General features: G+C 54.9%; 45 protein-coding genes (2 of these 45 only partly in view). 25 read left to right on the top strand and 20 right to left on the bottom strand.

Features of this window, described 5'->3' with window-relative positions; translation table 11 throughout:
- The 8 genes from Q334_RS0114100 to Q334_RS0114065 form a co-directional block, all read right to left on the bottom strand.
- Positions 1 to 608, bottom strand: the 5' portion of a protein-coding gene (locus Q334_RS0114100) for a thiamine pyrophosphate-dependent dehydrogenase E1 component subunit alpha (protein WP_027313772.1). The gene continues 583 nt to the left of window position 1, outside the view; 608 of the gene's 1,191 nt are visible here — the first part of the coding sequence; it begins with the start codon at positions 606 to 608; the stop codon falls past the left edge of the window.
- A 387-nt stretch (positions 609 to 995) separates the two neighbouring features.
- Complete coding sequence (oadA, locus tag Q334_RS0114095; RefSeq protein ID WP_027313771.1) at positions 996 to 2,789, bottom strand: sodium-extruding oxaloacetate decarboxylase subunit alpha; 1,794 nt, start codon at positions 2,787 to 2,789, stop codon at positions 996 to 998.
- Between the two features lie 27 nt (positions 2,790 to 2,816).
- Positions 2,817 to 4,235, bottom strand: a complete 1,419-nt coding sequence (locus tag Q334_RS0114090; protein WP_027313770.1) for an acetyl-CoA carboxylase biotin carboxylase subunit — start codon at positions 4,233 to 4,235, stop codon at positions 2,817 to 2,819.
- A 274-nt stretch (positions 4,236 to 4,509) separates the two neighbouring features.
- On the bottom strand, positions 4,510 to 4,983 hold the full coding sequence (locus Q334_RS0114085) for a hypothetical protein (RefSeq protein ID WP_027313769.1): 474 nt from the start codon (positions 4,981 to 4,983) through the stop codon (positions 4,510 to 4,512).
- A gap of 128 nt (positions 4,984 to 5,111) precedes the next feature.
- Complete coding sequence (locus tag Q334_RS0114080) at positions 5,112 to 7,061, bottom strand: methyl-accepting chemotaxis protein (protein ID WP_162157438.1); 1,950 nt, start codon at positions 7,059 to 7,061, stop codon at positions 5,112 to 5,114.
- A 298-nt stretch (positions 7,062 to 7,359) separates the two neighbouring features.
- Positions 7,360 to 10,326, bottom strand: a complete 2,967-nt coding sequence (locus Q334_RS20120; RefSeq protein ID WP_051527821.1) for a response regulator — start codon at positions 10,324 to 10,326, stop codon at positions 7,360 to 7,362.
- A 3-nt stretch (positions 10,327 to 10,329) separates the two neighbouring features.
- Complete coding sequence (locus Q334_RS0114070; RefSeq protein WP_027313767.1) at positions 10,330 to 11,427, bottom strand: substrate-binding domain-containing protein; 1,098 nt, start codon at positions 11,425 to 11,427, stop codon at positions 10,330 to 10,332.
- Between the two features lie 23 nt (positions 11,428 to 11,450).
- Positions 11,451 to 12,380, bottom strand: a complete 930-nt coding sequence (locus tag Q334_RS0114065; RefSeq protein WP_027313766.1) for a LysR family transcriptional regulator — start codon at positions 12,378 to 12,380, stop codon at positions 11,451 to 11,453.
- A 406-nt stretch (positions 12,381 to 12,786) separates the two neighbouring features.
- Here Q334_RS0114065 and Q334_RS19265 point away from each other — a divergent pair, with 406 nt between their 5' ends.
- Both Q334_RS19265 and cobA read left to right on the top strand, forming a co-directional pair.
- The gene (locus tag Q334_RS19265) at positions 12,787 to 15,441 is read left to right on the top strand and encodes a nitrate reductase (protein WP_035461645.1); all 2,655 of its coding nucleotides are present in this window, start codon (positions 12,787 to 12,789) and stop codon (positions 15,439 to 15,441) included.
- Positions 15,441 to 16,358 (top strand): uroporphyrinogen-III C-methyltransferase, encoded by a 918-nt coding sequence (cobA, locus tag Q334_RS0114055; protein ID WP_081414465.1) that lies wholly within the window; start codon positions 15,441 to 15,443, stop codon positions 16,356 to 16,358. The genes Q334_RS19265 and cobA overlap by 1 nt, the downstream gene beginning before the upstream one ends.
- Before the next feature lie 81 nt (positions 16,359 to 16,439).
- Here the strand turns inward: cobA and Q334_RS0114050 are convergent, their stop codons facing one another.
- Positions 16,440 to 16,961, bottom strand: coding sequence for a TIGR00645 family protein (locus Q334_RS0114050; protein ID WP_245593692.1), 522 nt, complete (start codon positions 16,959 to 16,961; stop codon positions 16,440 to 16,442).
- A gap of 108 nt (positions 16,962 to 17,069) precedes the next feature.
- Here Q334_RS0114050 and Q334_RS0114045 point away from each other — a divergent pair, with 108 nt between their 5' ends.
- Complete coding sequence (locus Q334_RS0114045) at positions 17,070 to 17,738, top strand: tRNA/rRNA methyltransferase (protein ID WP_027313763.1); 669 nt, start codon at positions 17,070 to 17,072, stop codon at positions 17,736 to 17,738.
- On the opposite strand, the gene Q334_RS19260 is transcribed toward Q334_RS0114045, so the two are convergent.
- Complete coding sequence (locus Q334_RS19260; protein WP_051527820.1) at positions 17,727 to 19,358, bottom strand: GGDEF domain-containing protein; 1,632 nt, start codon at positions 19,356 to 19,358, stop codon at positions 17,727 to 17,729. The two genes, Q334_RS0114045 and Q334_RS19260, sit on opposite strands and share 12 nt — an antisense overlap.
- A gap of 109 nt (positions 19,359 to 19,467) precedes the next feature.
- Between Q334_RS19260 and Q334_RS0114035 the strand changes: the two genes are divergently transcribed.
- From Q334_RS0114035 to Q334_RS0114005, 7 genes are all read left to right on the top strand, one after another.
- Entirely contained in the window at positions 19,468 to 20,634 is a 1,167-nt protein-coding gene (locus tag Q334_RS0114035) for a hypothetical protein (protein ID WP_027313762.1), read from the top strand.
- Between the two features lies 1 nt (position 20,635).
- A complete protein-coding gene (locus Q334_RS19255; RefSeq protein ID WP_051527819.1) occupies positions 20,636 to 20,947 on the top strand; it encodes a Dabb family protein in 312 nt (103 codons plus the stop codon).
- Positions 20,948 to 21,760, top strand: coding sequence for an AraC family transcriptional regulator (locus tag Q334_RS0114025; protein ID WP_027313761.1), 813 nt, complete (start codon positions 20,948 to 20,950; stop codon positions 21,758 to 21,760). It begins immediately after the preceding gene.
- Positions 21,761 to 21,764: 4 nt separating this feature from the next.
- Positions 21,765 to 22,604 carry a helix-turn-helix transcriptional regulator gene (locus Q334_RS0114020; RefSeq protein WP_027313760.1) on the top strand — a complete coding sequence of 280 codons (840 nt, stop codon included), beginning with the start codon at positions 21,765 to 21,767 and terminating at the stop codon, positions 22,602 to 22,604.
- Between the two features lie 49 nt (positions 22,605 to 22,653).
- Positions 22,654 to 23,298: a LysE family translocator gene (locus Q334_RS0114015; protein ID WP_027313759.1), complete on the top strand. Its 645-nt coding sequence runs from the start codon at positions 22,654 to 22,656 to the stop codon at positions 23,296 to 23,298.
- A 182-nt stretch (positions 23,299 to 23,480) separates the two neighbouring features.
- Positions 23,481 to 24,230: an AzlC family ABC transporter permease gene (locus Q334_RS0114010; protein WP_035461644.1), complete on the top strand. Its 750-nt coding sequence runs from the start codon at positions 23,481 to 23,483 to the stop codon at positions 24,228 to 24,230.
- The gene (locus Q334_RS0114005; RefSeq protein WP_027313757.1) at positions 24,223 to 24,549 is read left to right on the top strand and encodes an AzlD domain-containing protein; all 327 of its coding nucleotides are present in this window, start codon (positions 24,223 to 24,225) and stop codon (positions 24,547 to 24,549) included. Before Q334_RS0114010 ends, Q334_RS0114005 begins: the two co-directional genes overlap by 8 nt.
- Positions 24,550 to 24,558: 9 nt before the next feature.
- On the opposite strand, the gene Q334_RS0114000 is transcribed toward Q334_RS0114005, so the two are convergent.
- Complete coding sequence (locus Q334_RS0114000) at positions 24,559 to 25,416, bottom strand: dienelactone hydrolase family protein (protein WP_027313756.1); 858 nt, start codon at positions 25,414 to 25,416, stop codon at positions 24,559 to 24,561.
- 155 nt (positions 25,417 to 25,571) lie between these two features.
- Positions 25,572 to 27,968, bottom strand: coding sequence for a Lon protease family protein (locus Q334_RS19250; RefSeq protein ID WP_035461643.1), 2,397 nt, complete (start codon positions 27,966 to 27,968; stop codon positions 25,572 to 25,574).
- A 245-nt stretch (positions 27,969 to 28,213) separates the two neighbouring features.
- On the opposite strand from Q334_RS19250, the gene Q334_RS19245 reads away from it, so the two are divergent.
- The 5 genes from Q334_RS19245 (at position 28,214) to recD (ending at position 38,291) form a co-directional block, all read left to right on the top strand.
- Positions 28,214 to 29,149 (top strand): LysR substrate-binding domain-containing protein, encoded by a 936-nt coding sequence (locus Q334_RS19245; RefSeq protein ID WP_051527818.1) that lies wholly within the window; start codon positions 28,214 to 28,216, stop codon positions 29,147 to 29,149.
- Positions 29,150 to 29,251: 102 nt separating this feature from the next.
- A complete protein-coding gene (locus Q334_RS0113985; protein WP_027313755.1) occupies positions 29,252 to 29,647 on the top strand; it encodes an acyl-CoA thioesterase in 396 nt (131 codons plus the stop codon).
- Between the two features lie 130 nt (positions 29,648 to 29,777).
- The gene (gene recC / locus Q334_RS19240) at positions 29,778 to 32,996 is read left to right on the top strand and encodes an exodeoxyribonuclease V subunit gamma (protein WP_051527817.1); all 3,219 of its coding nucleotides are present in this window, start codon (positions 29,778 to 29,780) and stop codon (positions 32,994 to 32,996) included.
- Positions 32,996 to 36,481 carry an exodeoxyribonuclease V subunit beta gene (recB, locus tag Q334_RS0113975; protein WP_027313754.1) on the top strand — a complete coding sequence of 1,162 codons (3,486 nt, stop codon included), beginning with the start codon at positions 32,996 to 32,998 and terminating at the stop codon, positions 36,479 to 36,481. The genes recC and recB overlap by 1 nt, the downstream gene beginning before the upstream one ends.
- Positions 36,474 to 38,291, top strand: coding sequence for an exodeoxyribonuclease V subunit alpha (gene recD, locus Q334_RS0113970; protein WP_051527816.1), 1,818 nt, complete (start codon positions 36,474 to 36,476; stop codon positions 38,289 to 38,291). The genes recB and recD overlap by 8 nt, the downstream gene beginning before the upstream one ends.
- On the opposite strand, the gene Q334_RS0113965 is transcribed toward recD, so the two are convergent.
- Positions 38,259 to 38,927: a hypothetical protein gene (locus Q334_RS0113965; RefSeq protein ID WP_027313752.1), complete on the bottom strand. Its 669-nt coding sequence runs from the start codon at positions 38,925 to 38,927 to the stop codon at positions 38,259 to 38,261. The two genes, recD and Q334_RS0113965, sit on opposite strands and share 33 nt — an antisense overlap.
- Positions 38,928 to 39,111: 184 nt before the next feature.
- On the opposite strand from Q334_RS0113965, the gene Q334_RS19235 reads away from it, so the two are divergent.
- The 3 genes from Q334_RS19235 to Q334_RS0113950 all read left to right on the top strand — a co-directional run bounded on the left by Q334_RS19235 (position 39,112) and on the right by Q334_RS0113950 (position 42,566).
- Positions 39,112 to 39,648, top strand: coding sequence for an NUDIX domain-containing protein (locus Q334_RS19235; RefSeq protein ID WP_051527815.1), 537 nt, complete (start codon positions 39,112 to 39,114; stop codon positions 39,646 to 39,648).
- 134 nt (positions 39,649 to 39,782) lie between these two features.
- Positions 39,783 to 41,927 carry a putative bifunctional diguanylate cyclase/phosphodiesterase gene (locus Q334_RS19230; protein WP_051527814.1) on the top strand — a complete coding sequence of 715 codons (2,145 nt, stop codon included), beginning with the start codon at positions 39,783 to 39,785 and terminating at the stop codon, positions 41,925 to 41,927.
- Positions 41,928 to 41,987: 60 nt separating this feature from the next.
- Positions 41,988 to 42,566 (top strand): response regulator, encoded by a 579-nt coding sequence (locus Q334_RS0113950; protein WP_027313751.1) that lies wholly within the window; start codon positions 41,988 to 41,990, stop codon positions 42,564 to 42,566.
- Position 42,567: 1 nt separating this feature from the next.
- Here Q334_RS0113950 and Q334_RS19225 read toward each other — a convergent pair whose 3' ends face one another.
- Complete coding sequence (locus Q334_RS19225) at positions 42,568 to 43,080, bottom strand: hypothetical protein (protein ID WP_035461641.1); 513 nt, start codon at positions 43,078 to 43,080, stop codon at positions 42,568 to 42,570.
- Between the two features lie 165 nt (positions 43,081 to 43,245).
- Between Q334_RS19225 and Q334_RS19220 the strand changes: the two genes are divergently transcribed.
- A complete protein-coding gene (locus Q334_RS19220) occupies positions 43,246 to 44,112 on the top strand; it encodes a mechanosensitive ion channel family protein (RefSeq protein ID WP_051527813.1) in 867 nt (288 codons plus the stop codon).
- A 56-nt stretch (positions 44,113 to 44,168) separates the two neighbouring features.
- Here the strand turns inward: Q334_RS19220 and rimK are convergent, their stop codons facing one another.
- The 4 genes from rimK to Q334_RS0113920 form a co-directional block, all read right to left on the bottom strand.
- A complete protein-coding gene (gene rimK, locus Q334_RS0113935) occupies positions 44,169 to 45,074 on the bottom strand; it encodes a 30S ribosomal protein S6--L-glutamate ligase (RefSeq protein WP_027313750.1) in 906 nt (301 codons plus the stop codon).
- Complete coding sequence (locus Q334_RS0113930; RefSeq protein ID WP_027313749.1) at positions 45,071 to 45,523, bottom strand: ATP-dependent zinc protease family protein; 453 nt, start codon at positions 45,521 to 45,523, stop codon at positions 45,071 to 45,073. Before Q334_RS0113930 ends, rimK begins: the two co-directional genes overlap by 4 nt.
- 116 nt (positions 45,524 to 45,639) lie before the next feature.
- On the bottom strand, positions 45,640 to 46,146 hold the full coding sequence (locus Q334_RS0113925) for a hypothetical protein (protein ID WP_027313748.1): 507 nt from the start codon (positions 46,144 to 46,146) through the stop codon (positions 45,640 to 45,642).
- Positions 46,146 to 46,925, bottom strand: a complete 780-nt coding sequence (locus Q334_RS0113920; protein ID WP_027313747.1) for a DUF4198 domain-containing protein — start codon at positions 46,923 to 46,925, stop codon at positions 46,146 to 46,148. The genes Q334_RS0113925 and Q334_RS0113920 overlap by 1 nt, the downstream gene beginning before the upstream one ends.
- Positions 46,926 to 47,160: 235 nt before the next feature.
- Between Q334_RS0113920 and Q334_RS0113915 the strand changes: the two genes are divergently transcribed.
- The 3 genes from Q334_RS0113915 to Q334_RS0113905 all read left to right on the top strand — a co-directional run bounded on the left by Q334_RS0113915 (position 47,161) and on the right by Q334_RS0113905 (position 52,541).
- On the top strand, positions 47,161 to 48,213 hold the full coding sequence (locus Q334_RS0113915; protein ID WP_162157437.1) for a nicotinate-nucleotide--dimethylbenzimidazole phosphoribosyltransferase: 1,053 nt from the start codon (positions 47,161 to 47,163) through the stop codon (positions 48,211 to 48,213).
- Between the two features lie 120 nt (positions 48,214 to 48,333).
- Entirely contained in the window at positions 48,334 to 52,260 is a 3,927-nt protein-coding gene (gene hrpA / locus Q334_RS0113910) for an ATP-dependent RNA helicase HrpA (protein ID WP_027313745.1), read from the top strand.
- A gap of 50 nt (positions 52,261 to 52,310) precedes the next feature.
- A complete protein-coding gene (locus Q334_RS0113905; RefSeq protein ID WP_027313744.1) occupies positions 52,311 to 52,541 on the top strand; it encodes a DUF1653 domain-containing protein in 231 nt (76 codons plus the stop codon).
- A gap of 3 nt (positions 52,542 to 52,544) precedes the next feature.
- Here the strand turns inward: Q334_RS0113905 and Q334_RS0113900 are convergent, their stop codons facing one another.
- Positions 52,545 to 53,216, bottom strand: coding sequence for a hypothetical protein (locus tag Q334_RS0113900; RefSeq protein WP_027313743.1), 672 nt, complete (start codon positions 53,214 to 53,216; stop codon positions 52,545 to 52,547).
- A 184-nt stretch (positions 53,217 to 53,400) separates the two neighbouring features.
- Here Q334_RS0113900 and topA point away from each other — a divergent pair, with 184 nt between their 5' ends.
- From topA to Q334_RS0113885, 3 genes are all read left to right on the top strand, one after another.
- Complete coding sequence (topA, locus tag Q334_RS0113895; RefSeq protein WP_027313742.1) at positions 53,401 to 56,016, top strand: type I DNA topoisomerase; 2,616 nt, start codon at positions 53,401 to 53,403, stop codon at positions 56,014 to 56,016.
- A gap of 176 nt (positions 56,017 to 56,192) precedes the next feature.
- The gene (locus Q334_RS0113890) at positions 56,193 to 56,717 is read left to right on the top strand and encodes a DUF6586 family protein (RefSeq protein WP_027313741.1); all 525 of its coding nucleotides are present in this window, start codon (positions 56,193 to 56,195) and stop codon (positions 56,715 to 56,717) included.
- 12 nt (positions 56,718 to 56,729) lie between these two features.
- The gene (locus Q334_RS0113885; RefSeq protein WP_027313740.1) at positions 56,730 to 57,002 is read left to right on the top strand and encodes a hypothetical protein; all 273 of its coding nucleotides are present in this window, start codon (positions 56,730 to 56,732) and stop codon (positions 57,000 to 57,002) included.
- Between the two features lie 249 nt (positions 57,003 to 57,251).
- Here the strand turns inward: Q334_RS0113885 and Q334_RS19215 are convergent, their stop codons facing one another.
- Positions 57,252 to 57,671: the 3' portion of a SulA-like leucine-rich domain-containing protein gene (locus Q334_RS19215; RefSeq protein ID WP_051527812.1), read on the bottom strand. It continues 66 nt past the right edge of the window; 420 of the gene's 486 nt are visible here — the last part of the coding sequence; its start codon lies off the right edge, out of view; its stop codon occupies positions 57,252 to 57,254.

The raw sequence follows: 57,671 nt of genomic DNA, 5'->3' as shown, positions 1-57,671 counted from the left end.
CCTGCCATGTTGAGTGCCGCGTGGAAATCCCCCTCGGAGGCGGCACCTTCGCCAAAGTAGCAGATGACGCAGTTGGCTTTCTGCTGCACCTTCAGGCCGTAGGCATAGCCGGTTGCCTGGGGGATTTGCGTACCCAGGGGAGATGAAATAGTCAGGTAGTGCAGGGCTTGGCTGCCGTAGTGAATCGGCATTTGACGGCCCTTGCCCAGGTCGCGCTCGTTGGAAAACATCTGGTTCATAAAGTCTTCCAGTGAGAAGCCACGAAAGGCCAGCGCACCCTGTTCACGGTACTGGGCCATAATCATGTCTTCATCATCCAACGCGGCAGTGCTGCCGATGTCGGCGGCCTCTTCGCCCGTTTCCGTCATGTAGAAACTGATGCGGCCCTGACGCTGGGCGGCAAGCATGCGCTCATCCAGGGCTCGGATAAACAGGAAGGTGTTGTATATTTTCAACGCCAGTTGTTGGTCGATAGTGGGTAAGGTCGCGCCCTCGTAGAGGGTGCCATCCTGTTGCAGAATTTTGAGGGTCGGGATCTGCAGGTCTTTGCCGTCGGTAAACACGGGCTGATGACAGACCTGTGCCTCGGTTTGCCTGATATCGCTCATAAGCCACCTTTTTGTTGTTATGGTGCCATTCCGATTGTGTCAGAACCAATCCTGGGGCCACTCGGGTAGAGCTGCGCAGCGGGGTACTGATTGTGTCAGGCCTGCTGCCTTGAAAGCCGGGGAATGCCTGACTTTAGCCAAGATTGTCTGAGCTCATCCTGTATTTAGGCCTAACTTCGACTCGCTGCAAGGCGTTTTCTGTTGGGTCTAATACAGGGGCGTCTAGATTTTGATCGAATATATTCAACGTTTACGTAAAAGTAAACCTGCTGGGATTATTCTTTTGTTGGGGGTAAAGAGGTGGAATCACCAGGCCATGGAAAGGAGAAAGGAGCGTGTATTCTCTCTTGGAAGGGCAAGAGGCAGCCGTAGCTGCCTCTGTGGGGATTAAGCCTGGATTTCGACCAGGACTTCTCCTGGAGTGACGCGGTCACCCTTCTTAATAAAGACACCCACAACCTTGCCGGATATCGGTGCTTTCACTTCTGTTTCCATCTTCATTGCTTCAATGATCAAGACGGGGTTTCCGGCACTGACACTGCTGCCTTCTTGCACCAATACCTCAACGATGTTGCCAGGCATGGAGGTAGTAACTTGGCCCTCATGGGTCGCCTTCTGCCGGCCACTGGAATGCTGGCCACTGTACTCACCCTGGGTTTCCAGATGCACTTCTTCCGGTACGCCATCAATCGTCAGGTAGAAGTTACGCTCCTGGTTATCGGTGGGGCCGGCACCGGTGATTTGGATATCGTAGGTTTCGCCGTGCAGGGTTACTTTGAAAGAGGTGGGGACACTGCCCTGGTTTTTGCTGGCAGCCTTAGGCAGCAACGGTTCGGGCTTTAAGGTGCCGTCAGCGCGTTCTTGCAGGTAGACCCGGGCAACATCGGGGAACATGGCATAGGTCAACACGTCTTCTTCATTGACGGCCAGGCTGCCGATGTCAGCCCGGAGTTTATCCAGCTCAGCAGGCAATAAGTCGGCAGGGCGGCAATCGATCAGCTCTTCATCCCCGACTGCTTGACGGCGCAGGTTGGCATTTACTTCCGCCGGTGCTTTGCCATACCAGCCTTGCAGGTAGCGCTTCACTTCATTAGTGATGTTTTCATAACGCTTGCCGGTGATGACATTCATGACTGCCTGGGTGCCGACAATCTGTGAAGTGGGGGTGACCAGCGGAGGGAAGCCAAGGTCGGCCCGTACTTTGGGAATCTCCTGGAAGACATCCTGAATACGCTCCAGCGCCCCCTGTTCACGCAGTTGGTTGGCTAGGTTCGACATCATCCCCCCTGGTACCTGGTTAATCAGTACCTGGGTATCGACATCATTAAATTCGCTTTCGAATTGATGGTATTTCTTCCGGATTTCACGGAAATACTGGCTGATTTCCTGCAGGAGGCTGAGGTCCAACCCGGTTTCATAGCCGGCAGCCTCCAGTGTGGCGACCATTGACTCAGTGGGGGGGTGGCTGGTGCCGCCAGAGAAGGAGGAGATACAGGTATCAATATGATCACAGCCCTGCTCTACGGCTTTGAGTTGGCACATGTTGGCCATGCCGGAGGTGGCATGTGAGTGCAGGAACAGCGGCAAGCTAATCTGATCTTTCAGGGCTTTGACCAAGTCGGAGGTGGCCTGCGGTGTGAGCAGGCCGGCCATATCCTTGATGGCGATGGAATCAGCTCCCATAGCTTCCAACTCTTTGGCCAGTTGGACATAGGCATCCAGTGTATGCACCGGGCTGGTGGTGTAGCACAGGGTACCCTGTGCATGTTTGCCCGCTGCTTTGGTCGCCTCGATTGCGGTGCGCAGGTTGCGCACATCATTGAGGGCATCAAAAATGCGGAATACATCCATCCCATTAGCGGCTGCACGCTGAACAAAGGCGCGAACAACATCGTCAGAATAGTGGCGATAGCCGAGCAGGTTTTGCCCGCGCAGCAGCATTTGCAGACGGGTGTTGGGCAGGGCTTCGCGCAGCTTGGCCAGGCGCTCCCATGGGTCTTCCCGCAGGAAGCGCACGCAGGCATCAAAGGTGGCACCGCCCCAGGCTTCTAGTGACCAATAACCTACCTGATCCAATTTGGCGCAGATGGGCAGCATATCTTCGGTGCGTAAACGGGTAGCAATCAGAGACTGGTGGCCATCACGCAGGACGACGTCAGTAATATGAATTTTTTTCGCCATGTCGGTTTCCTCAAAAAAGCCTAATCGTTAGAGCCCGGCCTGGGCGGCAATACTGGCTGCAATAGCGGCCACCAGGGATTCGGGACGGCGTTTAACGGAGTAATGGATCAGCTCCGGATGTGCTTCTACAAAGCCGGTGTTAAAGGTGGCGGCTTGAAAATCCGGATGAGCGAGAATGCGCTGATAGTAGGGAATCGTGGTGGTGATCCCGAAAATCTGCATATCGTTCAAGGCTCGCTGACCTCTGGCGATTAGGTCTTCCCAGGTGAGTGCCCAGACGACTAACTTGGCACACATGGAGTCGTAGTAGGGGGGGATGCTATAGCCGGTATAGATGGCGGCATCGGTACGTACACCGGGCCCGCCGGCAGAATAGTAGCGGCTCACCCGGCCAAAGCTGGGTAAAAAGCCGTTCTTGGGGTCTTCCGCATTGATGCGAAACTGTGCCGCGAAGCCCCGGTAGCTAATGTCCTCTTGCTTGAAGGGTAGTGGTTGGCCAGCGGCAATTTTGATTTGGGTCTGGACAATGTCGATCCCGGTGATTTCTTCGGTGATGGTGTGTTCCACCTGCACCCGGGTGTTCATTTCCATAAAGTAAAAGTTGTCTTGGTCGTCCAACAGAAATTCGACGGTTCCCGCATTTTCATAGTTCACCGCTTGTGCCGCTTTGACAGCCAGGCTGCCGACATAGTCGCGCTGAGCATCATTGAGTTGGGGGGAGGGGGCGAGCTCGATCAGCTTTTGGTTGCGGCGCTGAATGGAGCAGTCGCGCTCATAGAGGTGAACGGTATTGCCAAAAGAGTCCGCCAGAATCTGCACCTCAATATGGCGCGGATTCACAATACACTTCTCTAAAAACACCTCAGCACTACCGAAGGCCTTGGTTGCTTCGGAAATAACCCGTTCATAATTCTGGCGTAATTCGTCTTCGGAATTGCAGCGACGAATCCCGCGGCCCCCGCCACCGGAGGTGGCTTTCAGCATAATGGGGTAACCAATTACGGCGGCTTGCTGCAGGGCATCCTCTAAATCTTTGAGGTTGCCTTGGCTGCCAGGGGTAACGGGCACGCCAGCCTTAATCATGCTGGTACGGGCTTCGGTTTTATCCCCCATTGCCTTGATGACTTCTGGTTTGGGGCCGATAAAGCGAATCCCGCGCTGGGCACAGATTGCCGCCAGCTCGGGGTTTTCAGAAAGGAAGCCGTAACCGGGATGCAAAGCATCGCAGCCGGTTTCTACGGCAAGGTTGACGATATGATGGGGGTTGAGATAGCCGGACAGGGGATCAGCCCCAATGCAGTAAGCCTCATCCGCCTTTTTGACATGTAACGCAAAGCGGTCTGCCTCCGAATAGATTGCAACCGCCCGGATGCCCATTTCCTGGCATGCTCGTACGATGCGTACGGCAATTTCTCCCCGGTTGGCGATAAGAATTTTCTTGATCACCTTGTTCACCTGACCTTGTCGTGGGTTTAAAGGGTTGGACCAAATAGTCCTTTTGGGACTACAGGCTAGGCTAGCGTTTTATTAAAGCATTAGCCTATGTGCAGCTTAGGGAAGCCTGCGGTGATTAAAAAGGTAGGTGTTATTAGACTAAAGTCGAGGATTTGCGGAAATTTTTCGATTGGTCTGACGCATTTTGCTGATTTTGTGATTTGCTCAACAAATACGTAAAAAATAATGCCCGGACAAGCCGGGCATCAGGACAATAAAAGCGAGATTAGCTTTTTTGCCAATCTTCTAATAGCGCACAAATTTCATCGGCAATAGGCTCAGGAACATTGTCAACATAAACACTGGCCAGTCCGTCACTATGCTTAACGAGCTCCATGGCAAAGCGACTTTTATTTTCAGGAGCGAAAGCTTTAATCATCTGATGACAATCAATCAACAATGCCTCGATAGTACGTGCCAGCGCCTCGGGAGAGCGCTCCGGTGACATGTCGTGCGCTAAGCGCTTGATTGCCTGCTTTAAACGTGGGTTTTCCGGCAAGTGCTGTGCCAGCAGGGGCATAAATTGAATTTTCCAGCGGTTTTGATGTTCATAATCGGGCAGTAGTTGCAGCTCAAAATGTGCATCGTCTGGACTCTCAAAAATCACCGCTTCTTTACGACGGTCGGCAATTACCCAGCTGTCACCCAATTGCTTATCGATTTGTTCGCAAAGGGGCAGGAAATCCTGTTTCTCGAACATAGTCACCTCAGTCATGCTGTATGGGGCCAAGTTTACACCCAAGCGAGGGCGAAGGAGTAGGGGAGAGCGTAAAGACAGAGCCCGGCGTTGGCCGGGCTCTTAGTGGTGTGGATCAGGCTGGGTAGTGATTACACCTGGAAGCGTTGTAGCAGACGTCGCTGGTGGCGGGCCAGGTCCAGTAGTCCTTGACTGCTAGAGGCCGTCTGCAAGGCACCTTCTGCGGTTTGCTCGGCTGCGGAGTGGATGGAGTTGACGCTGCGACTGATCTCTTGTGCGGTGGCACTTTGTTGCTCAGTTGCGCTGGCAATCTGGATATTCATATCGCGAATGAGCTGGATGGCGCTGTCCATCTGCTCCAAAGCCTTGCCAGCTTCAGAGGCAATGTTGACGCACTGGTCGGTTTGCTGCTGACTGGACTCCATTACTTTCACGACTTCACGGATACGGCCCTGCATCTGTTCAATCATTTGCTGGATTTCTCCGGTGGAGTCCTGAGTGCGGCTGGCCAGGGTGCGAACTTCGTCTGCGACGACGGCAAAACCACGACCCTGTTCACCTGCACGGGCTGCCTCAATGGCGGCGTTAAGGGCTAACAGGTTGGTCTGTTCAGCAATGTCCCGAATCGCATCCAGAATGGAGTCAATGTTTTTACTATAGGTGTTGAGCTCATCGGTGACGCGTCCTGCACGGTGAATCTGCTCGGCCTGGGCGCGGATACTATCAATAGTACGGTCAACGTCAGCTTTCACCTGACCGGTGAGGCGACTGGTGTTGTTGACTGAGTCCAGGGTGTCTTGGGCGCGACCTGCCACTTCATGCACAGTGCTTTCCATCTCATGCATGGCTGAAGCGGTAGAGGACAGCTGCGATTTCTGGTCGTTTACTGCATTGGTGGTTTGTTCACTAATGCTGGCATTTTGCTCGGCGACGGAGGCTAAGCGTTCCGCCTCCTGGGCTAATTCTTTCAAGGTGTTTTGCAGTGCAGCACTGAGTTCGTTCAGGCTCTTACCCAGGTCACCAAATTCATCTTTGCGCTTGTCATCAAAGCGTACCCGCATATCCCCAGCAGTCATTTCCTTTAGCACACTGCGGAATTGAGAGAGCGGGCGACGGATACTGGCGGCAACACCCCAGCCAATGATGATGGCAGCGAGTACACCAATGGCGCTAACGCCAATCAGAATTGAGCGGCTAGCGGTAATGGTGCTGGCAGCATCATTTTTAGCCTCCATGGCAGCTTCATCCGCTAGGCCAGCAAAGCTTTCTAAGGCTGCCAACGTATCTTTAATTTGTTGCTCACCATCCGCAATGGCTTGTTTGATGTCATTGTGCAGTTTTGCCTGCTCGACATAGAGAGCCAACATCCCTTTAGGATCTTCAACGTTAAACACGGCCTGTTTGATTAGTATCTGTACTTTCTGGGCTTGCTTCTGATCGACTTCAGCAAACTCTTTGTAGCGATCCATGATCACCTTACCCTGGCCTTCCAGGCCACGCTGTAGCTCGGTGATGTCTTGATGCACTTCAAAGCGTTCAAACTGGGTAGTGGCTTTATTGGCTTCACGTAACAGGTTATTCGATTGTACATGGGGACCAGTAGCACCGTACTGACGCTCTGAACGGAGTGAGTAGTTACGCAGGAAATTGTTCAGGCTGTCGGTTTGCCGGTTTACTTGCTGGCGTTGCTGTCGCACCTTCTGATCTTGCATCAGGCGATCTCGGTGCAGGGTCATTAAGGTTTTGGCGGTTTGCAGATAGGCGTTGCTATTAGTGCGGGCAAACTCTAATTGCTCAGCTAAGCGTGGCCGTTTGCTGAGGTAGGCATCCAATGAGGTGGAAATCTGTTGATAGTTTTCCATATGTGCATCGAATTGAGCCATCTCGTCATCAAGGCGTTCTCTGGCTTCCGAGGCGAGAAAATATTGCAGGGATTTATTGGCTTGGAGAATCTTGATGACCTGTTGATTCGCTCCCTGAACCAATGGATTGGTTTCATTAGTGACGAGAAGTAGTTTTTCGTTGATGGATCCTGTACTACGGTAGCCGGTCAGCCCAACTGCCAGAAGCAGGATCAGCAAAAGCGCAAAACCCCCGCCTATTCTCTGAGTGACACTCAATGCCATGTTTTAACCCTTGTTGCCTAAGTGCTTGCCACACTTACGAAAAAAGTGAGACATGCGACGTAAGTTTTAATAGTTATAGTGCCAGAATTTAGCAGAGTCAGACTATCTGTAAAGCTTGCTCTGAAAAATTGTGCTTTTTCGCGCAAGCTTGCTAAGAGTTTCATTAGCTACAGATAAATATCGGTTCAAGATCCTTTTAACTAAAATCTATTAAAGTGTTGGGCATGACGGCATTTTTGGTTTTTTTGACTGTTTAGTTGGAGTGGCCATTAAGGCTGTCGGCGGTACTCCAACGCTCTAGCATAGAGCGAATATCTTCGACCCGAAAAGGCTTGCTGATAAAGTCGTTCATGCCCGCTTCCAGGCAACGTTCTTTATCGGTCCGCATCGCATTGGCCGTGAGGGCAATAATGATCACATTTTGTCCCTGCTCACTTTGTCGAATATGACGTGTTGCCTCTAAACCATCCATTCTGGGCATTTGCATATCCATGAAAATGATTTGTGCGGGCTCATTTTTGAAGGCTTCGATGGCCTCTAGTCCATCCTGGCATACGCGGACTTCATGGCCCATTTTTTTCAAAATAGTGGTAATCAGTTTTTGGTTAACGAGGTTATCTTCCACCACCATCAGGTTAAGGCTGCGTTGTGCCGGGGGACGGCTGACCTTAACCAGCCCTTGAGCCTGTTGTGGTTGATCGCTGAGTGCTCGTACCATAGTTTCCAGCAGAATTTGCTTACGAATAGGTTTGGGTAAATAGGTGTGAAACAGTTGATGTATTTGTTGCTGGCTGTTATGGCGAACGGCTGAACTTAAGAGCAGCATTGGGGGCGGGTTACCCAGTTGATGGAGCTTCTGTGCGAGCTCGACCCCATTCATGTCCGGCATCAGATAGTCGAGCAGGAGCAGATCATAGTGTTTTTGCTGATAGAGCGTTAGGGCCTCTTTGGCATGGGTAGCAAGCTCATACTGCAGTTTCCAGCTACGGCATAGGCCGCTTAACACTTGGCGATTAGCAGCATTATCGTCAACGATTAAAACACGCTTGCCAATGAGGATATGCTCATCCTCAACTCGGTGATAACGACTGGAGTCAACTTGACCAAGTTGAACGCTGAAATGAAATGTCGAACCCTGTCCGGGTTGGCTTTGTACTTCAATTTTGCCCTGCATCAGCTCGACTAAGCGTTTACAGATGCTCAGTCCTAAGCCGGTACCACCATAGCGGCGAGTGGTGGAGGTGTCGGCTTGGGAGAAAGGCTCGAATAAACGTGTTATGGCCTCGTTGGCGATACCAATGCCACTGTCTTGAATCCATACCCGTAGCCAGAGTGCTTGATCCGCTTGGACACTGGCTTGAGCGCGTAGCTGTACTTCGCCTTGGCTAGTGAACTTAATTGCATTGCCAATCAGATTCATCAAAATCTGGCGCAGGCGGGTGGAATCGCCATTGGCATAGTCTGGCACGGATTCATCGACCATGCAGATCAGTTCTAGCCCTTTTTCGTGGGCTGTGGTGGCAAAAATACTGGCGGCTTCCTCTAAACAGCCACGTAAGTAGAACGGGTGCTGTTCTAGCTCGATAGCACCGGACTCGATCTTGGAAAAGTCCAATACATCGTTAATCAGCGTTAATAGGTTCTCCGCACAATGACGAATGGTCTCAACGTACTCTTCCTGTTCATGGGAAAGATGGCTGTCTTCCAGTAGTTGGATATTGCCGATAACGCCATTCATCGGAGTGCGAATCTCATGGCTGATGGTCGCCAGAAAGTCGGATTTTGCACGACTGGCCTGTTCGGCTGCTTCTTTGGCCAGCTGCATTTTGGCCTCTGCTTCTTTATGGCTGGTGATATCCAATCCCTGTGCAATGACACCACTGAGGTGCTGATCCACTTGGATAGGGGCCAGGTTCCATAGCCAAGAACGCCCGGCAATTTGTACTTCCAGCCCTTCTACTGCTTGACCTTGGCAGGCTTGAGTGAGCTGGCTATGAACTTCGGCAGGGAAAATTTCAAAAATCGGCGCATAGCGTAGCTGCTGCTCATTTAGCCCCAACAGTTGTTTAGCAGAGGGGTTGAGCTGGGTGAGACTGCCATTGGGCAACCAAACCAGAATGGGTGAAAAGGCTGAGTCGAACAAATCCTGTAACGAGGACTCTTTATGGCGTAGCTCGGTGACTATTTCCTGCAAGTTATCCGCAACCTGGTCAAACTCTTTGATATGGCTGCTAGTGAAGCCTTCGCGCTTTCCATAGCGAGCCAGGTGCTCGGTGTAACTGACAAGTTTATGCAGAGGCACAATGGTGCTGCGGTACAGGAGGAGGGTGATCAGAATTGAAATCAGGGTGACGGCGCCAACTAGGGTCCAGAGGCGAATTTCAAATACATCCCGCAATTCGGAAATGGCATCCGTTGGCATCGCAGAGCAGAAACGTAGCGTTGTAGGGCGGAGATTCAAGACGACGGTGTTGCATTGGGCGGAGAGCTTGGCATCCAGACTAATCATTTGTCCGTCATCGGCTTGCTCCAGGCGCTCATAACTGGGATAGAGACTCTGCGAGGAAGAGGTCAGCAGCTTGCCTTGATGAAGTAGAGCAACCAGCTCTGAATCCGTGGCCAATTCAGCCAAATTGGCTAAGGCAATGTTATCACTCAAGACTATACCGGCCAGAATATCGGCAACGACTTGGCCGTTAGCGGCATCAATGACCTGATCTCGGAAAGCGAGAATGACCAGGTGGTGGGCTTGTTGTGGTTGAGGAATTTGCAGGAGTTGCCAGCGCCCCCGGGTGCTTAGTTCTTGGTTCAATAATTGACGATTTAGGTTGGTGTCCAGGCCATAAAAGGTGCTGCCAATATCGTTCCAGAGAAGTTGGGAACCACGTTGCACCAGAATGAAGTCGGGTTGGTTATCGCCGTGTAGATTCAGACGATAGCGGAACTCTTCCGCTAGCTTGTCGGAGTTTTGCTGCTCCAGGGCATCTATCACCTTAGAGTGGTTGGCGATAGAAGCAATCAACTGCTGTTGGCGAGAGAGGGTGTTATCAAGGAACAGTTGGAAGGTGGCATGGGTGCGTCTGAAGGTATTCTGCATCTCCAGATTGAGTGCTTCCCTGCCGTTGTAATAACCAAAATAGAGCAACGCGCCGGCCATTAGCGAAAAGGCTCCCAAAATCAGGAGCAGGATAATGCTAAAAAGAGAGCGGCGCTTCGGCATTGATTAATTCATCCCTGAATAACGGAAAGCATGTTCCTTTAACGCTTGAATCTTATCTGCTGAGGTCTGGCGGGTGACCAACTCAAAATCACCGGAGTAAATGCGGGGAACGGGTTGCCCACTGATGTCGCGGCGGATCGCCTCTGCCATAGCTACCCCAGTATCATCATTCATCCGCATGACCGTTACGTCCAGACGGCCCTGGCTAATTGCCTCTAATTCAGCGGCTCCGCCACCCCAGCCATTTACCTGTACCTGCCCCAGGCGACCCGCTTCCTGTAAGGCATCCAGTGCCCCTAGAGCGACATCCGTGGCGCAGGCATAAATAAAGCTAAGATCCGGTGACTCTGCCAGTAGTTTTTTTGCGGCGGTATAGCTGCTTTGACGATTAGCATCGGTGTAGTACGCCTGGGTGAGTTTAACTTGGGGAAACTCAGCCATGTAGCGGATAAAACTATCACCGCAGGCTTCGCTGACATAACCGGGAGACCAGTAAAGCAGGCCATACTGGGCCTTTTGTTGGAAGTGCTGGCTAAAGTAATCCGCCAGCATACGTGTGCCCTGGGCATGGTCAAAGCCGACATAGATCAGCGGTGAACGCTCTTGCCAGACTTTCAGTGGTGTGGTGATGTTCTGCAGAATCACCTGGGTTGAGCCCCGTGCCAAAACGAATTCGATCATGCGTTTTTGACTTGGCGTATCCAGGGTGGTGATTAGGTAGTGAGGGCGTTTGGCTAGGGTGCGACTAAAAAACTCAGCCTCTTGATGGCCGCTTTCGCTGGGGCTGGAGTTAAACACCTCCAGTTCATAAGGGAGTTGTAGCGCCTGGAGGCGTTGTTCAAAGGCCGCAAGGTTACGCCGCCAGTAGTCAGAGGCCTGTAAGCCTGGGTAGATTACACTGATGCGGATGGCTTCCGCAGGTTGTTTGGCCAAGGGAACAGGGTTAGCACGTACTTCAGCCGCTAACGCTTGGCTTAATGCCTGTTGCTCTGGATGAGCCTGATAATACTCATCGGGTGATAGGTGTTCAGCGCTGGGGGAGGCGGTAGCCAGCCCAATCCAGCTCAAGCAGCATAAGGCACAAGTCAGCAGGCGTAACATCTTCATTGTCCTGTTGTTATCAGTTATGAGACCAAGTCAATTTGATGGGGCGTGCCGTCCTTGTTTTGGCGAAGCATATCCAGATGAGCAACCAGCTCATCAAGAAAAACTCTTAATTTCACCGGCATAAAGCGCCGAGAGGGGTATACCGCCCAGATCGAAGCGCTTTCAAAACGCCAGTCATCCAGAATACTGGTTGCGACCTGATCGGGTACGTCCTGCATGTAGGCAACCGGTAAACGGGTAATACCAAGGCCCGCCAGCATAGCTTCCTTACAAAAGGCTAGGCTGTTTGCACTTAAGGCCGCTTTTATATGCACTTGGTATTCGCTGTTCTCTTTATAGAGTTGCCAGGACTGTTGCAAAAGGGTGTCTTTGTGTACACACAGTAATCGATGTTGCTGAAGATCGTCAGGATGGCTTGGGCTGCCATATTGATCGAGATAGGCGCGGCTGGCATAGAGCTTAAGTGGAATGCTCAGCAGCTTGCGGCAAACAAGGGAAGAATCTTCCAGACGGTTTACCCTGATAGCGAGGTCAAAACTTTCCCCCACCAGGTCGACCAAGCGAGTGCTGAGCTCTGCCTGCACCTGTAGCTTTGGATAACGCTGCATAAACTCGGCGATAAAACGTCCCATCAACACCTGACCAAACTCGGTCGGCATGGAGATGCGTAAAATACCCGAGGGTTCATCCTGAGTGCGGGCCACTGCCAGCTCGGCCTCTTCTAGCTCATTCAGAATTTCACGACAGCGTTGGTAGTGGCTCTGGCCGATATCGGTCAGGCTGAGCTTGCGGGTGGTACGATTCAGTAACCGCACACCCAAACGTTCTTCCAGTTGGGCCAGCTTGCGGCTAATGGTGGACTTCTGTAAGCCCAGAACTTGACCTGCGGCGGTAAAGCTTTGCAATTCAACCACTTTAATAAAAATCAGTAGCTCATTCAGGTCCATAGGGGCTCCTCAAATCTGCTCCCCAGTTTGGCCCAGGAAAGTGCGGAGGGCAATTACATAGACTCACATTTGTAACCACTGCCTTGTTTTGGTGCGTTTCTGACTTGATACGCATGGGATTAGCGCATTTCCATAATCGAACCAGTGCGTGATAGGGGCTTTGGTAGTGGCAAACCCTTAGCCTGGTAGGCAAACACGGGCATGGGAGCCCACTGCTCAGGGCTTAGGGGAGGTCAGATAAAAGTTGGCACAGGCTTTGAATAAGGTTTGTTACCCAGGCCGGTAATGGCCTGAGTGCAGAGCGGTTAACAGTGCTGTTAGCCTCTCCCAGAAAAAGGGCATGTTGACAATGGCGTCTTTCCCCGGCTGGTGGAAGGCGCCTTTTTTTTAGCTAGGTGATGAGCAAATGAGTGAAGCAGCTATCTGTACCACCTGTCCCTATTGTGGGGTGGGTTGTGGTGTGAAGGCACGGGTAGAGGCGGAGCAACTGGCTCCGGTTCAGGGCGATGCTGAGCATCCGGCTAACTGGGGACGACTTTGTGTCAAAGGTTCCTCCCTGCACGAGAGCGTGGGGTTACAGGGACGTTTGCTGCATCCCATGATTAGAGGGCAACGAGCCAGCTGGGATGATGCCTTGGCGCTGATTGCCAGTCGTTTTAGTGAGATTCGCCAGCGTAAAGGGCCCGATGCCCTGGCACTCTATCTATCCGGTCAGCTACTGAGCGAAGACTATTATGTGGCCAATAAGCTGATGAAAGGCTTTATTGGCTCCGCCAATGTGGATACCAACTCCCGTCTGTGCATGTCCTCTACCGTAGCAGGCTATAAGCGTGCCTTGGGAGCCGATGCGGTGCCTGGCTGCTATGAAGACATTGAGGCCTGTGAGCTAGCGGTGATTGTCGGCTCGAACATGGCCTGGGCGCACCCGATTCTGTATCAGCGCTTGGTGGCGGCCAAAGCCGAGCGTGGCATTAAAGTGGTGGTGGTCGATCCGCGCCAGACCGCCACCTGTGATCTGGCAGACTTGCATTTACCCCTGCGCCCCGACGCTGACATTTGGTTGTTTAATGGCTTGTTGGCGTATTTAGTGGCCAATCAGGCTATCGATCAGTCATTCATTGACCAGCACCTGCAGGGCTATGGCGAGCTGTTGGCCTCCTTACATCAACAGGATTACAGCCTGGCGCAGGTCAGTCGCGCCACGGATTTATCAGAAGCTGACTTGCTGGCGTTTTACCAGCTCTTTGCGGCACATCCCCGTACCCTGACCCTGTTCTCCCAGGGCACCAATCAATCTGAGCGTGGCACCGATAAGGTCAGTGCGATCCTTAACGTACACCTGTTAACGGGGCGTATCGGTAAGCCCGGTGCCAGTCCGTTCTCGTTAACGGGTCAGCCCAATGCGATGGGGGGACGCGAGGTGGGTGGCCTGGCCAACCAGCTGGCAGCGCACATGGACTTTTACCATGAGGAGGACATCGCGCGGGTTGCGCGTTTCTGGCAGGCGCCGAATATGGCGACCCGGCCGGGGTTGAAAGCGGTGGATATGTTTCGCGCCGTAGCCAGTGGGCAGATTGAGGCGATTTGGATTATGGGCACCAACCCGGCGGTAAGCCTGCCGGAGGCTAATTTGGTGCGCTTGGCCTTGCAGAAGTGCCCGCTGGTGATTGTCTCCGAAGCGGTGGCGGACTCCGATACCGCACGTCTGGCAACGGTACTGTTACCCGCCCAGACCTGGGGGGAAAAGTCCGGCATGGTTACGAACTCGGAGCGGCGTTTGTCGCGGCAGCGTCCCTTGCTGCCAGCGCCAGGGGAGGCAAAGGCTGATTGGTGGATGCTCACCCAGGTGGCGCAGCGAATGGGCTGGTCACAGGCCTTTGCCTATCAGCATCCGTTACACATCTTCCGTGAGCATGCTGCCCTGTCGGGGCTGGATAACCAGGGCACGCGGGCCTTTGATATTTCTGCTTTGGCTGAGATGACGGAAGAGCAGTACGAGTCTTTTCGGCCACTGCAGTGGCCGATCAATGCAGCTTACCCCCAGGGCAGAGCCCGTTTATTTGAGGATGGACGTTTCTTGCATGCCAATGGCCGTGCCCAGTTGACGCCGGTACAGCCAGGGCCGCAGCAGTTGCAGCACAGCCCGGTCTACCCGCATTGGATGAACACCGGCCGTATCCGTGATCAGTGGCATACCATGACCCGCACCGGAAGGGTGCCGCGTTTGTTGCAGCATTTGGATGAGCCCTTTGTCGCCCTGCATCCGGAGGATGCCGAGCATTTACACCTGCAAGAGGGACAGTTGGCCAAAGTCAGTAGCAGTCAGGCTGAGCTCTGTGTACGGGTACGTTTGGATAGCGGTCAGCGCCCAGGACAGGTATTTGTCCCCATGCACTGGAGTGATGCTTTTGCCGCCCAGGCACGGGTTGATTCGCTGGTGGCTGCCCGCCTTGACCCTCTCTCCGGCCAACCTGCTTTTAAAGCGACTCCGGTGCGAATTAGTCCCTGGCAGGCGGATTGGCATGGGTTGTGTTTAAGCCGTGAGGAATTGCATTGGCCTGCACTGGCCTATTGGTCACGCGTGCCTTTAACAGCGGGCTGGCGTTATCGTTTGGCGGGACAAGGGGATTGGCTGGAATTACCGGCGTTGTTAGAGCAGCGTTATGGCCAGCCGACCCAGCGCATTCAAGGGCCTACGGGCTTGCGTCTGGCCTGGTTTGTCGATGGCAGGCTCACAGCATTACTGATCCTAGGCCAACAGGAGCCTGCTTATCAGCTGGAGTGGTTACAACAGCAGCTGGGGCAGCCGCTGCAGGCCAGTGAACGGCTGCGTATTCTGGCCGGTCTGTCCGTGACCCAGGAGGACAAGGGGCCACTGGTGTGCAGCTGCTACCAGGTGGGGCAAAAGCAGATCGAGGCAGCATTAGCGCAGGGGCAGGCTGATTCGGTAGCCACCCTGGGCCAGCAATTGAAGTGCGGGACTAACTGCGGCTCCTGTATCCCGGAATTACGTAAATTGGTAGCAGCCTGTGGCAGTGCCCGGGCAGAGGAGGCAGCCTGATGTTTACGCGTACTCTGATCTCGCCCTGGCAGGAATTAAAGTCCCGCTGCTTCACCTGGTTGCGGCAGCGCTTAGACCACCAGGGGCCGCTGCACTATCAAGGCAAAGAGTTGGATCAAGGCCAAGGGTTGGATGGGCTGGCACTGGCGGATTTTCGCCCCGGCAGTGTCTGGTTGGTGGGAGCCGGTCCCGGTGACCTTGGTTTGCTAACCCTGCGTGCCTGGCAGGCAATCCAGCTGGCGGACGTGGTGGTGTATGACCGCCTGGTGAGCGATGCCATCCTAGGGCAGATTCCACTGGGCAAGGAGCGCTACTACGTCGGCAAGGCGGCGGGTAACCACAGCCTGCCGCAGGATCGTATTGAGGCTGAGCTGATTCGTCTGGCTCAGCAAGGCAAGCGGGTGTTGCGCTTAAAGGGGGGCGACCCCTACATCTTTGGCCGGGGTGGGGAAGAAGCCCTCAGCCTGGCGGCGGCAGGCGTCAGTTGCACCGTGGTTCCGGGGATTACGGCGGCGGCAGGTTGTGCCGCCAGTGGCGGTATTCCACTTACGTTCCGGGGGGTGGCACAGTCATGCCGACTCATTACCGGCCACCTGCAAGCGGGACAGGAAGGAGTGGATGATAGCCACTGGAGTCAGCCAGGGCAGACGCTGGTGTTTTACATGGGATTGGCCAATGCCGGTAAAATCGTGGCGAAGCTGCGCCAGGAAGGACAGCCGGACACGTTGCCGGTGGCTATTGTCGAACGGGGCACCCAGCCGGATCAGCGGGTGGTGGAAACCTGCCTGGGTGAGCTGGTGCAGACCATTGCCCGTGAGGGCTGTCAGTCACCGGCACTGTTGATTGTCGGGGAGGTGGTGCGTCTGCGTCAGTCTTTATTGCCTGTACAGGGGCAGGCGCTGGCCTTGACTCAGTAAGAGTGCCGCTGATTAGCACCTGCTGGGATGACAAAGGGGGCATGAGCCCCCTCTTTTTGACATCAGTATGACCAGGAACTGTTAGTGCTTTTTGCCGTGGGTGAGCTTATCCATTAAGGCGAAGAGCACCCCAGACAATACAAACACCAGGTGAATGGCAACCTTCCAGGCCAGCTGCTCGTTGGTCAAATCCGCCACGCTGACAAAGGCTTTTAATAGCTCAATCCCGGAAATAGCGACAATCGAGCCAATCAGCTTGATCTTCAGATCCGAGAAGTCCACCTTGCCCATCCACTCCGGCCGGTCTTCATGCTCGGCGCAGTGGATCTTCGAGACGAAGTTCTCATAACCGCTAAAAATGATGATAAGCAGCAGGTTAGCTACCAGCGCCATATCCACCAGCGACAGAATGCCGACGATGATCTCGCTGCTTTTAGCGGAGAACAGTTTTTCCAGCAGATGCCAGAACTCAAGGGAGAAGTTGGCCAACAGTACCAGCAGTGAGCCGACCAGACCCAGGTAAATAGGGGCCAGGAGCCAGCGGCTGGCAAACATTAAGCGTTCAAGGGCAATTTCCAGGTTTTTCATAACGCCTTTATTCACTGCAAATGAAGGCCTCCATTGTAGGGATTTTAGCGGGCTAAGTTGTTACTGAATGCTGCCTGAAAGCTGTCTTCATGCTAAGGTGCGGCCGCTGAAGTGGAGGCTAAAATGCAGTTAGTGTTTATTTTGGTTGAACCTGAATTACCGGAAAACGTCGGTGCCTGTGCGCGTGCCCTGAAAACCATGGGGATTAACGATTGGCGTCTGGTGAATCCCTGTGATCATCTGTCCGATCCGGCTCGTTGGCTGGCCCATGGCTCCCAGGATGTATTAGAAAAGGCTGAGGTGTTTAGCAGTTTAGAAGAGGCGCTGAGCGACATTGATCTGGTGGTGGCTACCACCGTGCGTGAACGCAGTGATCGTCCCTTTACCCATAGCGCCCAGTGGCTGGCTCAGCATCTGCAAGAGCGGGCGGCGGAGCCAGGCAAGGTGGCGATCCTGTTTGGTCGCGAAAGTAGCGGGCTGCATAACACCGAGCTGGAACATGCGCAGTTACTGACCTATATCCCGATGGCAGTTTCCTATCCCTCATTGAATCTTTCCCAGGCGGTCATGCTGTTTGCTCACATTTTGGCGCCAATCCAAGGTGAGGAGGCTGCAAGCGTCGCTTCAGAGCAAGGACGACGAGTGCTGGCGCAGCGTTTGGAGGCCTTGGGGCCCGCACTGCAGATTGAGTCGGGCACGCCTTTGTACGCCTGGCTGCTGGATAAGCTTGGGCAGGCACGGGAGGAGGATTTGCCTTTCATCCATGCCCTATTTAAGAAGCTACAGGGCTGAGCGGTTGGCGTTGGTTTGGCTGTTGTCAGGGTCAACCGTCAGTACCTGATCGCGGCCATGCATTTTGGCTTGGTAGAGTGCTTTGTCCACGTCGGAGAGCAGGGTCTCCAGGGCTTGCCCCGTTTGGAGCTCGCCAACGCCAATGGAGCCACTGGGATGAAAGAGTTGGCCTGGTAGTGTAATCACGCAGGTCTTAATGCTTTTGCGTAGCTGTTCGCACAGCTCGTAAGCATCGACCAAGCTATAGCCAGGTAGGCCCAGTAAAAACTCCTCTCCGCCATAACGACCTAATAAACAGCCGGGGGGGAGATTCGCTTTAAGGGTGTGGGCGATGCTGATCAGGGTCTGATCCCCCACGGGGTGGCCAAAGCGATCGTTGATGTGCTTAAAAAAGTCGAGATCAATCAGCGCCAGCGAAAAGGGTTGTTTCTTATGTCGGGTCATTTCCACCTGCTGACGAACCCGGGACTCAATAGTGCCGCGGTTATACAGTTGGGTGAGATGATCATGTTCGGCTAAAAAGAGCAGGCGTTGCTCCAGACGCCGTCGCTGGCGCATCTCCCGCCATAATTTCACCAGTAAGAGCAAAAATACCAAAGCAATCAGCGAGATCAGGCCGCTCCACCAACTCAAGCGCGTCACGACACTACTGAGGCGTTGATGCTCCACTTTAGCTGCGTCGTAGATAAAACTGTTTAGGCGATCTAGCTGCGCGGGGGCAAGGTTGATGGCAATCAGCTCTTTGGCCATGCGCTCAATCCTGCCTGGATTGATATGGCCCAGTTCAATCATGGCGGGCATGATCAGCTGGCTGAGCATCTCGGCTTCAAAGAATAAGTGATCAGCACTCTTAGTCGGATTGTATTGAGCGCGAATCAGTTCAATCATCTCGTAAGGGTGCTCCAGGGCGTATTGCCAGCCTTTCATGCTGGCGCGGCGAAAGGCTTCAACTCGCTTGGGATGTTGGCGTAGCTCAGCCTCACTGGTGAAGAGAAAGTCAGAGTAAAAGTCGATGCCATACTGGCTAGGGCGTAGTACTCGATACGGGAAGCGCTGCTGGCTCAGGGTAAAGGGCTCATTGGTAACATAGCCGTTGAAGGCATCGGTGTCCCCCTGCACCAGGCTGTCGATGTTAAAGCTACTAGGCAGCAGCAGAATGTCGCTCAGGGCAATACCCTCATTACGCAGCATGGCCAGTAGCTCAGCATTGCTTTCATTTAGCTGTGCCATCAGGCGTTTGCCAGCCAAGTCATGGGGGGTAAAGATGTCGGAGTCGGCTGCTACGATCCAGGCCGAAGGGGAGTGTTGCACTACTGCTGACAGCAGAATGACTGGTGAGCCTCGCAGACGATGGGTGATGAGTCCGGAATTACTGATGCCATACTGAGCCTCTCCTTTAAGAACCTGCTCAATCTCGGACAAGCCAGGGCGGCCCGCTTCAATACGCACCTGCAAGCCTTCAGCCTCATAAAAGCCTTTATGTAAAGCGGCATAGTAGCCAGCAAACTGAAACTGATGTAGCCACTTCAGCTGTAATACCACCTCATGATTCTTGCCCCAGCTCCAGGGGCTTAGTAGCCATAAGCTGACCAAGGTGATTACCCAGACTCGTTGCTCCATCGCTGCCTACCCTTAATTATCCCTCAACCCCAGTTTGTAAGGCTGGCTATGACGCTGGACAAGAGGGGCTGCTACACTAGCGCCCCGCATTGACGATGATGTGATCGGCATGGAACAACCGAATCGAAAGCGCCGCCTGTTTTACGGTGGCTTGGCAGCACTGGTAGCTGTAATAGTCGTGGCGGTGCTATTGGCTATTCCTGCTTATAGTGGTTACTTGGCACGCCAGCAGTTGAACTGGCAGTGGCAGCAACAGGGAATGGCGCCACTAGAGTGGCAACAGCAAGGCTGGTGGCGATCACAGACAACGCTTGACTGGCAAGCCGCAGGGCTGCCCTGGGGGCAGTTGCAGTTACAGCTTGAGCATGGCTGGTTAGGGGTGAGTTGGCAGGCGGATTGGCAGGCTTTACCTGTCTGGCCCTATCAATTGCAGTTACAGGGTCAAGCCGATTGGCAAGAGCTGCAGGTGGCGGCCGAGCTGCCAGGGTTTCACTGGCAACAGGGAGTCCAATCGGTAACGGGCAGTGAGCTGGCCTGGCAGGTGGCGCTACAGCCTGAACACTTGTATTGGCAGGGCCAGCAGGCTCAGTTAGGCTGGCGCGATACTCAGCGTCAGCTGCAGGCGGAGGGGCAAGGGCTGCAATACCGTATACAGTTAAGCGGTTGGCCGTTACTGCCCCAACCTGTGGCGGCAGCAGCCAGTGTGACCCTCAACCATTGGCAATGGCAGGGAGCGTGGCCGATGCAGGGCACGGCAGCCTATGTGGGGATGTTGTTAACAGAAAAGGAACAAAGGTTGCAGTTCGAATTTAACCTGGACCTGGCGCAAGTGCAGTTATTAGGGATGCCGGGACAGTTGCAAGGGCAGTTGGTATTACACCAGGTAGAGCGGGCGCCTGCCCAGCAGCTACTGAGTCTGTTAGAGCAGAGAGCCAGTGCCGAGCAGTGGTGGCCGTTACTGAATGCTCATTTAACCTCAGGGCCTTGGTTGCAGTTCAAACAGCTGCAGCTTAATTGGCCGCCACTGGGTCAGCTGCGCCTGCAGGGGCGGTTGGCGTGGCAAGGGCCGCCGTTGCAACTGGCAGAGCCCCCGACCCCTCAACTACTCTTACCCCACTTACAAGGGCAGTTTGAGCTGGCCGCGCCGGTACCGGCGGCCTTGGCCCTGTGGTTGGGGATTGCCTGGCAGCCCGAGCAACCCCTGCATTTAACCTTGCGCGAGGGGTGGCTATGGCAGGGCCAGCAGCGCTTGAAGTCACTGCTAGAAGGAGACTGAGATGCTAAGACACTGGGTGTTATTTCGTTTTAAGGCCGATGTCAGTGCGGAGGCTATCCATGCGCAAGAGCAGGCGTTTATCCAGCTCGCCCAGGAGTTGCACCAGGTGCAGGCAATGGAGTGGGGGTTGAATACCAGTCCGGAGGGCTTGGATCAGGGCTTTACCCACGCCTATTGTTTGAGCTTTAGCAGTGAAGCCGGACGGGATGGCTACTTGCACCATCCACAGCATCAGGCCTTTGTGGCCGCCTTAAAACCCCTGTTGGATGGGGTGTTGGTGGTGGATTACTGGAGCCGCGAGGGCAAAGCCTAAATGGCTGAGCAAGCGCGCTATCTGCATAACCAGGCATTGGGTGGGCTGGAGCTGCTGCAGGCCCGCTTTCGCCAACAGCACTTTAGTCGCCATGTGCATGCGGGTTATTGCATCGGGGTGATTGAGCAAGGAGCGCAGCGGTTTTACCGCAGCGGTGCCAATCATATTGCCAGCAGCAACTGCATTATTCTGGTCAACGCTGATCAGGTTCATGACGGTCACCGTGCCAGTGAGGAGGGATGGGCCTATCAGGCGATCTATCCGGAGGCGGAGCACTTCGCCTTGTTACAGGAGGCGAGTCAGGGCCTGCCCTATTTTCGTGAGTCAGTCGTCAGTGATCGCTGGTTAGCCGGGCAATTACGGCTGCTCTATCGTCAGCTGGCTAACCATGAACAGGGGTTGGATTTACAGGAGCGTTATCTGCACACCATGCTGGCGTTGTTAGAGCGCCATGGTGGCCAGCGTCCGGCTAAAACCCAGCCCCTGGCCCAGCCAGCGCTATTACGGGTACGTGACTATATTGCGGCCCACAGTGACGAGTCCTTGAGTTTGGCTGGTTTAGCGGAGCTGGCGGGGCTGAGTCCCTTCCATTTAAGCCGCAGCTTTCAGCAGGCTTTTGATTTGCCTCCCCATGCGTTTCAGGTGCAGTGCCGGTTACAACATGCCCGACGTTTATTGCTGGCGGGACACTCGGTGGCAGAAGCGGCTGCGAGCGCAGGCTTCAGCGACCAGAGTCACCTGCACCGTCATTTTAAGCGCTGGTTAGGGGTGGCACCGGGGCGTTTTGCTGCTACCAAGCAGGCGAGGGGATGAGTAGGTGACGGGACAGGTACGGGATATTCAGCAGCAGTATTGGCGGCATCCCCAATTGCCGCATTTCGAATTGCGTTATAGCGAGCATAGCCTGCAACCCTACAAAGCCCACAGTCACCCCGAGTTTTGTATTGGCCTGATTACCGCCGGGGCGACCCGCCTCAGTTTGGGCGGGCAGAGGTATCTGTTACAGCCAGGCGATCTTGTCCTGATCGAACCGGGGCAGGTGCATGCCTGCAATCCGCTGCCTGATCTGCCCCGCAGTTTTTTTATGCTCTATATCGATGCCCAGTGGTGCCTGGAGCGTCTCAGTCAACAGTTGGGAATCCCTGTACGCAGGTTTTGCTGTGAACCTAGAGTGGTGCGCTTGGCTGAGAGTGAAGCACTCTTTGCCCGCCTGGCGCAGCAGTTGCAACAGCACAATGTGGCTGAGGCCGGGCAGACCTTTACACAGCTCAGTACCTCCATTTTGTGCCACAGTTGTTTACCAGCAGGAGGACGGGTTGAGCCTGGGCTCTTGGCACAACGTATCCGGACCCGCCTGTTGCTGGACTTAGCCGCACCACCGAGTTTGGCTCAGCTCAGTGAGGAGCTGGGGCGCAGTCAGGAGGGAATTATCCGCCTGTTTAGCCAGCATTTTGGCACCAGCCCCAAAGCCTTCGTGACCAATGCCCGCATCGAGCGAGCCAAAGGTTACTTGCGTGCCGGGATGGCCATCGTCGACGTGGCAACGCAGTTGGGTTTTGCCGATCAGAGTCAGTTTCACCGTGCCTTTGTCAGCCATACCGCCGCTACACCTAGGCAATATCAGCAGGCAAGGTCAATTTTCGACAATACCGACTAACGCGAACTTCGTAGTCTCCTGGGTCTATTCTGCCTACCCGAGGTGACCGATGAATGTGTTTGACTCCTTACTGCCTGCCGCCTTTCCTGCCCTGGCGTTGGCCCATTTCCTGGCGCTGCTCAGTCCCGGGCAGGATTTCTTCCTGATCGCTGCCCATGCCCTGCGCCATCGCCTCGCGGGCAGTGTGTTTATTTGTGTGGGGGTGGCGGCGGGGAATGCCTTCTATATTGCCCTGGCCACCCTAGGCTGGAGCGGTATCCGCGATTGGCCCTGGCTGATGGCCACGATCGAGGTGGCAGGTGCCCTCTACCTGTTGTGGGTGGGCTGGCAGCTGTGGCGGGTGCCCTCCACTGAGCTGCAGCTGAATGCCGGCAGTGGTAAGGTGCCGGGCATTGGGCGGCAGTTGTTCCTCGGCTTAAACTCTGCGCTGTTAAACCCCAAAAACGCCCTGTTCTATATGAGCCTGATGGCAGTCATTCTGGGGGCGGAGGTGACGCCGCAGCAACAGCTGTTCTGTGCCCTATGGATGGTGATGGTGGTGTTGCTGTGGGATGTGCTGCTGGCGGCGCTGATCGCGCAAAAGAGGCTGTTGGCTGTGCTCCAGCACCGGGTGTATCTACTGGAGCGTGGTGCTGGGGTGATGTTAATGGGGTTGGGGCTGGGTCTGTTTGTCAAACTGGCGGCAACGGATTGAGTCCAAGTCGCTGCACTAGCGCAAGAACGTACAAGTCAGCCCCCTCCTGCTGTTTTATCTTGAGACAGGGTGGTGATCGCCTGGTTCACCGCGACGATGGTGGCCAGGCGTAGCTGCTCCGTTAAGCCTAATTTGCGCGGCCTTACTCAATAGCGCCGCGTTAACCAGTAAGCGAGGATGTGATGCGTGCAAGCATCTGGCAAGGAATAAGAGATGCGCTGCCGTTAGTATTGGCGGCGATTCCTTTTGGGTTGATTTACGGCGCGCTGGCGCAGTCTGCAGGCTTGCCAGCCTGGGCCATTCTGGCCATGTCATTGCTGGTATTTGCCGGGGCAGCGCAGTTTATTGCGGTGGGCATGCTGGCGGCAGGGGCCTTCTGGCCGATGATTTTACTGACGGTGTTTGTGGTCAATCTGCGTCATCTGCTCTATGCCGCCAGCCTGATGCCAGTCGTGGGGCAGTGGCCCAGGCGCTGGCGTTGGCTACTGGGTTTTTGGTTGACGGATGAGGCCTATGCCACCTTGGCTAACTTTGTCCGCACTAATCCTCCCCCTGAGCAGTTACGGGCTTATGCCCTGGGAGCCGCTGGCTTTATGTATGGAGTCTGGCAACTGTGTTCTGCCCTCGGCCTATGGTTGGGGCAACAGGTGCCTGATATGACCAACTGGGGACTGGATGTGGCGATGGTGGTGGCCTTTGCCGGCATTGTTGTCCTGGGGATCAGGGAGCGTAGCCAGGTACTCTGTGTGCTCATTGCAGCGCCCTTAGGAATCTGGACTTACACCTGGCCTTATAACACTGGCTTACTGTTCTCCACTGTGACAGCCATTGTGTTCGCTATGTTGGTCAAGCCTGTGTTGGGCAAGGCGAGCCACGCTAATCTTGGGGAGCGACAGCCTGCCAGTCGTAAACAGGAGGCAGAATATGAGTGAGTTAGGTTTAGCGTGGTTGCTGCTGGGGATGGCGCTGCTGACTTTTTTGCCGCGATTATTGCCCCTGTTGATGGCGGATCGCCTGCGCTTGCCCACCCTGCTGCGGGAGGCGCTGGAATATGTACCGCTCGCGGTGTTGACCATTCTGGTGGTGCAAACGGCCTTTATCCAGCAAGGGCAGTTAAACCTGCACTGGCGTAATCCTTATCTGCTGGCGTTGTTGCTGACTTTGGTTGTCGCCGTATGGCGCCGCCATCTGTTAACCAGTATGGCGGCGGGGGTGGCAGGCTTTATCGTGTTGAAGTGGTTTAGCCTGTAATGGATTGGCTTAGCCTTTGAGATTGGCCGCAAGGAAGTCGAGGCTACGCTGCCAGGCAAGCTTGGCGGCCTCCTCGTTATAACGGGCGCTATTGGTGTCGTTGTGAAAAGCGTGGTTAACCCCTTCATAGAGATGGAGCTGATAACGTTTTTGCTCGGCCTGTAGTGCAGCCTCAAACACCGGAATACCCTGGTTAATCCGGTCATCCAGCGCAGCATAGTGCAGCAGTAATGGCGCTTGAATGTGTTTGACACTGTCAGGCTGCGGCTGGCGCCCATAAAAGACCACGGCGGCATTGAGGTTGGCATCCGCCACAGCCAGCTGGCCAACCTGGCCCCCGCCCCAACAAAAGCCGAGGGTGCCCACTTTGCCTGTTCCCTGGGCGCGTAGATAGGCAAGGGCGGCTAAACCCTGGCTGAGGATTTGTTCGTCCTGCAGCTCACCGATCAGGGTACGGGCTTGATCCGGGTCGGCGGGGGTGCCACCAAGTGGGCTGAGAAAGTCTAAGGCCAGGGCCTGATAACCCTCCAGTGCCAGACGACGGGTGACATCTTCAATATGTGGGTTAAGTCCGCGGTTTTCGTGAATCACCAACACCCCAGGTAGCGTGCCGCTTGATGACTGAGGTTGCACCAGATAACCCCGACTAGATCCGCCATTAAGGGGAATATCGACATACTTGGCTTGAATGCGGGGATCTTGCTCGGCCACGGTGCTGGCGACACTGTAGTTGTTTTCCAGCAAGGGTAGCAGGGCATAAGCGGCTGCCGTGCCACCAGCTAGCTTGGCTAGGCGCTGGATAAAAACACGCCTTGGCATGCGGCTATGGGTGAAACGGTCAAACAGCTTGATGTAGCGTTGGTCCATAATCCGGCTCCTTGTGTTTGCAACAGGTATAGAAGTTACGCAGCAAGGAGGCAAGTGGATGACTGGGTGAGGGCGCCTCCCGCTGGAGGCGCTCAGTCGAGAGAGCTTTGTGCTGCCCCTCAGTTACAACGTTGCCATCCTTGGCTGCGTTAGGCTTATTCCCCTTCTTCGGTATCGCCAAAGTCGAGGCTGATGCGTGCCAGCTCACCCAGGCGCTCAATGATGCGACCGTTGAGGCTGCGCTTGGGATATTCGCCCTTTTTATTGGGCTTGCCAGCGGTTTTGCCGGTCAGAATTTCCAGTGCCTGATCGACGCTGCTGACGGCGTAGATATGGAACTGGCCTGCTTCAACGGCTTCGATAACTTCTTCATCCAGTACCAGGTTGCAGACGTTGGTGTCCGGGATAATTACCCCTTGTTCACCATTCAGACCACGAGCCCGACACACCTGGAAGAATCCTTCGATTTTCTCATTCACCCCACCAATTGGCTGCACTTCACCGTGTTGGTTGACTGAGCCGGTGATGGCGAGGGATTGCTTCAGCGGTTCTTGCAGCAAGGCTGAAACTAAGCAGCAGAGCTCCGCCAGGGAGGCGCTATCGCCGTCGATATAGCCATAGCTTTGTTCCATGGCGATATGGGCACATACCGCTAGAGGATGTTCCTGGGCATATTTGTTACCCAGGTAGCCAGACAGAATCATCACCCCTTTGGAGTGAATGGACTGGCCCAGATCGACCTCACGCTCAATATCAACAATGCCTTTGGAGCCAGGGTAGGCCGTAACGCTGATGCGTGCCGGGGTGCCAAAGCTGGAATCGCCGATACTCATCACGGTTAAGCCGTTGATTTTGCCAACCGCCTTGCCGCTGGTATCGAGCAGGACAGTACCATCCAGAATTTGCTTGATGACCTCTTCGCTGACCCGGCCGGTACGTTCCTGCTTGGCGCGCAGGGCACGGCGCACGTGTTCGGCACTGATACTGGTGGCCTGCTGCATACGGGCCATGTAGTCTGACTCGGCCAGCAGCTCGAACATCTCGCCGATGCTGGCGGTCAGGTGCTGTTGATGCTCTGCCAGGCGGGCCGAGTGGGTAATCAGGCGGGCGACGCCGTCCCGACTGAGGGGGAGATAGCTCTCTTTATCGGTACGGTCACGTAATAGCCGTGCCATGGCCATCATGGTGTCGTGGTTGCGCTCGATATAGTCTTCAAAGTCCACCAATACCCGGAACATCTCGCTAAAGTCCGGATCATAGGACTGCAGTGCGTAGTAGATATCCCGTGAGCCGATCAACACCACCTTCACCTGTAAGGGGATGGTTTCGGGGGTCAGGGTGATGGTGCTGACCAGGCCCAGCTCGGCATAGGGTGATTCGATTTTCAGCTCGCGCCGTTTCAAAGCCCGTTTCAGTGCATCCCAGACATAGTCAGACAGCACCTTGTCGGCATCCAGAATCAGGTAGCCACCATTGGCAGCGTGCAGGGCACCGGCACAAATCTGCTGGTAGTCGGTGGTCAGGGCACCTTGATCGTGTTGGTATTCGATCCGGCCAAATAGGTTTTGGTAGGTGGGGTGGGGCTCATAGACCACAGGCGTGCCCGCGGTGGCATCACGGGAGACCACCAGGTTGGGACTGTACAGCGAGAGCAGTGCTTCACGCTTGGCGGGCTCGTCACGGGTTTCCTGATCGACCAGTTCATCGATTACGGTACGCACCAGGTCTTTACCCAGGTGGTTGAAGTAGTCCAGTACTTCCTCATTATCCTGGTACTTCTCCCGCAAGGGGGCGAGCAGCGGAGCGACGGCTTCTTCAATGGTGGCACGATTGAGAGCGCGCAGTTTTTCCGTGGTTTCCCGGCGCCACTGCGGCAGGCTGATCAGCTCTTCCCGCAGTTGATGTTCCAGTTCATTAATGATGGCGTTGATGGTATCGCGATCTTCTTCATCCAACTGGGCAAACTCGGCGTCATCCAGCGGCTTACCTTCAACGATGGGGGCAAAGGTAATGGCGCCAGCCTCGCGGAACATGGCAATGCTCTGGCGGCTGGCGAGTTTTTCGACCTTTTCAATCGCCGCCTCATAGGCTTGATTAAACTCGCGCTCAATTGCATTTTTCTGTTGCTGGTAACCTAGCCCTTCAAAAACGGAGGGGAAGGTGGCCAGCAGCGAGTCAATGAACTGTCGAATTTCTTCCTGGAAAATTTTGCCCTGGCCAGCGGGCAGTTCAATCGCATTGGGGTTGCGCTGGTCATTAAAGTTATTGACGTAGACCCAGTCCGATGGAGTGGGTTGGCGCTTGGCTTCGGTTTTGAGGTAGGAACGCACATAGGAGGCGCGTCCGGTGCCGGGCTCCCCCATCACAAAAATGTTGTAACCGGGGCGGCGCATGGCAACACCAAACTCGAGTGCCTGAATGGCTCGGTCCTGGCCTAAAATGCCAGATAGGGCCTCCAGTTCGTCGGTTCGGCTGAAGGGTAAATCCTGCTCGCTGATCGTCAGGGTCAGTTGGTCAGCAGTTAAAGATGAATACTGAGGGCCGCTTGCCATCCTAGATCTATCCTTTGGCGAAAAATTGCCAGACTTGTAGCAGCTTGACCCCCTGAATGCAATGACTGGGCATCCAGCTTGGGAGGGTTATAATCCCACTGCACTCGGCCAGCTCTTGGTTGTAGTAAGGCTTAAGCCTGGTTTCGGCAAGGTGGGGATGGGCAGGAGTGCGGTATTTAAGTCCAAGGTGGCGTTTGCCAGAGCAGCAGAGTCAGCTTATTAGCGGTACTGAGTGGAGTAAAAAGATGGCCTTACCGATCAGCTTGGAAGCCTTAAGAGTCCTGGATGCGATTGAGCGTCGAGGTAGCTTTGCGGCGGCGGCAGAAGAGTTGCACAAGGTGACTTCGGCTGTTTCCTACGCGGTACAAAAGCTGGAGCAGGATTTGGATATGCTGCTGTTTGATCGTCAGGGGCATCGCGCTCAGCTGACTCCCGCGGGAAAAGTGTTGCTGGAGCAAGGCCGGGCCATTCTGGAAGCGACAGAACTCATGGTGGAACAGGCCCGGCAGGTAGCCAATGGTTGGGAGTCGCGCCTGAGTTTGGCTGTGGACTGTGTGATTCCTGTGTTACCGATTTTGGAGACCTTAGGGCGTTTTTATCGGGAATCAGGCGCTAATACCGACCTACGTTTACAGGAGGAGGTCTTAGGTGGAGGTTGGGATGCGCTGGAGTCTGGTCGTGCCGATATGTTGATTGCGCCCTTGCTGGCGGATCGCGGCCAGGATATGCCGCGGATTGAACTAGGCTATATCCACTTTGCCTATGTCGCAGCCCCTGATCATCCGCTTTGTCAGGAACCTCAGCCCATCACGCCAGAGCAGCGACGCCAACACCGTGCCATTGTGGTGGCGGATACTTCGCGTAATCGCCCACCTATGAGCAGTGGGCTGGTGGAGCAACAGGCTACCCTGACGGTCTCCAACTTTGCCAGCAAAATTGCCGCCCTGGAGGCAGGTATGGGGACGGGCTACTTACCCTGTAGCCTAGCGCGGGAGGCCGTGTTAGCTGGCCGCCTGAAAGTATTGCCGGTAGCGGATCCCCGTGAGCCGATTCCAGTGGTGTTAATCTGGCGTCCGGGGGCCAGTGGCCGTGGCCTTGACTGGTTTCGTCGTAATTTGCCTGAGGTGATGCGACGGGTGTTACAGGATGATATGCAGCAACGGGGGCGCGCCAGCCTGTAAGCTGAGTCTCTACAGCTAAAGTTGTAGTTTTTTCGGTGGCTCTTGACGTAAACGTAAACTAAGCTGGCCAGACGCTGATGATGTAGAGCGCAAGGAGCCGTTATGTTTCGTATGCCGATTGAACCTGGGTTTTATGACACCGATGCCTTGGGTCATGTGAACAATACCCGTTTGCCGGTGTGGTTTGAAAATGCCCGCAATGATGTGTTCCGCCTGTTTGTGCCGGATCTGGATGTAAAAAAGTGGCCGCTGGTACTGGCGCGGATTGAGGTGGATTTTGTCGGTGAGCTGTTCTTTGGTGAACCGGTGGAGATTCGCACCTCTATTGAGCGGATTGGCACCTCTTCCTTTGTGGTCTACCAAGAGGCCTGGCAGCAACAGCGGTTGGGGGGTAAAGGGCGTTGTACTCTGGTGCACTTTGACTGGTCGAGTAAAAAGGCGGTGCCCCTGACGGATGAGCAACGTGGCCTGTTGAGCGAGCATCTGCTTGCGCCCTAATGGCTGATAGCGGCTCCCTGCTGGATCGGTGGGGAGCTTTGCTAGTCAGAGGTTTTCCCTCTCCTACCTAACTGCAGGTAGAATGCCCAGCTGGATCAGCGCCAGGTAACTGGCACAGCAGGGGGCTGGGATGTTTAAGACCTATCATAGTAACGACCTGGAAGTACTGCGCGATATTCTGCTACACCTGTTGCAGCGTCCACTGGCTAATCCGCTGCAACAAGAAGTGATTCTGGTGCAAAGCCCTGGCATGTCGCACTGGCTCAAGCTATCGATGGCGGAACAACAGGGCATTGCCGCTAATCTGCGTTTCCCTCTGCCTGCCACCTTTATTTGGGAGTTGCTCTATCAGCTCTTCCCGCACCTTCCCAAGCGTTCCCCCTATGATAAAGAATGGATGCGTTGGCGCCTGATGCGCCTGTTGCCACCGCTGCTATCCCAGCCGGACTTTGCGGTGCTGGCCCATTATCTGGAGCAGGCCCCGGCGCTGAAGCTTTATCAGCTGTGTGGCCGCATTGCCGACTTATTTGATCAATATTTGGTTTACCGTCCGGATTGGATCCTGGCTTGGGAGGCGGGGCAGTCTGCTCCGGTAGACCTGGCCACGGAGGAAAGCTGGCAGCCTCAGCTATGGCGTTATTTAGTGGCGGATATCGAACAGGGTGGCCAGCAGGGGCAGCATCGAGCGCGGTTAATTGAACAGGCTGTGCAGCGTCTGGGGCAGCCTGGAGTCGAACTGGATTTGCCTGAGCGTCTGGCGGTATTTGGGATTAGCGCTCTTCCCCCCGCTTATGTGCATTTATTGCATGCCCTGGGACAGCAGCGGGATGTGCATTTGTTTATCCAAAATCCCTGTCAGGAATACTGGGGCGATATTCTTGACCCGAGCAAGGCACAGGATCTTGGCAGTGTGGGTAATTCGTTGTTGGCCTCGATGGGTAAGTTGGGGCGGGATTATCTGGATTTACTGCTGCCCTATGACCCCACCCCGATTGAAGCCTTTGTGCCCCGGCAAACAGCAGCCACTACGCCGTTGCTGGCGGCAGTGCAGCAGGACATTCTGCAGTTACGCCAGGGCCCTGCACAGGGTCTGCATGTGCTGCAAGCGGATGACCCGAGCATCCAGATCCACAGTGCCTATTCCGCCCTGCGCGAGGTGGAAATGCTACACGATTGGTTGCTGCAGCGTTTTGCCTCTGACCCCAGCTTGAAACCCCGTGATGTGCTGGTGATGATGCCGGACGTGCGTCCCTTCGCGCCCTTTATTGAGGCGGTATTTGGCCAGAGCCGTGATCAGCGTTTTATCCCCTGGGCGATTGCTGACATGGGACTGGGCGTGGAGCAACCGTTGTTGCAAATCTTTATGACCTGGCTGGCGCTGCCTGATCAGCGTTTTAGTCTGAGTCAGGTGATGGACTGGTTGGCGGTGCCTGCCCTGGCGCAGCGGTTTGCGCTAAGCCCGGCGCAGGTGCAGCAGCTGGCGGATTGGTTAGCGCGTGCAGGGGTGCGCTGGGGGCTCGATCAGCAGGATTATCAGCGCCAGGGATTACCTGAGCGTCAGCATCACACCTGGGCACAAGGGCTGGAGCGGCTGTTGGCGGGCTATAGTCTGGATGCCCAGCAACTATGGCAAGACATCTGGCCCCTAGCGGGGATTAGTAGCCAGAATGCTGAGCCGATCGGTGGGCTATGGCGGTTGCTGCAAAGCCTGGCGCAGTGGCGTAGCTGGATGGAGCAAGAGCGCAGCCTGCAGCAGTGGAGCCTCGGTCTGCAGACTTTGCTGGATGAGATGTTCGAGCCGGAGGAGCAGGAACTATGGCTACTGGAACAAATCCGTGCCGCCTTGATGGATCTGCAACAACAAAGCCAACAAGCCGACTATGAGGCTCCGCTACCGGTACAGGTGGTACGGGCGCATCTCAGCAGAGCTTTGGAGCAGCGCGGGGTAGGCCAGCGTTTCCTGGCGGGACAGGTTAACTTCTGCACCCTGATGCCGATGCGTTCGGTACCTTTTCGCCTGGTCTGTCTACTGGGTATGAATGATGGCGATTACCCCCGTCAAGTGCCGCGACTGGGGTTTGATCTGATGCAAAGTCGTTGGCGCCGTGGAGATCGTAGCCGCCGGGATGACGATCGCTATCTGTTTTTGGAAGCCCTGCTATCGGCACGGGAGGGGTTCTATATCAGCTACCAGGGGCGGGATCAGCAGGATAATCATGAGCGTCCCCCCTCGGTTTTGGTCAGTGAACTGTTGGATTACCTCGGCCAGCATAGCCAGTTAGCAGGACAGACGCACGCTGATGGCTTGCAACGGGCGCAGCAAGTGCGGGCTCAGTTGTGCCAGCAGCATCCGTTGTTTCCTTTCGCCGAGCAGTACTTTAATGGCCAGGGGCCCCGCTCCTATCAACATGAATGGTTAGCGGCGGCGCAACGCCAAGCCATTACACCCACGGCATTCTGCGCGGCTCCCCTCAGTCCGCTGGAAAGCAGTGGCACCCTGGAGCTGGATGAATTGCTGAGTTTTGCCCGTGCCCCCTGGCGTTACTTTATGCAGCAACGCCTGCGGGTGTACTGGGGGCAGGAGGCGCAGCAACGGGCAGAAGTGGAGCCCCAGCAGCTGCAGAACTTAACGGCTTACCAGGCACGGGATCTAGGCCTGCAGCTGACTCTGCAGGGCAAGAGTGGGCAATCCTGGCAGCGCTATTTGCATGCCAGCGGCCTCTTGCCGCAGCCGCCGTTGGCGAATCTGGCGTTAGCCAAGCTGGAGCAGAGCCTGGCGCCGTTACAGCAGGTATGGCAGCAGCAGGGTGGGCTGGGGGAAACCCGGGAGGTTGATTTACAGCTGGCAGAGTGGCGGCTACAGGGTTGGCTCAGGCTGCACCAGGGCCAGCTGTTGAGTTTGCGCGCCGGCAAGGTACGTGGTCAGGATGTGGCGCAATTGCTGCTGAGCCAGTTGGTGATGGCGGCGCAGGGGCAGGCGCTGTCCGCCTCGCTTTATGGCCAGGATAATTGCGTGCGCTTACAGGCCGTGACGGCGGAGCAGGCGCGGGCCGAGCTGCAGCTGTGGCTGCAAACCTATGCCGAGGGTTGGCGCCAGCCGTTACCGATCTTTATCGATGCGGCCTGGACGGCACTGCACACTAAGGATGGTTTGACCGCGGAGAGCCTGTATAAAGCCTGGTCGGCACCCTTTGCCGAGGGGGAACAAGTCTATGTGCAGCGTTTGTTCCCCGCCTGGTCGGAGTGTCAGGAGCAGGCCCTGTACTGGGCGGAAACCTTGGTGCAGCCCTGGCAGGAGCGGGTGCAGGTGGAGAAGTTGGCAGAGTTCAATGAGCAGGAGGCCGAGTGATGAGCAGTGTCAATATTCTGGATGCCAGCCGTCTGCCGCTGCAGGGTTTGCGCTTGATTGAGGCCAGCGCCGGTACCGGTAAAACCTACACCATCACCACGTTGTTTTTGCGCCTGCTGCTGGGTTTGGGTGAGGGGGGCAGCGCCCATCCCCGTCCCTTGAAGGTCGATGAAATCCTGGTGGTGACCTTTACCCGGGCGGCGACGGAGGAGTTGCGAGGTCGTATTCGCGATCGTATCGCCGCCGCGCTCTACGCCCTGCAACAGGGGCAACCTGAACCCTTGCTAGCGGCGCTTGATCACGCCGCCCAGCAGCAGGCGGTTATTCGCCTGCGCCAGGCCCTGAGCGGCATGGATCAGGCCGCCATTTTCACTATCCATGGCTTTTGCCAGCGGATGTTGGCGGAGTTTGCCTTTGAAAGTGGCAGTCAATTTGAGCTGGAGTTTAGTGAGCAGGATGCCAATCTGCGTCTTCATGCTCTGCAGGATTGCTGGCGCCATCTGATTTATCCTCTCAGTGAGCCCCAGGCGGCATTGGTCACCCAGGTATTAAGCGGCCCTGATAGTCTGGATAAGCAGCTCAGGGCCTGGCTGGGACGGATGGAGTTGCAGTTATTGCCAGCCAGCCAGTCCAGCTGGCTGGAGTTGATAGAGGCCTACCTGCAGGCATGGCAGCAGCTACAGCAGCAGTGGGATGCCCAGGCCATGCTCGAATGGTTCGACACCCTGGCGTTGGATCGGCGCAGTTATTCCAAAAGCAATCTGCCCAAGTGGGTGGAGAAGGTCAGTCAGGCGTTACAGGGCCCCGCTCGGTTACTGGATAAGGAGCTGCCGCTGGAGCGCTTTAGCTACACTGGGGTGGCGGCCAAGTTAAAGTCGGGCAGCCTGCCCCCCCATCCCGTGTTGCAGATAGCTGAGCAACTGTTGCAGTTAGACCAACAACTGCGCGCGCAATGCTGGCGAGAGGCCTTACTGCTATGGCGTCAGCGTCTGCAGCAGCACAAACAAGCGCTGCAGGTGATGGCGTTTGATGATCTGTTGCAACAGTTGCAGCGGGCTCTGCATCAAACCGGCGGGGAGGTGTTGGCGGCGGCGATCCGCCGGCGCTACCCCCTGGCAATGATTGATGAATTTCAGGATACCGATCCGCTGCAATACCAGATTTTTACCGCCATCTATCCTCCGGCCTGCTTGGCTGGCGGAGAGCAAGGGCTATTGCTGATTGGTGACCCTAAGCAGGCCATCTATGCCTTTCGCGGTGCCGATATCTTTACCTATCTACAGGCCCGTCGTTGGGGCGAGCAGCTCCAGGCCCTCTACACCCTGGATACCAATTGGCGCTCGGCCACCCCTCTGGTGGAGGCGGTGAATCACCTGTTTGCCGCCCAGCCAGCCCCCTTTGTCTATGCCGGGCAAATTCCGTTTCATCCGGTTAAGGCGGCAGGGAAAGCGGATGCCGAGCCGCTATTGCTGGATGGGCAAGCGGGGAGTCAACTCTTGGGATGGCAGTTGCCGGCTGACAATGAAGAAGCCGCCAGCCTAGTCGCATGGGAGATTAAGCGCCTGCTGTGGCTGGCTGAGCAAGGTCAGGCCAAGCTGGCGGGGCGCCATCTGCAGGCCAATGATATCGCCATACTGGTGCGTTCAGCCCGCCAGGCTCAGTGGGTAAGGGCGGCGTTGCAGCAACAGGGCATCGCTAGTGCCTATGTGAGCCGGGAGTCGGTGTTTGCCAGTCAGGAGGCAAGGGAGCTGGCGCTGATACTGGCGGCAGTGCAAAACCCCTGGCATCAGCCCAGCCTGAGAGCGGCTCTGGCCACCCTGTTACTAGGTGCCAGTGCAGCACAACTGGATGCCTGGTTGCAGGATGAACAGCAGTGGCAAGGGCTGGTGGATGAGTTTGTCGAGTACCAGGGACGTTGGCAGCAACAGGGGGTGTTGGCGATGCTGCGCAGCCTGATCTTTCAGCGCCAGCTGGCCAGCCGTTGGTTGGTTGAGCAGGGAGGGGAGCGGCGCCTGACCAATGTGCTGCATTTGGGTGAATTGTTACAACAGGCGAGCAAACGCCTGGTGGGGCCAGCCCAACTGCTGCAGTGGTTGCAGCAGTGTTTAGCTGATCCGGAGCGGGAGGGGGAAGTCGAGCTACGGCTGGAGTCAGAGCGCCAGCTGGTGCAGATTTTTACCATCCACCGCAGTAAGGGGTTGGAGTTTCCGGTGGTCTTTATTCCCTATAGCCAATGGCCGCTGAGCAGTCAGGGTTTTCACCTCAGTCACGATGAGGATTACCGTGCCTGCCTGCATCTGGATGGCGAAGGCAAGGAGGAGGCGCGCCGGGAACAGTTGGCCGAAGATGTGCGCCTGTTATATGTGGCCCTGACCCGTGCCAGCCAGCGCTGCTATCTGGGTTTCAATCCAGAGCATACGAAAGACAATGCGCTTGCCTGGTTGCTGGAGGCGGATGCCAAGGCTGAATTAAAAAGCTGGCAGAGCTGGCAATTGCCGGGCTGGCAATATGCTGAGGCCCAGTGGCCGAGTCCGCAGCAGCAGGCCCAGTGGCGCCTGAGCCAGCCTGATACAGATGCCTTGGCGGCGGCCCAGTTTACTGGGCAGATTGAACGTGACTGGAAGGTGACCAGTTATACCGAGCTGAGCCGCCAGCATAGCGATAAGTGGGGGTTGGATGACTGGCAGGTGGATGTGGAAGTGTTGCCTGAGCGTCGGCCGGTTGAGCCTGATCCTACCCCTTCGGCTTTTAGTTTTCCCCGTGGCGCCCAGGCGGGCACCTGGCTGCACAGCCTCTTTGAGCGTGTGGACTTTCGTCAGCCAGCCCAGTTGCACACCCTATTGCGTGAAGAGCTGGGGTTGCTGGGCTTGGATGAGCAATGGCTGCAACCAGTACAGCAGTGGCTACAGGCCGTGTTGCAAACACCCTTGACTGCTGCCGGTTGCGGGTTGGCCCAGCTGGCGCCGCGCCAGTGCAATGTGGAGATGGAGTTTTACCTCCCGATCCAACGGCTGCGCCCTCGTCAGTTGCAGGATTGCATTGCCCGCCATTGGCCCTTGGCCAGTCAGGGGCCGCAGCTGGCGAGCTATCAGGTACAGGGCATGGTACGGGGATTTATCGATCTGGTCTTTGAACATCAGGGCCGCTATTACCTGCTTGACTATAAGTCCAATCATCTTGGTGAACAGGCTCAGGACTACCTGGAACCGGCGTTGGCACTGGCCATGCAGTCCCATCGCTATGATGTGCAGTTAGCCCTGTATCAGTACGCCTTGCATGCTTATTTGCAGCAGCGTTTGCCCCACTATCAGCCCCAACAGCACCTCGGCGGGGCCTATTATCTATTTCTACGCGGGATGAATGGTCAGGCGGATAGCCCAGGGGTGTTCTATCAGCCCCCCTCGTTTGCCATGTTGGATGACTTGGCGCGATTGTTTAACGGGGAGCTGCCAGCTGCACAGGACAAGGAGCTGAATCATGGCTGAGTCACTTAGCTGCCGTTGGGTATTGGCGCAGTTGGCGCAGTTACATCAGCAGCAACGTCTGCGTGGCTTGGATTGGGCTTATGCCAATTGGTTGGCAGGCTATCTGGATGAGCATCAGGGACGGGTGCTGCTCCTGGCAACCTGGGTGAGTCAGCGCCTGGGGCAGGGGCATGTGTGTTTGTTATTGCATGGCCGGGTGTTGGATTTGGAGGATGATCATCCCCTGGTGCAGCAGTGTCCTGCATCCAGTTGGGCGGAGGCGTTACAGCAGTGTCCTCTGGTGGCGAAGTTGGCCGCCGCCAGCGAGGCCGCTGCCCAGGCCAATCAACCTTTACTGTGGCAGCCACCGCGGCTTTACCTGCATAAGTATTGGCACTATGAGCAGCGCGTCGCGCAGCGTTTATGTCAGTTGGCCAGTCAGGAAGAGGAAGGCCTGCTGCCCTCCAGTCTGCATAGCCTGTTTGGGGCGGCGGACCCTGCCCAGCCTAATTGGCAGCAGGTGGCGGCCGCCATCGCCTTACGGCAGCGTTTGCTGGTGCTCAGTGGCGGCCCCGGTACCGGTAAAACCACCACGGTTACGCGCCTGTTGGCATTATTGCAGGAACAACAAACACGGCGTATTGCCCTGGCGGCGCCAACCGGTAAGGCGGCGATGCGTTTAACCGATTCGATCCGTCAGGCAAAGGCTCGTTTAGATCTACCCTCTGCCTGGCGTGAGCGTATTCCGGAGCAGGCCAGTACTTTGCATCGCCTGCTCGGCGTACGAGGGGATGGTAGTTATCGTTATCATGCCTTGCAGCCATTACACCTGGATGTGCTGGTGGTGGATGAGGCCTCAATGATTGATCTGGCGATGATGGACGCCTTGCTCCAGGCATTACCCGCCCATGCCAGCCTGATCCTGTTGGGGGATCATCATCAATTGGCCTCGGTGGAGGCTGGCTCGGTGCTGGGAGATATTTGTGCCAGCCCGGAGCCTGGTTGCTACAGCCAGCAGATGCAGGCGTATTTAGCTCCCTTGGCGCGCTTACCGAAGGTAAAGCAAGTTGCTCCGCTGACGGATTCCCTCTGCTTTTTGCAGATCAGCCATCGTTTTCGTGCCGATTCCGGCATTGGCCGTTTAGCGACTCAGGTACGTCAGGGGCAATTCGGCATAGGGCAAGAGGCGGATGTGCACTTCTATGATTGGCGCCAGTATGCCTATGCACAATTGTTAGAGGCCTGTGTGCAGGGCTACCAGGAGTATTGGCAAGCTGTGCAGCAGCAGGCGACAGCGGAACAGATATGGGCTTGTTTTGAACGCTTCCGCGTACTGGTTGCCTTGCGTGAAGGGCCCTTGGGGGTTGCTCAGCTCAATCAGGCAATCGTGCAGCGTTTGCGCCGCTTGGGTTATATCAAGACTGAGAGTCCTTGGTATGTTGGACGGCCGCTGATGATTACCAGCAATGACTATCAAACCCAGGTCTTCAATGGCGATATTGGCTTGGTATTGGCGAAGGGCGAGGGTTTGCAAGTGTGTTTTATGCAGGCCGATGGTAGCTTGCGTTGGCTGGCGCCGAGTCGCTTGCCTGCCCATGAAGATGCCTGGGTAATGACCATTCACAAAAGTCAGGGTTCCGAGTTTGAACACACCCTGATGGCTTTGCCGGCGGAAGATCACCCTCTGCTGACCCGGGAATTGGTCTATACCGGCATTACCCGGGCCAAGCAGCAGCTCAGTTTATTTGCCCACCCAGGTGTGTTGGCAAAAGCGGCAGCCCGCCCGACCCTGCGTGACTCAGGGTTGGCCTGGCGCCTGTGGGGGAAGTAGACCCTGCTCCAGCAGAATGTCGATCAGCTCAACAGTCTGTTGGCTGGCAGGCTGGTTGTCCGGCAATTGCAGGGCAACGCTGCCCAAGCGAGGGGGTAACGGCGCCCACTGATTACGGGGAATGTGATGCGCCACCAGCAAAGGTAAAGGCACCAGCCCTTGCGCTACCTGGCCCTGTTGTAGCAGGGCAAAGATGCGTTGGCTGTCTCTGAGGGTGATGAGTTCATTGGGCCAGGGCCAGAGTTGGTATTGAGCCAGAGCCTGCCGGGCTAAGGCGCCGAAGATTTCCTCCTGCATGGGGATCGCCAGGCTTTCGGCGCTATTCAGATCTGCCAGGGTGACTTGTTTAAAACTGCCCGGACGCCATAGTGCCAGAGGAATGCGTACCAGCTCCTGTCCCTCTCCCTGCAGGCTGAGGGTAAAGGCAGGCAAGGGTTGTTGGCTCAGTGGAGCCAACCACTCATGCAACCAAGAGGGGGCTGCTTGGGAAGTAACAAATGGACTCAAGGGCGCAGGTTCGGCCGCTTCTGCTTTGCTAAGGGCGGCTAACAGGGCGCTGCTGAATAAGCTTAAACACAGGAATAGGGGAGCCAATGGCATGGTCGTCAACACGGCAATCAAGGAAGGCGCCGCCATTATAACCAAGCCCAGCTGAGTGAGGCAGAGGCGGAAAAAGAAAAGGCCCTTTCCGAGGAAAGGGCCGCTCCCTAATCTCTTCAGGAGCCAAGTGAGCCAGGGAGGAAAGCGCTTGCTTTCGAGAGCCACTATAAGCCTTCACCCTGGGCTAAAACTTGATAGGCATCAAAGAACGGCGGCTTAAATGACGAAAAAAGCAACAGAAGAATGGATTACCTGGGTGGATCGTGACAACCGGGTGCTGGGCCAGGTGACGCGCCGACAAATGCGCGAGCAGGGTCTGGCCCATCGCGCGGTCTATATTCTGCTGTTTAACCAGCAGGGGGAGCTTTGTGCCCATAAGCGCACTCTGAACAAAGACTTTCGCCCAGGCTGGTATGAGTTAACCGCCGGCGGGGTGGTGGCAGCTAACGAAGATTGGCTGGTGGCAGCGGGCCGGGAGTTAGCTGAAGAGTTGGGGGCTTACCCAAGTCAGCTGTGTGATCATGGTCTGTTTTTCGATGAGGGGGATGGTTACCAGGTGTGGGGGCGGGTGTATTCCTGTCAATGGCAGGGAGAGCTCAGCTTACAGGTGGAAGAGGTTGCTGAGGCTTTTTATTTACCTCCTGGTCAGGCGGCATTGCTGGATCCTGTCACAGAAACGAGTCGCTGTGCATTTTTACACTGGCTGCAACATCAACAGGGACAATGGTTGCCGAATCCAGCTTGCGCCTCGGTTTAACTCTATGATATTGCTACTCACGTTTTTTCGCGGTAGCTGAGGCAGTTTCATATAGAGCGCTCTGAGTAGGGCGTTTGCCACCAGTACTGCGTTAACGCCATTAAGTGACTAACTGCAGAATAAGAAAGGTCGTCATGCCGCGTGGAGTGTGGGACAAACAGTGGTTTCCCGCCTTAGCGCGTCTGTTTGAACGAGTGGAGTCGCTGGGGCGGCAAAGTTCGACATCGCAGGCGCTGCAGCAGGTTGAGCAAGAGTGGGCCCGGTTACGGGAGGCCTTGAAGCTGCTGCATGCTAATGTGTGGGAGTTTGATGCCGAGCACGGTTGGTGGCTCTCCCCCGAGTTACGTGAGCGCTTTGCAGACCTAGAGCCGCACTATTGGCTTGCCCCAGGTCTTTGGCAAGACCGGATGGAAGCCAATGCCTATGAGCACATCTATCAACGTATGACACAAGGCGATGAGTCCCACCTGCAAGGGGTGGAGATTCAAGTGCAGCTACAAAGTCAGCCTGTGACCTTCATTATTCATGCCGTGCGCTTGCGTAAAGAACCGTTACGCTGGGTTGGGGTGATGGAAGACGTTACCCTGATGCGTGCAACCGAGCAGGATGCCTGGCTGGCTAAGCGGGTGTTGGAGCAATGCTCGCAAGGCATGCTGTTAACGGATCGCCATCTCAATATTTTGCAAATCAATACCGCTTTTACTCGCATCACCGGCTATCAGCGCGACGAAGTGCTGGGGCGCAAGCCACGCATGCTTGAATCAGGTTGGCATGGGCAGGACTTCTATCAGCGCATGTTAACTCAGGCGGTGACGCAGGGACGTTGGCAGGGAGAGGTGCTTGACCGTAACAAAGCGGGTGAGCTCTTTATCAGTCTGATGGATGTCTCCACTGTATTGGGGGCTCAGGGGGAGGTCACTCACTTTATTTTGATGTTCAGTGATGTGACGGATCAGCGTCTGGCGCAACGCAAGTTGACGGAACTGGCATATCTGGATGTGCTGACGGACCTGCCGAACCGTAAGCAGTTTGCCGAGCTGTTAGCTTCAACGATGCAAAAAGCCAGTGGCGAAGCGCAGATGGCGTTAGTCCTGCTAGACCTGGATAACTTCAAGATTGTGAATGATGCCTTTGGACATAATGCGGGTGATGCTTTATTGGTGGCGGTTGCCCAGCGGTTACGTTCACAGCTGGCCGGTAGTGGTCACTTAGCCCGCCTGGGAGGGGATGAGTTTGCTCTGATTCTGGAAGGGGTGACTGATCAAGCGGAGGCCTACCAACAGGCGCTGGCATTGCAAGAAGGGCTGCATAATCCCTTTGAGATACAGGGCAATGAGGTCCTGACCACGGCGACGCTTGGAGTAGCACTCTATCCTGGACAGGCGGCGGATGCAGATGAACTGTTACAGCGGGCGGATATTGCCTTATATCGGGCGAAACAACTTGGCAAAAACCGTATTCAGGTATTCGAGCAAGATTTGCAGGGGCGTCATCAAGCCCGCTTGTTATTAGCGGGTAAACTGCGCCATGCCATTGAGCGCAATGAGCTGCAGTTACATTACCAGCCCCAGTTCAGCCTTGAGCCTAATCCGCAATTATTGGCGGTGGAGGCGCTGTTGCGTTGGTATCCGGAGGGGGGCGACAAGCCAATATCGCCAGCGGAGTTTATACCGGTTGCTGAGGAGACGGGGTTAATCATCAATATAGGTCAATGGGTGTTGCAAGAAGCCTGTCGGCAACAGCGCCAATGGCAGCTGCAAGGTTTGCATATCCCGGTTGCCGTTAACCTCTCAGCCCGCCAGTTAATGGATGCTAGCCTAGTGCAACAAGTGGCGAGACTGTTGGAGGAAAGCCATATATCTCCTGCGATGCTGGAGCTTGAAATTACAGAAAGTAGTTTGATGCAGGATGTGGATGATGCCTTGAGTAAGCTGCAGGGGCTGCGTGCACTGGGGGTAAGGCTAGCCATTGATGACTTTGGTACCGGCTACTCCTCTATGGCCTATCTGAAACGCTTACCGATTCAAACCCTTAAAATTGACCGTAGCTTTATCGCTGATATTGAAAAGGGTTATGAAGATTGCGCCATTATCGAAGCCATTTTGGCCCTGGCTGCCAGCTTGGATATGCATGTGGTGTCAGAGGGGGTCGAGACCGAAGCACAATGGGATTTTTTGGCGGCAGCTGGGTGCCAGGCGATGCAGGGATTTTACATGGCTAAGCCGATGACCGCTGAGGCGTTATTAAACTTTTGGTCTGGTTGGAAAAAAGCTGGCTAAACCCTATGACTCAATAAGCCCAAGTATTTCCAAGAATGGGGTTTGAGTGTGGGGAGCAGCATGAAGCGAATGTTGACGACAGGTGAAGTCGCTAACTACTGTGGGGTTAACTTTCGAACCGTTATACGTTGGATTGAACGAGGCCAATTAAAGGCGTTTAAGCTGCCGGGGCGAGGGGATAATCGGATTAGCCTCGATAACTTTATTGATTTTCTTCACGCCCACCAGATGCCTGTGCCCCAGGAGCTACAGGACTCCAGCCGACGAGTACTCATCATCGAAGACGAACAGCCAATGGCACATGCGATTGAGCGTATTCTTAAGCGTGCTGGCATGGAAACCCGCGTGGTAACTGATAGCTTTCAAGCGGGTAGTCAGCTCTATGATTTTAATCCCAGCCTTGTCACCTTAGATCTGCAGATGCCAGGACTTAATGGCATGGGGGTGATTGAATACATCCGCTCCGATGAGCGTTGGCATAAACTGCGAATTTTAGTGGTGTCAGCGATGTCAGAGTATCAATTGCAGCAAGCACTGGATGCGGGGGCAGATGCTGTGCTGCCCAAGCCATTTGAGAATCAGGAGTTGGTTAATGCGATTGATATTTTGCTGGACCAAGAGGCTTTACTCAGCCAGTAAATTAACTGGCTGAGTTGGGTAATTCGGCGGAATAAGCAAAACCATGACTGAACCAAGCCGCCCAGCAATAACTCCAAAACGAGACTAGGCCCCAGGCTAAACCTGCCACCACCCCTGCATCAAGGATGCCACGCCAGGGTTGAGGGAGTAGGCGAAACAGCAGTACAAGCACAATTACCATTGAGGTAATGCAAATCGAAATAATCTGGCGCTTACGGGTGGTGTGAAAGTAGCCCATACAAAAAGCCGGCGCCAACAATCCCTGCCAGAGCGTAGCCGCTTGCGATAAGTAGTAAGCACGGGCAGCCGTGCGAGGAGAAAAGGCTTTTTGAAAGCCCTTATAGCCCTCGCTGTACAGCATAAACAGCATAAATACCCAGAAGGTTACCCAATGCTGCCATTGCCAGGGTGCATGCCAAGCCTCCAGGCTGATGGGGGTCAGTCTGGCAATAGCGAACAACAGCAATGCGGATACCCCGATTATCCCCCAGATGGCGGCCAAGGCACGAAACACGGCAAACTCCCCCCGACTTTGAATAAAAATCTCATTATACTCTAAGGCGCCTGGATGGAGCAGGCTATCACAACCTTCTGTTTAGTCAGTTCAGACAAGAAGGTGAAAGTAAAAAAGTGTCCCGTGTTGTTAGCGAGGAACTTTGTCAGTAGTAAAGGAGCCCTTATGGAAGGTTTGCAGATCGATACCCAGTTTCTCAGTATTCAGTTGATGACCTGGGGGCCGAAAGTGTTATCAGCCCTGTTGGTGTTTTTGCTGGGGTGGTGGCTTAGCAAACGGGTGAGCCGTTTGGCTTTTAATGTATTAGTAAAAGCTCGTACTGAAGAAACCCTGGCCAGCTTTGTGCGTACCCTGATTCATGCGGTGCTGGTGGTGTTAACAGTGATTGTGGCACTCACCCAGGTAGGGGTACAGACAACTTCGTTGATTGCTGTAATTGGTGCGGCTGGCTTGGCGATTGCCCTGGCGTTGAAAGATTCACTGGAGAATATTGCCGCCGGGATTTTGTTGACGGTGTTTCGCCCTTTTCGCTTAGGTAATTACATTGAGTGTAGTGGTGTTGGTGGTAGCGTAGAGCAAATCAGTTTGCTCTCTACCCAGCTGCGTACCCCGGACAATAAGCATGTCATTCTGCCGAACGCTACCTTGCTGAAAAGCACTGTGGTGAATTATTCCGCCAAAGGGGAGCGCCGCATCGACTTGGTAGTCGGGGTAGGCTACAAGACTGATCTGGCGCATGCTAAAGCGGTGTTGCAACGCATTTTGGCCGAAGAAAGCCGCATTTTGCCTGAGCCTGCTCCAGTGATTGGTGTATTGGCTTTGGCGGATAATTCGGTGAATTTTGCGGTTCGTCCGTGGGTGAAGAGTGAGGACTATTGGGAAGTCACTTACGCACTTAACCAGCGGATTAAAACAGTGCTGGATGAAGAGGGTATTGAAATACCCTTCCCGCAACGTACCCTGCATATCGAAGGGGGAACGCTCAGTGTGGAGCCTAAGGTTCAGGCTAAAGAGGTGTCCTTAGTCGAGTAAAGGCTGTTTGTTAGCAGACCCCATCGGTGCTTGGTCACGATGGGGTCTAGTAAAGCTTAACCCTTGCCGCGGGTGCGAGTGTGATTGGGTTTGGCTTGTTTCTCGATGCACTCAATAATCAGACCGGCAACATCCTTGCTGGTAGCTGTTTCAATGCCTTCGAGCCCCGGTGAAGAGTTAACCTCCATCACCAGTGGGCCGCGTTCTGAGCGAAGAATATCCACCCCACAGACATTAAGCCCCATCACTCGGGCGGCATTGACGGCGGTTTCCCGTTCCTCTTTGCTCAGACGTACTAAGGCGGCGCTACCACCGCGATGCAGGTTGGAGCGGAACTCGCCTGGTTGAGCCTGACGCTTCATCGCGGCCACTACTTTGCCCCCTACCACCAGGCAGCGGATATCCGCTCCGCCTGCTTCTTTAATAAATTCCTGCACCATGATGTTGGCATCCAGGCCCATAAAGGCCTCGATAACACTTTCGGCGGCTTTCCGGGTCTCCGCCAATACCACGCCAATACCTTGAGTACCTTCCAGTAGCTTGATCACTAGTGGGGCTCCGCCAACCATTTTGATCAAGTCAGGGATATCATCCGGGGAGTGGGCAAAACCGGTGACAGGCAGCCCCAATCCTTTGCGGGAAAGTAATTGTAGCGAACGGAGTTTGTCGCGTGAGCGGGAAATCGCCACGGACTCATTTAAGGGGTAGACCCCCATCATTTCAAACTGACGTAACACCGCAGTGCCATAAAAGGTAATGGAGGCACCAATACGAGGGATAACCGCATCAAAGCCGACTAAGTCCTCCCCCATGTAGTGGATGCTAGGGGCGTTGCTGGAAATGTTCATATAGCAACGTAAGGTATCGATTACCCGCACTTCATGGCCGCGTTGTTGTCCCGCTTCCACCAGACGACGGGTGGAGTAAAGGTTGGGGTTACGGGAAAGAATAGCAATTTTCATAATACTGCCCTCTTGGGAGCTTTACGGCTAAGAAGTCGGGAACGATGGGGGTTAACTAAAAAGCCAGCAGGAATCGAGGTGCGGCCAATCAGCATACGGAATTGCATGTCATCGCGTGCCATCAGGGTCATGTCGACATCCTGAATATGGCTACCTAATTGCATACGGGTACGAATCACGTATCTCAAGGTGACGTGGCCACCGGAGTCGCGCACGTGGCGCTGCTCTAAGACGGGAGCCTCGCAGATACGTACTTCATCATCGCGCTTGTGTAAGGGGTGAACATGGAAGCGCACCCAGTCTTGTTCATTGCGTACAAAGGGCTCAATGGAAAAGGCATGCAGGCAAGAGGTGCGGGCGCCGGTATCCACTTTGGCCTTGATTGGGGGGAGGTCGAGGTCAGGTAACTGTACCCACTCATACCAGCCGAGAATTGCAGTGTCGCTCATGGGGTCTATCCCATCCCAGGGTTTGCAGAGGAGTCTAGGTGAAGAGGATTGAACTGGCTGGTGTCGCCAGCAAAAATGGCGCTATTGGAGCAATATTAGCCACCGGTTGCGGAGGATTAGTGCTGTTCGGGTGGTTTTTTATGACGGGCTCGCCACCACAGACTGATGCCAACAATACCCAGCGCCAAGCCGATCAGACCTAGGATGTCCAGCACTTTGAGCTGGCGCTGATAGGCATCGAGACTATCCTGCAAGCGATTCAGCTTGTCATTTACGACGGCAATGTCCTGTGGGGCGTTACTGGCCAGACTATCGCCTTTGGTTTTAGGCGGGGTGAGTAACAGACTATCCTGATGCCCCTCATCCAGTACGGCCTGGATAATGGTTTCGCCACGGTTAGGGCGGGGCAGGCGAAAGTGCCCATCTGCGTCAGAAATGATCTGGGTAATAGTACGGCCCTCGTCATCTAGCAATTTAATGCTGATCCCTGAAGCTTGGCCGGCACCAATAAAATAGGTTTGTCCTTCCAGATAACGCTCCCCCACGTTGACAAACAGCTTGAGGCTATGCGCCCAGCTCGCCACAGGAGCCAGTAATAAAGCAAGCAGTAACCAAACTGGCATCAGGGTGTCATCCTTGGATCACGGGCGTATACCCAGAGTAAGCCGCCTTCTTCATGGTCAACAAAGTTGCCATCAGGGTTGAGTGCAGGCTCTTCCGCGGTGATGAGTGCCGCAAACCCCCACCAGCCGGCTTTGGGGAGGCCATAGGTAAAGGTGCCATTGGCATCGGCACGGACAATCTGTAGTCGATAAGTATCGGCCGGAATAGGCAGGCTGCCATCGTTATGGTAAGCCACCTCTACCTCGGCAAAGGGCACAGGTTCACCATGGCGTAATACCACGCCCTGAAAGACATTACCGACCCAGAGCGCATAAGGGCGGCTGAGGGGTTGGATTTCGACGGGGAAACCAACCAGAGCATCCCAACTATTGCTACGGCCAAAGGCATCAATCACTACTTTGGTGTAGTGGCTGACCATTTTACCTTCACTTGCTTCCCAGTAAGGGGTGGGTTTGAGGTAGAACACATGGTCGCCGGCCTCATCAATATCATAAACAAAGTGATAGGTATGGGGCGCGCTGCCTGCTTCCAGGTCATCATTTAAAAGACGGGGGTTGCCGTTTATCAGTACCCCGATCTCTTGTGGGGGCTGCATAGGCATCACCGGACCCTGTTCTGTCGGATGGGTGAAGCTGATGGCGAAGTCTATTTGACGGCGATGGTGATCGTAGACCATGTCCGTACTCGGGATCAGCTCTTGAAAGTGAGCCAGGGCTGTAAGTGGCAGCAGGCTCAAAAAAACAGAACGGAACAGGGTGCGGGTGACAGGCATACACATTCAGCATCCGGGCAGGAAAGCTGATGGTAGGGATTGGCTGGATGCGGGTCAAGGGAGGATGCGGTTAGACAGGGGGAATTTGCGCTGGTAGTTCAGTCAGAGTTGACCTATAACAGCCACTCGGGCGGGCTTGATTGCCCACTTAAGCAGTGCTTGAGTGTGGTGGATGAGTAACTGCCCAACGATTGATCCAGCTGTAGCCCGGCGGCAACCCAGCATGTGGTAAGGAGTCATGGTGACTGACTATTGGTTTGAAGCCCCGATCAAAACCCCTCGTGAGAGCGTGCGTCAGCAGGCTCGCCACTATCAACAACAGCTTGCAAAACAGGCTGGTGCCCTAGGGCGCCTGGAGGAGCTAGCGATTGAGCTAGCCGCTTTACAGAATACTCCGCGGCCAGCGGTTGATCCTGTACAGCTGACTGTATTTGCGGCCGATCATGGCCTCTGTCAGGCAATTAACCCGAGCTTGCTGGGGTTAGCCGAGGGCGAGCGGGCGGCGGAGCATACCCAGCAACGGGTGCGAAGTTTTGCTCGTGGTGGGGCGCCGATCAGTATCCTTGCCCGTAATCAGGGGGCGCGATTTGAGGTCGTCAATGTCGGTATGCAGGATACGCTGGAGCCCTTGCAGGGGGTGTTAAGCCGTAAGGCCGTCAGCGGCAGTGACAATTTGCTGCAGCAACCAGCCCTGTCTGAAAATGACTGCTTTAAAGCCATGGCGGTGGGGCGTGACAGAGTTGATTCGGCTTGGGAGGCTGGTTGCCGGTTATGGGTCGGCGGTGAGCTTGGCTGTGGTGCTTCGTTGGTGGCAACGGTGGTGGCCTTCACGCTGTTGGGAGGACAGAGCGAATTTTACTGTGACGCGCAGGAGCCAGAAAAACTGCGCTTTGAGCGTTGTCAGCTGTTGGAGCAGGCGCAAGCGCGCTGGTCAGGTAAGGAACAACCACCCTTAGAGGTACTGCAACAGTTGGGTGGCGCAGATTTGGCCGCACTGGTGGGTGGCTACTTACGTTGTGCGCAATTAGGCCTGCCCGCTTTGGTTGATGGCTTGGTCGGCTCGGTGGCGGCGCTGTTGGCGGTGCAGTTGCAACCCGGTGCACGTGAGTGGTTATTGTTTGCCCAGCAAGATGCTGAGCCTGGTCATGCGCGAGTATTAAGAGCGCTGGAGGCAAAGCCTATCTTGAACTTACAGCTAAGACAGGGGGAGGCAGCGGGGGCCGCCATTGCTCTGGGGGTGCTGCGCCAAGCCTGCCAATTGCACAATGAAATGGAGCAGCGTAAAGACTGGTAATCGATGCCCATAGCATTGCTGCATTCTTGCCAAAGAGGAATGGGATTTGTGTGGACCTTCCTTAACAGGAACGCCGGGGGCTGCGTATAATGCGCCCCCTGTTTAAAAGGAGATGTTCCTGTGAGTACTGCCCCCTTTGCTGAGCTGAGCGCCCAACTTGATCACTGCACCCTGCAAGATAGTCAGGAATTGCAGCGGATTCTGGCGGGAATGCGCAAAGCCGTCGCCCAGGGTAGGCCCTATGATCGCTTACAGGGGCGTTTTGTGCAGTTGCTTGAGCGTTCCCAACAGCTGGTGAACAGCCGGGCTCAGGCGGCATTCAGGTTGCATTATGATGAGCAGCTACCTCTGTGCCAAAAGCATGATGAGCTGCTGGCGCTCTTAGCGCAGCACCAGGTTGTAGTGGTTGCAGGGGAAACCGGTTCAGGTAAGACGACTCAGCTACCCAAATTGTGTTTGGAACTAGGCCGCGGCCTGCGTGGCCGGATTGGCCATACCCAGCCCCGTCGTTTGGCTGCCCGAGCGGTGGCCTCGCGGTTGGCGGAGGAGTTGGGCACTGAGCTGGGTCAGGTGGTTGGCTATCAGGTACGCTTTGTAGATGAAAGCTCGGCGGCGACCCGGGTCAAGCTGATGACGGATGGTATTTTGCTGGCAGAAACTCAGCATGATCCGTTACTGCTGCAGTATGACACCCTGATTATTGACGAAGCCCACGAGCGCAGTCTGAATATCGATTTCCTGCTTGGTTATATTCGCAATATCCTGCCCAAACGGCCTGATCTCAAAGTCATTGTCACCTCGGCCACCATTGATCTACAGCGCTTCTCGCAGCACTTTAATAATTGTCCGATTTTTCAGGTGGAAGGGCGTACCTATCCAGTTGAGGTACGCTATCGGCCGCTGTTGGATGCTGCTGATGAAGAGGCCGCTGACCGCGATTTGACCCAGTACGAAGGGATTCTCGCGGCGGTGGAAGAGTTGGCGCAAGACGAGCGCCAGCAACACCAGGGGCCTGGGGACGTGCTGGTGTTTTTAAGTGGTGAGCGGGAAATACGTGAAGCGGCGGATACCCTGCGTAAGGCCAATCTGCGCGACACCGAGGTGCTGCCCCTGTATGCCCGTTTGTCTGCGCGTGAACAGCAAAAAATCTTCCATCCCCGCGGGCAGGGGCGGCGTATCGTGCTGGCGACCAACGTTGCCGAAACGTCCTTGACGGTACCCGGTATCCGCTATGTGATCGATACCGGGGTTGCCCGGATCAGCCGTTACAGCTATCGCTCCAAAGTGCAGCGCTTGCCGATTGAGCCGATCTCCCAGGCCAGTGCCAATCAACGTAAGGGACGTTGTGGCCGCTTGGGGCCGGGGGTTTGTATCCGTCTGTACAGTGAAGAAGACTTTAGCAACCGGCCTGAGTTTACCGATGCGGAAATCCTGCGGACTAACCTTGCCTCGGTAATCTTGCAGATGCTGGCGTTAAAGCTGGGGGATATAGAGGACTTCCCCTTCTTGGAAAAGCCTGATAGTCGCTTTGTTAATGATGGCTTCCGCCTGTTGCAGGAACTGGGTGCCGTGGACAAGCATCGCCGCCTCACCCCGCAGGGACGTCAATTAGCCCGCCTGCCTATTGATCCACAGCTGGGCAGAATGCTGCTGGAAGGGGCGCGGCTCAATGCCTTGCGTGAGGTGCTGATTATTGTCAGTGCCCTGAGTGTGCAGGACCCGCGTGAGCGGCCGGTGGAGCGCCAGCAGGCCGCGGATGAAAAGCATCGCCAATGGGCCCATGAAGAATCGGATTTTCTAAGTCTGGTGCAGCTCTGGGATGGCTATGAAGAGCAGCGTCAGGCATTGAGCCAGAATCAGCTGCGGCAGTACTGTCAAAAGCAGTTTCTGAACTTTATGCGCATGCGGGAATGGCGTGATGTACACCGTCAACTGCATCTGATGTTGAAGGAAATGAAACTGGCGGAAAACCGTGAACCGGCCAGTTATCAGAACGTGCACCAGGCATTGATTGCCGGCTTGCTCGGTAACCTTGGTATGAAAACCGATGAGGGCGATTACCTGGGAGCACGTAATCGCCGCTTTATGCTGTTCCCTGGTTCAGGCCTGTTCAAGAAAAAGCCGAAATGGGTAGTGGCGGCGGAAATGGTGGAAACCACCAAGCTCTATGCCCGCACCCTGGCACGAATTGAGCCCGAGTGGGTCGAGCCTTTGGCGCAGGCGTTGTTAAAAGATGCCTACTTAGAGCCACATTGGGAGCGTAAGCGCGCCGAGGTGGTGGCCTATCAGCAGCGCAGTCTCTACGGTTTGATTCTAGTACCCAAGCGTAAGGTCAGTTATGCCCAGGTTGAACCGGAACTGTGTCAGCAAATCTTTATTCGTGAAGCGCTGGTGAATGGCGACTATGACAGCAAAGCGCCCTTCTTCCAGCATAACCGTGCCCTGTTGGAGGAGGTGGAAACCTTAGAAGCCAAGGCGCGACGGCGGGATATCCTGGTTGATGAAGAGACCCTGTACGAATTCTATCTGGAGAAGCTTCATACCCTGGGGGGGGAGCAGGTTGCCAATGGCGCAGCCTTTGAAAGTTGGCGGCGTAAGCTGGAACAGCGCAATCCCCAGGCGCTGTTTTTAACTAAAGAGTACCTGATGCGCCATGGGGCGGATGAGGTGACGCAGCAACAGTACCCAGACAAGTTGGTTTTTCAGGGCATGGAGTTGCCCCTGCATTACCACTTTGAGCCTGGCCATGAAGCCGATGGTGTTACTCTCGACTTGCCTGCCGCGCTGCTGGTGCAGTTTCCGCAGGAGCGTTTGCAGTGGTTGGTGCCGGGGATGTTAAAGGATAAATGTGTTGCCTTGCTGAAGGGCTTACCCAAGCAGCTGCGGCGTAATTTTGTGCCGATTCCCGACTATGTGGATGCCGCTTTAGCGGCACTACCCAGTCAGGAAGGTAGCCTCACCGAAGCGCTGAGTGCCCAGTTACGTCGTATGAGCGGTGTGTTGGTAGAGGAAAGCCAATGGCGTGAGGTGAAGCTCGAGCCCCATCACTTGATGCGTATTCGTGTGTTAGATGGGCGTGGCAAAGTAATTGGGCAGGGGCGTGATCTGTTGGCGCTGCGTGAGCGCTTTGCTGATCAGGCCCAGGCACAACTGGCTACTCTGCCCGCTACGGGGCTGGAGCAACAAGGATTAACAGTCTTTCCCCAGGTAGCATTGCCGCAGGAACTGACCCGGGAGCAGGGCGGGATTCGGATCAAGCTCTATCCTGCGCTGGTGGATGAGGGCGACAGTGTCGCGGTGCAGTTGTTTGATCATCCTCAGCGGGCCAAAACCAGTATGCGCTTAGGCTTGTTGAAACTGTACCGCTTGCAGTTGCAAGACACCGTGAAGTACTTGCAGAAGAACCTGCCCAAGTTAAACCAGTCTGCCCTGTTGTTTGTTGGAGTCGGGCGTAAAGAAGAACTCTTTGACGATCTGATCAACGCTGCACTGGAAACGGTATTCTTGCAGACGGATGCCTGGCCGCGTGATCAGCAGGCATTTGCTGAGAGCTTGGCCGCACAGCGTGCTGAAGTGGTAGGGGCAGCAAATGAGTTGGCGCAGTTAGTTGCCAACCTGTTAGAAAGCCGTAATCGCATTAGCAAGCGCTTACAGGGCAAAGTGAGCCTGGCTTGGGCACTGATTTTTGCCGACATTAAACAGCAGTTAGAAGCTTTGATTTTTAAAGGTTTTATCAGTGCCACCCCCCTGACGGCGTTACGCCGTATGCCGACCTATCTCAAAGCGATAGAGTTACGTCTGGAACGCTTTCAGAACCATTTGCCGAAGGAGCAGCAGGCCAGTCAAGAGCTGGGGCAGCGTTGGCAGCAATATCTGGCACGGCGTGAGGCGTTGCAGCGTCTCGGTCGTGAAGAGCCCTTGCTGGACGAGTACCGTTGGCTATTGGAAGAGTATCGGATCTCGCTGTTTGCCCAAACCCTCGGAACCTTGCAGCCGGTTTCTGCCAAACGTTTGGATAAACTCTGGGAGCAAATTCCCAAGGCCTGAGCCATACTCAAGCCCTTATGTCGTGAATAACCATAACTGTGGAGCCAAGTATGCCAAACCCCTTTGAGCGGGTGCCGCCTGGGCGTTATCGCCATTTTAAGGGCGCAGAGTATCAGGTGGTGGACCTGGTTCGTCATAGCGAAACCGAGGAATGGTTAGTGCTCTACCGTCCTCTGTATGGTGATCAAGCGCTATGGGTACGCCCTTTGGACAACTTCACTGCAAGTGTGGATGTGATGGGGGAGCGTGTGCCGCGCTTTTTACTGATCAATCCAGACTGAACATTACTCTGTCGGAAACTGGAAAGGAGGATGGAAGACCTCTTTGAGATGGCGCTCCACCTCATCCAGTTTTTGCTTGCGTTCGCTGTCACTCATGACCGTACGTAGTAACACCCCTTTAGCGTGTTTGAGGTGGGTGACGGCATCCTGGTGATGCTTGCCCTTTGTAGCTTCAATGCCTTGTTGCAGGTGAGCGTCAATCTCCACCAGATTATGGATATAGGAGAGGTGATTGATGCCTTCTTCCAGTGCGCTGGGGCTGAGCAGACCATCACCACGGGATTGGCGTAAGATGCGCATTGCTTGTCGGATCAGCTTCTGGGTCTTAATGATGGCTCGGTCGCTAGCGGGCACTTGGTACTGGGGTTGGCGATTGCGCAGGGCCTCCTGCTCCGCAATGACATCATCCAGATAAGCCGCTTCTGGTTTGACTTCTTTCATCTTCCCTAATATATGCACTAGGTAGCTGATGATGGCAGACCAGGTGTCGTGTTCAATCGGTAAGTGGGTGAGCTGGGTAATGAGTTCTTGAATATGCTCCGCCCTGGCGCGATAAGCGTTGAATGTGTGTTCCCGGGCAAGGAGCTCTTGCTCTTTCTTATAAGCCAGATGGCTAACGACTAATGAGCCTATCAACAGGAACACCAAGAATATGATCAGGCCTGTCATCCACATCAGGTCGCTCCTTCGTTAAAGGCTTTTTATGGTACGACTTTCAAGCGCTTAGGCAAGATATCTTGGTGTGGAGTTAAGCGCTAGATTGAATTTGGAACTTGACAAAGGCTTTTTGGGATCGCTATAAGTGCGCCCCTACAGAGGCCAGGGCGCCGCTACCCAATCTGGGGGTATGAGAGGGGAAATGGGAAAAGTTTTAGTAATAGTAGAGTCGCCGGCTAAGGCCAAAACGATCAATAAGTATCTGGGCTCCGATTACATCGTGAAGTCCAGCGTCGGCCATATTCGTGACTTGCCCACCAGTGGCAGTGCTAAACCTGTGGACGCTAAGCAGCGTGCTCAGGAGGCTGCTCGTACCCGTAAAATGTCTGCTGTCGAAAAGGCAGCCTACAAAGAGCGCAAAGCGCACGAGCAACTGGTTGCTCGTATGGGAGTGGACCCAGAAAACAACTGGAGTGCCCATTACGAAATTCTGCCTGGCAAAGAAAAGGTGGTGGAAGAGCTGAAGCGCTTGGCTAAAGATGCTGATGCCATCTATCTGGCAACGGACTTGGATCGCGAAGGGGAAGCTATCGCTTGGCACCTGCGCGAGGCAATAGGCGGTGATGATAGCCGTTATCGCCGGGTGGTGTTCAACGAGATCACTAAAAATGCCATCAAGCAGGCGTTTGAAAACCCAGGTCAGCTCGATATGCATCGGGTGCAGGCTCAGCAGGCGCGCCGTTTCCTTGACCGAGTGGTGGGGTACATGGTGTCGCCGCTGCTTTGGGCCAAGATTGCGCGTGGATTATCAGCCGGTCGTGTACAGTCGGTGGCGGTGCGTTTGATTGTCGAGCGTGAGCGGGAAATCCGTGCTTTTGTGCCGGAAGAGTATTGGCAGGTGGCTGCTCAATTACAGGCAGGCAAAGAACAGATTAAGTTTGAGGTGACGCGGCAGGGTGATCAGGCCTTCCGCCCATTGAATCAACAGGATACCGAGGCTGCACTGGCAAAACTGCGCCAAGCCAGTTTCCGCTTGGTAGAGCGGGAAGATAAGCCCACACAGTCCCGCCCTAATGCGCCCTTTATCACTTCAACCCTGCAGCAGGCGGCCAGTACTCGCTTAGGCTTTGGGGTGAAGAAAACCATGATGCTGGCTCAGCGTTTGTATGAAGCGGGCTACATCACCTATATGCGTACCGACTCGACGAACCTGTCGGCGGAGGCGGTAGAGGCCTGCCGTGAATATATCGGCAAAACCTTTGGCCAGGATTATCTACCGGAGCAAGCGCAGACCTATAGCAGCAAAGAAGGAGCGCAAGAGGCGCACGAAGCGATTCGTCCCTCTGATGTCAGCGTCAAAGCTACCCAGTTAGCTGGCATGGAGCGGGATGCGGAGCGCTTGTACGATTTGATCTGGCGCCAGTTTGTGGCCTGCCAGATGCCCCCAGCTAAATATCTGAGCACATCGTTGCTGGTACAGGCTGCAGAGTTTGAGCTGCGCGCACGTGGGCGCATCCTGCTGTTTGATGGTTATACCAAGGTGCTGCCGGCGATTGCGAAGAAAGATGAGGATCTTACTCTGCCCGATATCCAGGCGGGCACGACGCTGAATCTGCAAGAATTACTGCCTTCTCAGCACTTCACTAAGCCTGCCCCACGCTATACCGAAGCAAGCTTGGTAAAAGAACTGGAAAAGCGGGCAATTGGCCGCCCATCCACCTATGCGGCGATTATTTCAACTATCCAGGAACGGGGTTATGTGCAGGTGCAGAATCGCCGTTTCTATGCTGAAAAAATCGGCGATATCGTCACAGATCGTTTGGTCGAGTCCTTCCCGGATTTAATGGACTATAACTTCACCGCCAAGATGGAAACGCTGTTGGACGATGTGGCCAGCGGCAGGCAGGTGTGGCTGGACTTGCTCAATGCGTTCTATAACGACTTTAGCCGCAAATTAACCGCTGCTAACGATGACGAACATGGCATGCGTGCGAATTCGCCGACTTCTACGGATATTGCCTGTCCGCAATGTGGTCGAGAAATGCTGATTCGTACCGGTAGTACTGGGGTGTTCCTGGGCTGTAGTGGTTATGCCTTACCACCGAAAGAGCGCTGTAAGGCGACGCTGAACCTCACTCCTGGAGATGAAGTGGTCAGCGTGGATGCGGACGATGAAGAAGAGTCTCGTTTGCTGCGCAGTCGTAAGCGTTGCCGTCTCTGCGGTACCGCGATGGAGAGCTATCTGATTGACGCTGGACGTAAACTGCATGTCTGTGGCAATAATCCCGACTGTGCTGGTTTCGAGGTTGAGCAAGGGCAGTTTAAGCTCAAAGGCTATGATGGGCCGTTGATTGAGTGCGACAAGTGCGGTGCCGATATGCAGCTGAAAACAGGTCGTTTCGGTAAGTATTTCGGTTGTACTAGTGATACCTGCAGCAATACTCGTAAGTTGCTGAAAAATGGCGAAGCGGCTCCACCTAAAATGGAACCTGTACCCATGCCGGAATTGCGTTGTCAAAAAGTGGATGACCACTATGTGCTGCGTGATGGCGCGACAGGGCTATTCTTGGCGGCCAGTCAATTCCCGAAAAATCGGGAGACCCGTGCTCCCTTCATCTTAGAGTTGTTACCGCATAAGGACGAGATTGATCCTAAATATCACTTCCTGTTGGAGGCACCAAGTAAAGATCCGGAAGGTAATCTGGCAATGGTCCGCTTTAGTCGTAAAACTAAAGAGCAGTATGTGATGACGGAGGTCAATGGTAAGGCAACCGGTTGGAAGGCTTACTACCAGAACGGCAAATGGGTGGTAAGCTGAGGTCACTCGGTCAGTTAAACGCTCAGGTGCTACACCATTATCAATGACTCGCTATAAAAAGCCGACTAATCGCAACAGTTGTTGGGGTTAGTCGGTTGTGCCGTTCTGGCCTAGCGATGCAAATAATTGCCTGATGTCGTTGCCCACCACTGGACTTCTCCCTTAAAGGACATGCCATGACTCATCCTTATGCAACCCGCACGAATCAGAAACTCTATTTTGCCCGTTTGCACCTTGAGGCTTTAACGCAGGCACATAGCAGCCAAGGCTGGAATAAGCATGCCTTGATTGAGTCGTATCATGAGTCGATTGTGGCCCATTTGTTTGGTGCTTATCACGCCTTATTACGCGAGATTGCGCAGAGTTATAAGCTGCCACCAGAGCAGGTACGGGTCGCGGATGACTTGATGGCTTTACTGGAGTCGCGGGGCTATGAAGGGCCGGAGTATTTGTACATTCAGCAGTTGTTGGCGGATCAAAATAGTTGGCTAAGTCAGTTGGTGCGAAGCTATCGGGCTTGTTGGCGAGCGCAAGAGCAACGGGAGAAAGCCAGTAGCAGCGAACGGTTATCAGAGATACACCTGGTTCAGGTTAATCCTGACCATGAAGAGGATGGTGAGTTGCAGCAGCAGCTGCAACAGTGGTTAGGCCAACTACAGCAGTTGGTAGAGCGTTGTCGAGAACAAACTCAAGAGTGGTAAACAGGAGCCATAGTGAGCGCTAAATTGCAGCAGCTTTTGCAAGAGAGTCGAGTGCTGGAGATCGTTGAGGAGACCGCTGGAGAGTTATGGCTACAGGTGCGAGAGAATGACGAGCCCGTTCATTTGCTGCGCCTTGAAGTCAGTGATGATATGCGTGACTTGATGGGGGAAGCCTATTTGGAAATGGCGCGCACGGTATTAACCGCGGGTGCTCAGGTATTGACGGAGTTCATGGCTGAGCAGTTGGCTGAAGAAGAGGATGAGGTACCAAGTCTATTGCACTGAGCTGATGTGCTTGGCGCAGCCAGTGTGCGTGTCGTTAGGGCGAGCTCAAAGCTCAACGGCAAGGTAGGCAGGATGCCAATGTAGTGAGCGGCTAACTTCATAGGGGGCTATCCCTGAGACGCTCGCCCTTCAAAATGCTGATGTCTCTAGGCTAAATGCCTTAAGGTAAAGTTTAAGGATAAAAAGGAACCCGGCGCGAGCCGGGTTTTGACTTTGCAGGGGAAGTGGCAAAGAAACAGGAGTAAAAAGTTAGCGACTGCGAATCAAAATACAGTGGCTATTACCGACCTGGGCTGCCTGTAACAGACTTTGATAAGCATCCTGGCTGATTTCAGCATAGGGCCAGCTGACAACAAGGTGGCAATTTCCCTGGCGGAGTGCGCGGCAGGCTAAACTATGGATGTCATGGCCTGTGGCGGGCTTGAGTAGAATAAATTTGTTGAGATCAACACCTGCGGTGAGCAGCCAGTCCCGGGCGAGATTTTGTGGTGGAGCCAGCCAGGTAAACCATCGATCATCCAGGCTAAGTTGTGCCAGTAAGGGGAGCAGCCATTGCACTTGGCTGTCATCATCGTGGCTGATAACAACTTCAGTGACACCCTGGCGGCAGCCAGTGTTTGGGCGCTGGCTATCAGAGTGACGTGCCGTTGTGGGTTGCGTATGTCCCGC

The organism is Balneatrix alpica DSM 16621, from assembly GCF_000619885.1.
In the GTDB taxonomy this organism is placed as follows: Bacteria; Pseudomonadota; Gammaproteobacteria; order Pseudomonadales; family Balneatricaceae; genus Balneatrix; species Balneatrix alpica.
Note: the sequence above shows the minus strand (reverse complement) of the source record. Positions and strands in the feature narration are given on the sequence as shown.

What these genes read in the sequence shown, in the direction of transcription:
- oadA (WP_027313771.1), bottom strand. Translation starts at nt 2,789, where the DNA reads ATGGCGAAAAAAATTCATATTACTGACGTCGTCCTGCGTGATGGCCAC.
- Q334_RS0114085 (WP_027313769.1), bottom strand. Translation starts at nt 4,983, where the DNA reads ATGTTCGAGAAACAGGATTTCCTGCCCCTTTGCGAACAAATCGATAAG.
- Q334_RS20120 (WP_051527821.1), bottom strand. Translation starts at nt 10,326, where the DNA reads ATGCCGAAGCGCCGCTCTCTTTTTAGCATTATCCTGCTCCTGATTTTG.
- Q334_RS0114070 (WP_027313767.1), bottom strand. Translation starts at nt 11,427, where the DNA reads ATGTTACGCCTGCTGACTTGTGCCTTATGCTGCTTGAGCTGGATTGGG.
- Q334_RS0114065 (WP_027313766.1), bottom strand. Translation starts at nt 12,380, where the DNA reads ATGGACCTGAATGAGCTACTGATTTTTATTAAAGTGGTTGAATTGCAA.
- Q334_RS19265 (WP_035461645.1), top strand. Translation starts at nt 12,787, where the DNA reads ATGAGTGAAGCAGCTATCTGTACCACCTGTCCCTATTGTGGGGTGGGT.
- cobA (WP_081414465.1), top strand. Translation starts at nt 15,441, where the DNA reads ATGTTTACGCGTACTCTGATCTCGCCCTGGCAGGAATTAAAGTCCCGC.
- Q334_RS0114045 (WP_027313763.1), top strand. Translation starts at nt 17,070, where the DNA reads ATGCAGTTAGTGTTTATTTTGGTTGAACCTGAATTACCGGAAAACGTC.
- Q334_RS19260 (WP_051527820.1), bottom strand. Translation starts at nt 19,358, where the DNA reads ATGGAGCAACGAGTCTGGGTAATCACCTTGGTCAGCTTATGGCTACTA.
- Q334_RS0114035 (WP_027313762.1), top strand. Translation starts at nt 19,468, where the DNA reads ATGGAACAACCGAATCGAAAGCGCCGCCTGTTTTACGGTGGCTTGGCA.
- Q334_RS19255 (WP_051527819.1), top strand. Translation starts at nt 20,636, where the DNA reads ATGCTAAGACACTGGGTGTTATTTCGTTTTAAGGCCGATGTCAGTGCG.
- Q334_RS0114025 (WP_027313761.1), top strand. Translation starts at nt 20,948, where the DNA reads ATGGCTGAGCAAGCGCGCTATCTGCATAACCAGGCATTGGGTGGGCTG.
- Q334_RS0114015 (WP_027313759.1), top strand. Translation starts at nt 22,654, where the DNA reads ATGAATGTGTTTGACTCCTTACTGCCTGCCGCCTTTCCTGCCCTGGCG.
- Q334_RS0114010 (WP_035461644.1), top strand. Translation starts at nt 23,481, where the DNA reads ATGCGTGCAAGCATCTGGCAAGGAATAAGAGATGCGCTGCCGTTAGTA.
- Q334_RS0114005 (WP_027313757.1), top strand. Translation starts at nt 24,223, where the DNA reads ATGAGTGAGTTAGGTTTAGCGTGGTTGCTGCTGGGGATGGCGCTGCTG.
- Q334_RS0114000 (WP_027313756.1), bottom strand. Translation starts at nt 25,416, where the DNA reads ATGGACCAACGCTACATCAAGCTGTTTGACCGTTTCACCCATAGCCGC.
- Q334_RS19250 (WP_035461643.1), bottom strand. Translation starts at nt 27,968, where the DNA reads ATGGCAAGCGGCCCTCAGTATTCATCTTTAACTGCTGACCAACTGACC.
- Q334_RS19245 (WP_051527818.1), top strand. Translation starts at nt 28,214, where the DNA reads ATGGCCTTACCGATCAGCTTGGAAGCCTTAAGAGTCCTGGATGCGATT.
- Q334_RS0113985 (WP_027313755.1), top strand. Translation starts at nt 29,252, where the DNA reads ATGTTTCGTATGCCGATTGAACCTGGGTTTTATGACACCGATGCCTTG.
- recC (WP_051527817.1), top strand. Translation starts at nt 29,778, where the DNA reads ATGTTTAAGACCTATCATAGTAACGACCTGGAAGTACTGCGCGATATT.
- recB (WP_027313754.1), top strand. Translation starts at nt 32,996, where the DNA reads ATGAGCAGTGTCAATATTCTGGATGCCAGCCGTCTGCCGCTGCAGGGT.
- recD (WP_051527816.1), top strand. Translation starts at nt 36,474, where the DNA reads ATGGCTGAGTCACTTAGCTGCCGTTGGGTATTGGCGCAGTTGGCGCAG.
- Q334_RS0113965 (WP_027313752.1), bottom strand. Translation starts at nt 38,927, where the DNA reads ATGGCGGCGCCTTCCTTGATTGCCGTGTTGACGACCATGCCATTGGCT.
- Q334_RS19235 (WP_051527815.1), top strand. Translation starts at nt 39,112, where the DNA reads ATGACGAAAAAAGCAACAGAAGAATGGATTACCTGGGTGGATCGTGAC.
- Q334_RS19230 (WP_051527814.1), top strand. Translation starts at nt 39,783, where the DNA reads ATGCCGCGTGGAGTGTGGGACAAACAGTGGTTTCCCGCCTTAGCGCGT.
- Q334_RS0113950 (WP_027313751.1), top strand. Translation starts at nt 41,988, where the DNA reads ATGAAGCGAATGTTGACGACAGGTGAAGTCGCTAACTACTGTGGGGTT.
- Q334_RS19220 (WP_051527813.1), top strand. Translation starts at nt 43,246, where the DNA reads ATGGAAGGTTTGCAGATCGATACCCAGTTTCTCAGTATTCAGTTGATG.
- rimK (WP_027313750.1), bottom strand. Translation starts at nt 45,074, where the DNA reads ATGAAAATTGCTATTCTTTCCCGTAACCCCAACCTTTACTCCACCCGT.
- Q334_RS0113930 (WP_027313749.1), bottom strand. Translation starts at nt 45,523, where the DNA reads ATGAGCGACACTGCAATTCTCGGCTGGTATGAGTGGGTACAGTTACCT.
- Q334_RS0113925 (WP_027313748.1), bottom strand. Translation starts at nt 46,146, where the DNA reads ATGCCAGTTTGGTTACTGCTTGCTTTATTACTGGCTCCTGTGGCGAGC.
- Q334_RS0113920 (WP_027313747.1), bottom strand. Translation starts at nt 46,925, where the DNA reads ATGTGTATGCCTGTCACCCGCACCCTGTTCCGTTCTGTTTTTTTGAGC.
- Q334_RS0113905 (WP_027313744.1), top strand. Translation starts at nt 52,311, where the DNA reads ATGCCAAACCCCTTTGAGCGGGTGCCGCCTGGGCGTTATCGCCATTTT.
- Q334_RS0113900 (WP_027313743.1), bottom strand. Translation starts at nt 53,216, where the DNA reads ATGTGGATGACAGGCCTGATCATATTCTTGGTGTTCCTGTTGATAGGC.
- topA (WP_027313742.1), top strand. Translation starts at nt 53,401, where the DNA reads ATGGGAAAAGTTTTAGTAATAGTAGAGTCGCCGGCTAAGGCCAAAACG.
- Q334_RS0113890 (WP_027313741.1), top strand. Translation starts at nt 56,193, where the DNA reads ATGACTCATCCTTATGCAACCCGCACGAATCAGAAACTCTATTTTGCC.